The sequence below is a fragment of the Streptosporangium sp. G11 genome, from assembly GCF_051192615.1.
In the GTDB taxonomy this organism is placed as follows: domain Bacteria; phylum Actinomycetota; class Actinomycetes; order Streptosporangiales; family Streptosporangiaceae; genus Streptosporangium.
In genome coordinates, this window is sequence record NZ_JBPJUQ010000001.1 from 279988 (window position 1) to 337064 (window position 57077).

Annotated in this window: 47 protein-coding genes and 3 pseudogenes (2 of these 50 only partly in view); 32 read left to right on the top strand and 18 right to left on the bottom strand. The window is 70.7% G+C overall.

Annotated features, from left to right (window positions below; translation table 11 throughout):
• The 4 genes from ACSDR0_RS01365 to ACSDR0_RS01380 all read right to left on the bottom strand — a co-directional run.
• Positions 1 to 2075: the 5' portion of a sensor histidine kinase gene (locus ACSDR0_RS01365; protein ID WP_435286835.1), read on the bottom strand. The gene continues 565 nt to the left of window position 1, outside the view; the window shows 2075 of its 2640 coding nt (coding positions 1-2075); the start codon lies at positions 2073 to 2075; its stop codon lies off the left edge, out of view.
• 261 nt (positions 2076 to 2336) lie between these two features.
• Positions 2337 to 3926 (bottom strand): SagB/ThcOx family dehydrogenase, encoded by a 1590-nt coding sequence (locus ACSDR0_RS01370; protein ID WP_435286836.1) that lies wholly within the window; start codon positions 3924 to 3926, stop codon positions 2337 to 2339.
• 35 nt (positions 3927 to 3961) lie between these two features.
• Positions 3962 to 6247, bottom strand: a complete 2286-nt coding sequence (locus ACSDR0_RS01375; RefSeq protein WP_435286837.1) for a TOMM precursor leader peptide-binding protein — start codon at positions 6245 to 6247, stop codon at positions 3962 to 3964.
• Entirely contained in the window at positions 6244 to 6516 is a 273-nt protein-coding gene (locus tag ACSDR0_RS01380) for a hypothetical protein (RefSeq protein WP_435286838.1), read from the bottom strand. Before ACSDR0_RS01380 ends, ACSDR0_RS01375 begins: the two co-directional genes overlap by 4 nt.
• A 421-nt stretch (positions 6517 to 6937) precedes the next feature.
• On the opposite strand from ACSDR0_RS01380, the gene ACSDR0_RS01385 reads away from it, so the two are divergent.
• Positions 6938 to 7813 carry a LysR substrate-binding domain-containing protein gene (locus ACSDR0_RS01385; protein ID WP_435286839.1) on the top strand — a complete coding sequence of 292 codons (876 nt, stop codon included), beginning with the start codon at positions 6938 to 6940 and terminating at the stop codon, positions 7811 to 7813.
• Between the two features lie 239 nt (positions 7814 to 8052).
• Here the strand turns inward: ACSDR0_RS01385 and ACSDR0_RS01390 are convergent, their stop codons facing one another.
• Genes ACSDR0_RS01390 through ACSDR0_RS01415 form a run of 6 tightly spaced genes read right to left on the bottom strand, consistent with a single transcriptional unit; the run spans position 8053 to position 14875 of the window.
• Positions 8053 to 9300: a sulfate adenylyltransferase subunit 1 gene (locus ACSDR0_RS01390; RefSeq protein ID WP_435286840.1), complete on the bottom strand. Its 1248-nt coding sequence runs from the start codon at positions 9298 to 9300 to the stop codon at positions 8053 to 8055.
• Complete coding sequence (gene cysD, locus ACSDR0_RS01395; protein WP_435286841.1) at positions 9300 to 10232, bottom strand: sulfate adenylyltransferase subunit CysD; 933 nt, start codon at positions 10230 to 10232, stop codon at positions 9300 to 9302. The genes ACSDR0_RS01390 and cysD overlap by 1 nt, the downstream gene beginning before the upstream one ends.
• Positions 10229 to 12121, bottom strand: coding sequence for a M20/M25/M40 family metallo-hydrolase (locus ACSDR0_RS01400; protein WP_435286842.1), 1893 nt, complete (start codon positions 12119 to 12121; stop codon positions 10229 to 10231). Before ACSDR0_RS01400 ends, cysD begins: the two co-directional genes overlap by 4 nt.
• Before the next feature lie 29 nt (positions 12122 to 12150).
• The gene (locus ACSDR0_RS01405) at positions 12151 to 12921 is read right to left on the bottom strand and encodes an SDR family NAD(P)-dependent oxidoreductase (protein ID WP_435286843.1); all 771 of its coding nucleotides are present in this window, start codon (positions 12919 to 12921) and stop codon (positions 12151 to 12153) included.
• A 24-nt stretch (positions 12922 to 12945) separates the two neighbouring features.
• Positions 12946 to 13866, bottom strand: coding sequence for a sulfotransferase (locus ACSDR0_RS01410; RefSeq protein WP_435286844.1), 921 nt, complete (start codon positions 13864 to 13866; stop codon positions 12946 to 12948).
• Complete coding sequence (locus ACSDR0_RS01415; RefSeq protein WP_435286845.1) at positions 13859 to 14875, bottom strand: family 3 encapsulin nanocompartment shell protein; 1017 nt, start codon at positions 14873 to 14875, stop codon at positions 13859 to 13861. The genes ACSDR0_RS01410 and ACSDR0_RS01415 overlap by 8 nt, the downstream gene beginning before the upstream one ends.
• A gap of 302 nt (positions 14876 to 15177) precedes the next feature.
• On the opposite strand from ACSDR0_RS01415, the gene ACSDR0_RS01420 reads away from it, so the two are divergent.
• Genes ACSDR0_RS01420 through ACSDR0_RS01450 form a run of 7 tightly spaced genes read left to right on the top strand, consistent with a single transcriptional unit; the run spans position 15178 to position 21881 of the window.
• Positions 15178 to 15360, top strand: coding sequence for a lysine biosynthesis protein LysW (locus tag ACSDR0_RS01420; protein ID WP_435286846.1), 183 nt, complete (start codon positions 15178 to 15180; stop codon positions 15358 to 15360).
• A 16-nt stretch (positions 15361 to 15376) separates the two neighbouring features.
• On the top strand, positions 15377 to 16240 hold the full coding sequence (locus ACSDR0_RS01425; protein ID WP_435286847.1) for a RimK family alpha-L-glutamate ligase: 864 nt from the start codon (positions 15377 to 15379) through the stop codon (positions 16238 to 16240).
• Entirely contained in the window at positions 16237 to 17262 is a 1026-nt protein-coding gene (argC, locus tag ACSDR0_RS01430; RefSeq protein ID WP_435286848.1) for an N-acetyl-gamma-glutamyl-phosphate reductase, read from the top strand. The genes ACSDR0_RS01425 and argC overlap by 4 nt, the downstream gene beginning before the upstream one ends.
• Positions 17263 to 17282: 20 nt before the next feature.
• Complete coding sequence (locus ACSDR0_RS01435; protein WP_435286849.1) at positions 17283 to 18146, top strand: transketolase; 864 nt, start codon at positions 17283 to 17285, stop codon at positions 18144 to 18146.
• Positions 18146 to 19108, top strand: a complete 963-nt coding sequence (locus tag ACSDR0_RS01440; RefSeq protein WP_435286850.1) for a transketolase family protein — start codon at positions 18146 to 18148, stop codon at positions 19106 to 19108. Before ACSDR0_RS01435 ends, ACSDR0_RS01440 begins: the two co-directional genes overlap by 1 nt.
• Positions 19105 to 20727 (top strand): AMP-binding protein, encoded by a 1623-nt coding sequence (locus ACSDR0_RS01445; protein ID WP_435286851.1) that lies wholly within the window; start codon positions 19105 to 19107, stop codon positions 20725 to 20727. The genes ACSDR0_RS01440 and ACSDR0_RS01445 overlap by 4 nt, the downstream gene beginning before the upstream one ends.
• Positions 20728 to 20735: 8 nt before the next feature.
• The gene (locus ACSDR0_RS01450; protein WP_435286852.1) at positions 20736 to 21881 is read left to right on the top strand and encodes an acyl-CoA dehydrogenase family protein; all 1146 of its coding nucleotides are present in this window, start codon (positions 20736 to 20738) and stop codon (positions 21879 to 21881) included.
• 41 nt (positions 21882 to 21922) lie between these two features.
• Here the strand turns inward: ACSDR0_RS01450 and ACSDR0_RS01455 are convergent, their stop codons facing one another.
• Positions 21923 to 22474: a CGNR zinc finger domain-containing protein gene (locus ACSDR0_RS01455; RefSeq protein WP_435286853.1), complete on the bottom strand. Its 552-nt coding sequence runs from the start codon at positions 22472 to 22474 to the stop codon at positions 21923 to 21925.
• A gap of 263 nt (positions 22475 to 22737) precedes the next feature.
• On the opposite strand from ACSDR0_RS01455, the gene ACSDR0_RS01460 reads away from it, so the two are divergent.
• The 9 genes from ACSDR0_RS01460 to ACSDR0_RS01500 all read left to right on the top strand — a co-directional run bounded on the left by ACSDR0_RS01460 (position 22738) and on the right by ACSDR0_RS01500 (position 34662).
• A complete protein-coding gene (locus tag ACSDR0_RS01460; protein WP_435286854.1) occupies positions 22738 to 24318 on the top strand; it encodes an aldehyde dehydrogenase family protein in 1581 nt (526 codons plus the stop codon).
• A gap of 5 nt (positions 24319 to 24323) precedes the next feature.
• A complete protein-coding gene (locus ACSDR0_RS01465; RefSeq protein WP_435286855.1) occupies positions 24324 to 24827 on the top strand; it encodes a type II toxin-antitoxin system RatA family toxin in 504 nt (167 codons plus the stop codon).
• A complete protein-coding gene (locus ACSDR0_RS01470; protein ID WP_435286856.1) occupies positions 24814 to 25836 on the top strand; it encodes a ketoacyl-ACP synthase III family protein in 1023 nt (340 codons plus the stop codon). The genes ACSDR0_RS01465 and ACSDR0_RS01470 overlap by 14 nt, the downstream gene beginning before the upstream one ends.
• A 25-nt stretch (positions 25837 to 25861) precedes the next feature.
• Positions 25862 to 27022, top strand: a complete 1161-nt coding sequence (locus ACSDR0_RS01475; protein ID WP_435286857.1) for a 3-deoxy-7-phosphoheptulonate synthase — start codon at positions 25862 to 25864, stop codon at positions 27020 to 27022.
• A gap of 38 nt (positions 27023 to 27060) precedes the next feature.
• Entirely contained in the window at positions 27061 to 29538 is a 2478-nt protein-coding gene (locus tag ACSDR0_RS01480) for a non-ribosomal peptide synthetase (RefSeq protein ID WP_435286858.1), read from the top strand.
• Positions 29539 to 29545: 7 nt separating this feature from the next.
• Positions 29546 to 30748, top strand: coding sequence for a 3-hydroxybenzoate 6-monooxygenase (locus ACSDR0_RS01485; protein WP_435286859.1), 1203 nt, complete (start codon positions 29546 to 29548; stop codon positions 30746 to 30748).
• Positions 30745 to 31929 (top strand): chorismate synthase, encoded by a 1185-nt coding sequence (gene aroC, locus ACSDR0_RS01490; protein WP_435286860.1) that lies wholly within the window; start codon positions 30745 to 30747, stop codon positions 31927 to 31929. The genes ACSDR0_RS01485 and aroC overlap by 4 nt, the downstream gene beginning before the upstream one ends.
• A gap of 145 nt (positions 31930 to 32074) precedes the next feature.
• A complete protein-coding gene (locus tag ACSDR0_RS01495) occupies positions 32075 to 33247 on the top strand; it encodes a serine hydrolase domain-containing protein (RefSeq protein WP_435286861.1) in 1173 nt (390 codons plus the stop codon).
• 233 nt (positions 33248 to 33480) lie between these two features.
• Positions 33481 to 34662: a serine hydrolase domain-containing protein gene (locus tag ACSDR0_RS01500; protein ID WP_435286862.1), complete on the top strand. Its 1182-nt coding sequence runs from the start codon at positions 33481 to 33483 to the stop codon at positions 34660 to 34662.
• Positions 34663 to 34817: 155 nt separating this feature from the next.
• Here the strand turns inward: ACSDR0_RS01500 and ACSDR0_RS01505 are convergent, their stop codons facing one another.
• From ACSDR0_RS01505 to ACSDR0_RS01515, 3 genes and pseudogenes are all read right to left on the bottom strand, one after another.
• Positions 34818 to 36176 carry a hypothetical protein gene (locus tag ACSDR0_RS01505; protein WP_435286863.1) on the bottom strand — a complete coding sequence of 453 codons (1359 nt, stop codon included), beginning with the start codon at positions 36174 to 36176 and terminating at the stop codon, positions 34818 to 34820.
• A 343-nt stretch (positions 36177 to 36519) separates the two neighbouring features.
• On the bottom strand, positions 36520 to 36864 hold the full coding sequence (locus tag ACSDR0_RS01510) for a hypothetical protein (RefSeq protein ID WP_435286864.1): 345 nt from the start codon (positions 36862 to 36864) through the stop codon (positions 36520 to 36522).
• Positions 36865 to 36941: 77 nt separating this feature from the next.
• A pseudogene (locus tag ACSDR0_RS01515) lies at positions 36942 to 37815 on the bottom strand (IS5 family transposase).
• 251 nt (positions 37816 to 38066) lie between these two features.
• On the opposite strand from ACSDR0_RS01515, the gene ACSDR0_RS01520 reads away from it, so the two are divergent.
• Both ACSDR0_RS01520 and ACSDR0_RS01525 read left to right on the top strand, forming a co-directional pair.
• A complete protein-coding gene (locus ACSDR0_RS01520; protein WP_435286865.1) occupies positions 38067 to 38888 on the top strand; it encodes a GNAT family N-acetyltransferase in 822 nt (273 codons plus the stop codon).
• Between the two features lie 93 nt (positions 38889 to 38981).
• A complete protein-coding gene (locus tag ACSDR0_RS01525; protein ID WP_435286866.1) occupies positions 38982 to 39425 on the top strand; it encodes an acyl-CoA thioesterase in 444 nt (147 codons plus the stop codon).
• A 114-nt stretch (positions 39426 to 39539) separates the two neighbouring features.
• Here the strand turns inward: ACSDR0_RS01525 and ACSDR0_RS01530 are convergent, their stop codons facing one another.
• Entirely contained in the window at positions 39540 to 39902 is a 363-nt protein-coding gene (locus tag ACSDR0_RS01530; RefSeq protein ID WP_435286867.1) for a nuclear transport factor 2 family protein, read from the bottom strand.
• A gap of 167 nt (positions 39903 to 40069) precedes the next feature.
• Here ACSDR0_RS01530 and ACSDR0_RS01535 point away from each other — a divergent pair, with 167 nt between their 5' ends.
• The 4 genes from ACSDR0_RS01535 to ACSDR0_RS01550 all read left to right on the top strand — a co-directional run bounded on the left by ACSDR0_RS01535 (position 40070) and on the right by ACSDR0_RS01550 (position 43143).
• On the top strand, positions 40070 to 40870 hold the full coding sequence (locus ACSDR0_RS01535) for a GNAT family N-acetyltransferase (RefSeq protein ID WP_435286868.1): 801 nt from the start codon (positions 40070 to 40072) through the stop codon (positions 40868 to 40870).
• Positions 40871 to 40986: 116 nt separating this feature from the next.
• Entirely contained in the window at positions 40987 to 41811 is an 825-nt protein-coding gene (locus tag ACSDR0_RS01540; protein ID WP_435286869.1) for an alpha/beta fold hydrolase, read from the top strand.
• A 382-nt stretch (positions 41812 to 42193) separates the two neighbouring features.
• Positions 42194 to 42796, top strand: coding sequence for a tyrosine-type recombinase/integrase (locus ACSDR0_RS01545; RefSeq protein ID WP_435286870.1), 603 nt, complete (start codon positions 42194 to 42196; stop codon positions 42794 to 42796).
• The gene (locus ACSDR0_RS01550) at positions 42793 to 43143 is read left to right on the top strand and encodes a helix-turn-helix domain-containing protein (protein ID WP_435286871.1); all 351 of its coding nucleotides are present in this window, start codon (positions 42793 to 42795) and stop codon (positions 43141 to 43143) included. Before ACSDR0_RS01545 ends, ACSDR0_RS01550 begins: the two co-directional genes overlap by 4 nt.
• A 68-nt stretch (positions 43144 to 43211) precedes the next feature.
• Here the strand turns inward: ACSDR0_RS01550 and ACSDR0_RS01555 are convergent, their stop codons facing one another.
• On the bottom strand, positions 43212 to 44597 hold the full coding sequence (locus ACSDR0_RS01555; protein WP_435286872.1) for an FAD-dependent oxidoreductase: 1386 nt from the start codon (positions 44595 to 44597) through the stop codon (positions 43212 to 43214).
• Between the two features lie 219 nt (positions 44598 to 44816).
• On the opposite strand from ACSDR0_RS01555, the gene ACSDR0_RS01560 reads away from it, so the two are divergent.
• A complete protein-coding gene (locus ACSDR0_RS01560; RefSeq protein WP_435286873.1) occupies positions 44817 to 46853 on the top strand; it encodes an ATP-binding protein in 2037 nt (678 codons plus the stop codon).
• A 41-nt stretch (positions 46854 to 46894) separates the two neighbouring features.
• Here the strand turns inward: ACSDR0_RS01560 and ACSDR0_RS01565 are convergent, their stop codons facing one another.
• Positions 46895 to 48313, bottom strand: coding sequence for an NAD(P)/FAD-dependent oxidoreductase (locus tag ACSDR0_RS01565; RefSeq protein ID WP_435286874.1), 1419 nt, complete (start codon positions 48311 to 48313; stop codon positions 46895 to 46897).
• 321 nt (positions 48314 to 48634) lie between these two features.
• Between ACSDR0_RS01565 and ACSDR0_RS01570 the strand changes: the two are divergent.
• A pseudogene (locus ACSDR0_RS01570) lies at positions 48635 to 48991 on the top strand (D-alanine--D-alanine ligase family protein); the annotation flags it as partial.
• Between the two features lie 65 nt (positions 48992 to 49056).
• Here the strand turns inward: ACSDR0_RS01570 and ACSDR0_RS01575 are convergent.
• Positions 49057 to 49398: pseudogene (locus tag ACSDR0_RS01575) on the bottom strand (aspartate/glutamate racemase family protein); the annotation flags it as partial.
• A gap of 177 nt (positions 49399 to 49575) precedes the next feature.
• Here ACSDR0_RS01575 and ACSDR0_RS01580 point away from each other — a divergent pair.
• From ACSDR0_RS01580 to ACSDR0_RS01610, 7 genes are all read left to right on the top strand, one after another.
• The gene (locus ACSDR0_RS01580) at positions 49576 to 50817 is read left to right on the top strand and encodes a branched-chain amino acid ABC transporter substrate-binding protein (RefSeq protein ID WP_435286875.1); all 1242 of its coding nucleotides are present in this window, start codon (positions 49576 to 49578) and stop codon (positions 50815 to 50817) included.
• A 3-nt stretch (positions 50818 to 50820) separates the two neighbouring features.
• Complete coding sequence (locus ACSDR0_RS01585) at positions 50821 to 51732, top strand: branched-chain amino acid ABC transporter permease (RefSeq protein ID WP_435286876.1); 912 nt, start codon at positions 50821 to 50823, stop codon at positions 51730 to 51732.
• Positions 51729 to 53264 carry a branched-chain amino acid ABC transporter permease gene (locus ACSDR0_RS01590; protein WP_435286877.1) on the top strand — a complete coding sequence of 512 codons (1536 nt, stop codon included), beginning with the start codon at positions 51729 to 51731 and terminating at the stop codon, positions 53262 to 53264. Before ACSDR0_RS01585 ends, ACSDR0_RS01590 begins: the two co-directional genes overlap by 4 nt.
• Positions 53261 to 54013, top strand: a complete 753-nt coding sequence (locus tag ACSDR0_RS01595; RefSeq protein WP_435286878.1) for an ABC transporter ATP-binding protein — start codon at positions 53261 to 53263, stop codon at positions 54011 to 54013. The genes ACSDR0_RS01590 and ACSDR0_RS01595 overlap by 4 nt, the downstream gene beginning before the upstream one ends.
• A complete protein-coding gene (locus ACSDR0_RS01600; RefSeq protein ID WP_435286879.1) occupies positions 54013 to 54711 on the top strand; it encodes an ABC transporter ATP-binding protein in 699 nt (232 codons plus the stop codon). Before ACSDR0_RS01595 ends, ACSDR0_RS01600 begins: the two co-directional genes overlap by 1 nt.
• 125 nt (positions 54712 to 54836) lie before the next feature.
• Positions 54837 to 56237 (top strand): NAD(P)/FAD-dependent oxidoreductase, encoded by a 1401-nt coding sequence (locus ACSDR0_RS01605; protein ID WP_435286880.1) that lies wholly within the window; start codon positions 54837 to 54839, stop codon positions 56235 to 56237.
• A gap of 161 nt (positions 56238 to 56398) precedes the next feature.
• Positions 56399 to 57077, top strand: the 5' portion of a protein-coding gene (locus ACSDR0_RS01610; protein ID WP_435286881.1) for a CHRD domain-containing protein. The gene runs 173 nt beyond the window's last position; the window shows 679 of its 852 coding nt (coding positions 1-679); its start codon is at positions 56399 to 56401; its stop codon lies off the right edge, out of view.

The window sequence follows — 57077 nt, forward strand, 5'->3', positions numbered from 1 at the left end:
AGCGCCTCCGCCACCTCGGCCTTCGCCCCCTCGGCGGAACTCGGCAGCAGCCGGTACGCCAGCTCGCTCTTGACGATCATCACCGACAGGTCGTACCCCAGCAGTTCGTGCAGATCCCGCGCCACCCGCAGCCGCTCCTGGGTCACCGCCATCCGCGCCAGTTCCCCCCGGGCCCGGTCCACCTGCGCCACCAGGTCCGACAGCGAGCTGATGCCGAAGACCACCAGCCCGGTCAGAAGCGTGGAGATCACCAGGTACGCGGTCCACTCCGCCGTGTCGTTTTGGAGGACGGACAGCAGCATCACCCCCGCGCCGACGGCCGCGTACAGCACCCACCGCCAGCGGCCCGCCAGCAGCAGCACCGTCCCCGCGAGGAAACCGCCCATCGACCCCCACGGGGCGCCGATCCACAGCAGTGGCAGGACCGTGGCGATCGTCTGCACCGCCAGGGTCGCCCTCCTGCGCCACCCCGGCCACGACCGGGGCTCCCCGAGGGAGTGGACGATCTGCACGCCGACCAGCACGGCGACACATGCGGCGAATCCGGCCAGCCCGAGCGGGCTCGGCCGCTCGGCCAGCACGTTGACCACGATGAGGACGCCGTACCCCGACAGCACCACCACGGCGATGAGGCGAGCCACCCGCAGGTGCCACGCCCGCGCCGCGCCCCTGCCCGGCGGACGATCACCCGGCTCATCCGGCTCACCCGGCGCGTCCGGTGCCGCGGGCTCGCCCTCCTGCGTTCTGGACATTCTGAGCATTTCGGGCATCCCGGCCACGTCAGGCGCTCCGGGCACCTCGGATTGCCCGGTCACCTCGGCGGACGCCCCGGGCGCGTCAAGCACGTCGAGCGCGTCAAGCACGCCGGGCTCCTCCGCGACCGGCGCCACCACCGGGGCCTCCGCGGTCAGCTGGAACCACTCACCGTCGACCGTGACCGACAACCCCCCGCCCGCGGCCTCCAGCCGGCCCGCGAGATTCCCCAGCCCCGTGCCGGTCCCGAACGAGTGCGTCCCCGGCTCCGGCTCGACCCCGTCGTTGCGGACCCGCAGCCGCGCCCAGCCCTCCTCCACCCCCGCCTCGATCTCGCAGCGCTGCGCCTTGCTGTGCCGCAGCACATTGGTGACCGCCTCCCGCAGCACGATCGCCAGCACCGTGTCCAGCGCCTCGGGCAGGCCCTCCCGCGAGACGACCACGCGCGCCCGCATCTGGGCGACCGACAGCATCGACCGCGCCGACTCCGCCTCCGCGGACAACGACATGGGAAGATACCCGCCCGCCACCACCCGCACCTCCGCCAGCGCGCGGCGGGCGACCGTCAGGACGTCCCGGAGTTCCCGGCGCGCCCGGTCGGCCGCCCCCGGCAGCAGCCGGTACGCCAGCTCGCTCTTCAAGGTCATCGCCGACACGTTGTAGCCCAGCAGGTCGTGCAGGTCCCGCGCCACCCGCAGCCGCTCCCGCGCCACCGCCATCCGCGCGAACTCCCCCCGCGCCGCGTAGACCACCCTCACCAGCGACGCCAGCGAGCTGACCCCGTACACCATCAACCCGGTCAGCAAGGTGAAGTACACGCTGTAGACGGCGTCCAGCTCCGTCAGGTTCCCTCCGCGGAGCGCGAGCAGCACGCCGACACCGGCGGCGACGGCCGCGTACAGCACCCACCGCCAACGGCCCGCCACCAGCAACACGGACCCGGCGAGAAATCCCGCGATGGACCCCGCCTGCGGACCGGCCCACGCGAAAGGCAGGAAAGTGACAATGGCCTGTATCGACAGCGTGAGAACCCGAAGCGGTGCGGGCCAGCTCAGGGCGTCCCGCGTCGAATGCGCGAGTTGCAGGAAAAGCACGACGAACAGGCAGATGGCGAAACCCAGCAGTTCGGGTTTCGGCAGACCGCTTCCCCACACGAACATCAGTGCGTTGAACACGTAGCCGTACAGAACGGCGACAATGATCGCGCGTGCCATCCTGGGGGCCGCGAAACCGCCCTCCCCGTGACGTTCCTTCCCGCGCGATCCGGGTAACGACCTGGCGAATCCACGCCAGCGCTGCGGCGGGCCGGCGTCAACCGTCATCGACCGTCTCCTTCAAAGCCCGACCGGTTACCCTTACCTGCCGGCCCGAGGCCCTGAAGTAATCTACTTCAGGTAAATAATCTTAGATAGGTCTGTTTGCGTAGCTCTGCGTGAATCAACGGCTGCTCTCAGCCGAAAACCGCGCGTCATAGCCGTACGGCATGATTCACGCGCGTCCCGCGGGACGCGGCGCGTTCACCCGGCTCTCGCCGCGCGCATCCTCACGCATCCGTGAAACTCCGGAAAAGACGAACTCGCGGATTACGGGAGTGCCGCCCTCGCTCGAACAACCCACTCGGCGTCATTCACCGCGTACCGCCTGGAAAAGCGACTCGGCTCCGGACCGGGACGGTGGCCGACGACGAACCCGCCGACACTCGACTCGACACGCCAGTCGAGGCCGAAGACGCGTCCCGTCGTCTCGATGTCGCCGCTGTCCAGCCCGCACGCCGCCAGCCCCATGGCCGTGCCGACCAGAGAGAGCGTCTGCGTCAGCGCCCCGACGTTTTTGAGCACCATCGAATGGCTCAGCCCGTTGTACTTCCTCGACAGCCTGCGGAACCGCGCGGTGATGGTCAGCAGGACGGGCGGCGTCGTGTCCAGGTTCGCCGCCACCTTGCCCGCCTCCAGCAGCTCGTCCACGTCCGCCGGGTCGGACTCGATCGGCTCCAGCCTGTGCCGCAGGGGGTCGTAGTGGTAGACGCCCCGGGGGACGTCGGCACACCTGTCCACCGTGGCGTAGAGCTCCAGCTCGTAGGAGTTCCCGCTGCTCGGATAGGGACGATCGCTTGTCGAGGTCGTCGAGGTCTCGTCCGGGGAGCCGACCAGGGACCGGACCCGGACCGTCCTGTACAGAAGCTCCCCCAGCTCGCCGGCCGTCAGCCGCCTCTCACCGTAGTGCCGGGTGTGCCGGTTCGCCTCGACGGCCGCGGTCAGCGGCGGGTCGGCCGCGAGCAGCTCGTCCCACTTCGGCCGGGGCAGCACGACGGGAGCCCGCCCCGGCCCCGGATCGGCGGGAGCCCCCGCCGACCCCTGATCGGCGTGAGCCCGTACTGGCTCCTGATCGGCGGGAACCCGCGCGGGCCCCGGCTTCACGACGGGCTCGACGCCCCAGCGGTCTCCCATCGGGTACGTCGCCCCGAAGTCGTGGTCGTGCCTGCCGAGGGTGGAGCGGGTGTGGAACATGAGATCGACGGGAGTCCAGGTGACGAGGGCGGGGTCGACGTCCTCCTCGAACACCATCGGCTGGAAGGGATCCTCCTCCACGGCCTGCGCGACCATCCCCGCCGCCATCAGATAGACGATCACGGGCTGGGACTCCCGCGTGATCGCCGACGGGGCGACCGGGCGGATCAGCGCCCCGACGGCGGCCATGGCCTCGGGGCGGTGCAGGATGACCCGGTGCAGCGACAGCGGCGACTCGACGTGGTAGTTGTTCCCGTCGGTCCTGATCAGCGCGAACCTGGACAGGCGGACCGGGTGGAGCAGGGGGGCCGCCGGCAGCCGGAACCTGGCCCGCTGGGTGAGCGGGATCACCGACATCAGCGGCTGCTCGGGGTCGAAGCCGAAGGAGCGCACCACGAGGTGCTGGAGGCCGTCGAGGATCGCGTCGAGCTCCCGCCGTTCGGCGTCCTCGCGGATGACGTTGCCGAGCGAGATGGGGCCCAGGCTCATCCGGCGCATCGCCTCCAGCACGGTGAGGCCCGGGGACGGCAGGATCACGTCCTCCCAGCGGCTGTGCACCACCACGGTTCCGCTGTGCGGTTCCGGTTCGATGTACACGTCCTCGCGGAACGACCACTGGGGAAATATCGGGAGCGGACCGGCGTCGCCGCCTTGGCCACCGACCATCCTGTGACTCCTGATCCGTGTCGGGGAGGGAATGGCTACATGAACAGGGGAACCGGGTTGAGGTCCTCGTACGCCGTCGCCCTGTCAAGACGCCCGAGAAGAACGGGAACGTCGTACAACCGCCCAGGTCCGAACCTCGCCCAGAAATGCCGCAGGCCGGGAACGACGACCTTGACGACCGGCATGCCGATGTCGGGACGCGTCTGGTCGAGGACGAGGACGTCCAGGCCCGTCCGCCCGGCCAGCGTGACGGCGTGCTCGACGTCCTCCCGCAGATCGGCGCGAGGGGTGTAGGCGTAGCCGCCCAGGGCCCGCGGGTCCCGGGTCTCGTCGGGGCGGAGATAGACCTGGTTCTCCGTGGTCGCCGTGAGCCACCAGTCCCGGATGTGGCGGTCGGTCCGGCCGTACCCCGTCCCGTCGGCGCGTGCCCCGGCGACGGCCGGGAGCAGCTGCCCGAGTTCGGTCAGCGCGCGGCGCGCGGCGATCCGGGGGTCGAAGTGGGCCCCGAACCCGAGCATGATGTCCTCGGCCGGCTTGTCGACGCGCCGCGAGATCGCCACCATGACGGGAATGCCCAGGTCTGAGGTGACGTCGAGGACCCAGAACTCCCGGCCGATCTCCTCGTAGCGCGACCGGAGGTCGGCGATCCACGGGTCGCCGAACGAGCCGAGGTCCACGGCGGGCTGGCGCGTGCGGTTGTACCACCAGATGGCCACCGCGTCGCGCTCCACCAGCTCGAGGAAGCCCTGAACGATCGCGTCCTCGACGCTGGAGCCCGCGGCGTTCCCGTTCGAGGTCGCGCGCACCGACGGGTGGCCGCCCCTGCTGAAGTAGAGCATGTCGGTGGGCAGCAGACGCTGCCGCTTCGCGGTGAGCGACCACATCGGCGTCCAGTCGACGACCTCCTCCTCGTCGAACGGCTCCGGGACGTGCTGGAAGGCCGTGCTCGCCGCGTTCCAGCGGCGGCGGTCCTCGAACTGGCGCCGGTGGAAGTGCTGGCACTCGTCGGGACGCACGGCCCGTTCGCCCAGGCCGCGGAGGCTGTCGCGCACCGTCGGCTCGTCCCCGTGCCGCGATCCGCAGTATCTCTCCACCGCCTCGCAGAGCGCACCCACCCTGGCCTCCAGGTCGGTGCTTCCCTTGCCGCCGCTCTGCCCGCGCAGACCGGCCCTCATCGCGGAGAGGCTGTCGTCGGTGAGGGCGAGATTCGGCCCGGAAAGATAGCAGTGCAGGAAGGAGGGGCTCCTCGGGTCGCGCCGGATCGCGTCCGTGATCCCGGTGAGGGGATCGGCCAGGTGGCGGTAGCGTTCCCACACCAGCTCGGAGTCCAGCGCCCGATGCCCGTTGCCGCCCACGGCCGCCTTGGGCCTGGACGCGATGACGACCGGCTTCCCGACGCGTTCCGTGACCAGGCCGGTGTCCCCGCAGGTGGGGCACTGCGGGCGCCTCTCCACGCGGTGGTGCAGGCCCTCCAGCGAGAGGGTGTCCAGCGTCCACACGGTGTCCCGGTGCTCGTCGCCCGATCCGGCCAGCCACTTGGCCGCCTGCAGGGCCGCGAGCTGCGCCCCGAGGGCGCGGGTGATGGGCAGCGACGCGTCGGGCGGGCTGACGGCGCCCGTCTCCGACACGCTCCGCAGCCGCGCCTCCCCGCGCCGGTGCCCGCGCAACCGCGTGGTCATGCAGGACCAGCAGGGGCCCTTCCCCGGCTGGAAGGTCGGGCCGACCCACAGGTCGGCGCCGGTCGGCTTGGCCAGCAGCCAGGACCTCCCGTCCGCCAGCCGCCGCTCGTTGAACCGCTCGAGCTCCGGGTCGAGGTAGTCGTCGCAGAGCACGAGGGACAGAGCCGCGGGCCGGTCCCCGTCCTCCTCGACGATGACGGTGACGCCCATCGACCGCAGCGCCTCGGCCACCGGCCTCGTGTCGGCGCGCCCCAGGGCCAGCAGCCCCACGGACGACTCCGCCAGCCCTGACGCGGCCCGATCCACGTCCACCCGCCCGAGGTCCCAGTACGCCTCGGCCGCCGCGTCGGCCCTGGCCTCCGGGGAACGGCGGGTTCCGACGAGGTTCGCCTCCGCCAGCCTGCCGAGGAGCCGCCCGAGCTGCACGGCCGAGATCCCGGGCGCCACCCGTTCCCGCACCTCGGCCAGGCTGTGGCTGCCGTCCAGCAGCGGCGCGAGCGCCTGGATCTGCTCACCGGACAGGGCGACCGTCCCCCGGGCCGAGGTGAGATAGACCGCCTCGCCGGGAACCGTCACCGCCCGCAGGTGGGACTTGAATCCGATCAGCGGTGAGCCGGCCCCGCTCTCGATGGGATCGCTCATCCGCAGTAGGTCCATGCGGCCACGACGGGAGCGGGATGGTCGAGGTCCTCGATGACGAGGTCCTCAAGAACCGCGCACTCCACGGGCCCCGTACGCGACCCCGGCGCCTCCTCACGGCCGTGGACGCCGGACCCCGCGAGCGCGGCGACGGGGTCGCCGTCGCGTCCGCCGGTGGGCTCGGCCCCGGCCCAGGTCGTCATGGGCGACTCGGCGAGGCGCCGGTCTCGTTCCTTCACCTGGTCGGTCGGGAAAACGTTCAACGTCGCCATCGCGGTCTCCTCATCCGGACGAGTTCGAATAGGTAAATTCTGCGCCCGGACCGCCGGTGAGAATAGTTTTCGCGTCATCAAGCGAGTGTGAAAGTTTCACATCGCACTCGTGGCCCTGTGTGTAGGAGCTCCCGGCACTTCGGGTCTACGCTGACCGCATCCGGACCAGAAGACTGGAGGAGATCATGGACCAGAAGCAGATCCGCCGACCGCAGAGAAAGCTCATCCGGGTCCCTCGGCAGAAAAAGAAGCGCGCGACCGACTCCCGCCACGCCCTCGACACCCGCACTCCCAGCGGAGCCTATCTGCCTTACTAGGGCACCGCCACGAATATCCAGAAAAAGCCAATAACCTCTTGATCCAAGAGCCGCCAGAAGCAGCTGGATCGACACTTTCCTACTAGGTCAGCTTAAGAGGAAGAATGTACCACGACCTGCAAATAAATCGGCTGAGAGCATTGGTCACCGTAGTCGATGTCGGCGGTTTCCGGAGGGCCGCGGAGGCCCTGCACATAACGCAGCCCGCCATAAGCCAGCAAATTCGCCAGCTCAGCGGTCTCGTCAAGGGCCCCATATTCACCTCAACGGGCCGGAAACTACAGCTCAGCCCGCAGGGCGAGGAACTCCTCGGGTACGCCCGCCGTCTCGTGACCCTCAACGACGAGGCGGTGGGCCGTTTCATCCCCCCTCCGGGGAACCTGCGGCTGTCCATCGGAATCGTCAACCAGCTCGCGGAGGCGCTTCCCGAGATCCTGCGGCTGCTCACCAGGGGCATGCCGCACGCCCAGGTCAGCGTCCAGACGGGGCTGAGCGAATCCCTGGAGAGCCGGGTGAACACCGGCCAGCTGGACCTGGCGCTGCTCCTGCAGACGAAACCCCACCCGGCCGGCGCCACGAACCAGGAGCTCGGCCACATGCGCATGGACTGGTTCGGGCGCCCGGCCCACGGAGAGGGCGCCGCGCTCCCGCTGACGCTCTTCACCGAGCCGTGCACGCTGCGCGGCCGCATCGTGGACACGCTCGACCGGTCGGACGTCCCGTGGCGTGTCGGCTACGAGGGCGCCGAGCTCGTCGGGCTGCGCGCGGCCGCCAAGGCCGGCCTGGGCGTGGCGTGCCTCGTCGCCAACGGCGACGAGCTCTGGGGCCTGCCCAAGGCGGCCAGCCTCACCCTCCCCTCCCCGCCCGGCCCCCTGCCGGTGACCATGGCCCTCTCCACCGGCGCCGCGACCTCGGGGTACGTCCCGATCGCGCGCAAGGCCTTCCAGCAGTCACTGCGCGGTTATCCCTTCGCCGGCTGAACCGGCCGATCCGGCCGATCCAGCTGCCCTGGCTGCCCCGTTGCCTCGGCTGCCCCGTTGCCTCGGCTGCCCCGTTGCCTCGGCCGAACCGGCCGAGCCGGTCGCCCCCGTCGCCCCCGTCGCCCCCGTCGAGCCGTTCGCCCCGTCCCCGAGGGTTCCCCACCGGGTGACTCCCCCTGAAGATGCCGGGAGAATCACCCCGACGGCGCCGGGTGACCTCACCCCGCAGCCGGGTGACCTCACCCCGCAGGCGTCTCCTCGACGATTCCCGCAGCGCGGGTGGTCCCGTCCGCCGGGTCGATCAGCAGGCAGGAACCGGTCATGCGCGACCGCGCGTAGGGGTCGACCGCGAGAGGGTCGGTGGTGCGCAGCACGACACTCGCGATCTCGTTGACGGCGAGGCTGTCCGCCTCCGGGGCGCAGGTCAGCTCCCCCAGGGCGGTGGAGGGCGCGATGCCCTCGACGACCGCCTGGACCGTCCTGGTGGTGTGCTTGACCAGCACCCGTTCCCCGACGCGCAGGGCGCGCTCGTGGAGGTGGCACGTGGTCGCGCGGAGCTCCCAGGTGAGAGCGGGCTCCGCGTCCTCCGGCACGATGAGGGAGCCCCTCGAGACGTCGATGTCGTCGGAGAGGCGTACGGCGACCGACTGCGGCGCCCACGCCGCGGTGACCGGCTCGCCGAGCACGTCGATGGCCGCCACCGTCGACGTCCGCCCGCCGGGGAGCACCGTGACGCGCTCGCCGACGCGCAGGACGCCGCCGGAGATCTGGCCGGCGTAGGCACGGTGGCCGTCCGCGCGGATGACGTACTGGACGGGAAGCCGCGCGGGCCCCTGGGAGGGGTCGACGCCCACGGGCACCGTCTCCAGGAGCTCCAGGATGGTGGGGCCGGTGTGCCAGTCCATGTTCGGCGAGGGGGTGACGATGTTGTCGCCGGTGAGGGCGGAGATCGGGATCGCGGTCACCTCGCCGATCCCGAGGCCGGACGCGTGCTCGGTGAACTCCTCGGCGATCGCCGCGAACACCCCCTCGTCCCAGTCGACGAGATCCATCTTGTTCACGGCCAGCACGACGTGGGGGACCCGGAGGAGCCCGGCGACGGCGGCGTGCCGCCTGGTCTGCGAGACGACGCCGTTGCGGGCGTCGACGACGATGAGCACGAGCTCGGCGGTGGAGGCGCCGGTGACCATGTTGCGGGTGTACTGCACGTGGCCGGGCGTGTCGGCGAGGATGAAGCGCCTGCGCGCGGTGGCGAAGTAGCGGTACGCGACGTCGATCGTGATTCCCTGCTCGCGCTCGGCGCGCAGGCCGTCCGTGAGCAGCGCGAGGTCGGCGGTCTCCCGTCCCTGGTTCCGCGAGGCCGTCTCCACGGCCTCCAGCTGGTCGGCGAGGATCGATTTCGAGTCGTACAGCAGCCGGCCGACGAGGGTGGACTTCCCGTCGTCCACGGATCCGGCGGTGGCGAAGCGGAGCAGTGTGGTGGTCATCAGAAGTATCCCTCCCGTTTGCGGTCCTCCATGGCGGCCTCGCTCAGCTTGTCGTCGGCGCGGGTGGCCCCTCGCTCGGTCAGCCTGGAGGAGCAGATCTCCTCGATGACCTCCTCCAGGGTCGCGGCTCCGGAGTCGACGGCGCCGGTGCACGACATGTCGCCGACCGTGCGGTACCGCACGAGACGCCGTTCCAGGGGCTCGTCCTTCCCCGGGCCGCCCCACTCGCCGGGGGCGAGCCACATGCCCCGGCGCGAGAAGACCTCGCGCTCGTGCGCGAAGTAGATCGGCGGAAGCTCGATGCCCTCCCTGAGGATGTACTGCCACACGTCCAGCTCGGTCCAGTTCGACAGCGGGAAGACGCGGACGTGCTCGCCGGGCGAGTGGCGGCCGTTGTAGAGGTTCCACAGCTCCGGTCGCTGCCGCCGCGGGTCCCAGCCGCCGAAGTCGTCGCGCAGGGAGAACACCCGCTCCTTGGCGCGGGCCTTCTCCTCGTCCCGCCGCCCGCCGCCGAAGACCGCGTCGAAGCCGTTGGTCTCGATGGCGTCGAGCAGCGGCACCGTCTGCAGCGGGTTGCGCGAGCCGTCGGGCCGCTCGGCCAGCTCTCCCCGGTCGATGTAGTCCTGGACCGAGGCGACCTCAAGCCGCAGGTCGTGCTCGGCGACGACGCGGTCCCGGTAGCCGATGACCTCGGGGAAGTTGTGGCCGGTGTCGACGTGCAGCAGGGGGAAGGGCACCGGCGCGGGGGCGAACGCCTTGCGCGCCAGGTGGAGCATGACGATGGAGTCCTTGCCCCCGGAGAAGAGGATCACCGGCCGGTCGAACTCCCCGGCCGTCTCCCTGAGGATGTGGGCGGCCTCCGCCTCCAGCGCGTCCAGGTGGGACAGCTGGTAGGCGTGGCCGGCGGTCTCGTCGACGGTGATCGTTGTCATCGCGGTGTCCTCTCTCCTGCGACAGCCTCGGCGGCGCCCTGCGCCACCCAGTTCGCGACCGCCCTGAACAGCACGGTCCTGGCCCGCCTGAACTCCTCGGCGTCGAGGTGCTCGTCCGGCGTGTGGTCGAGCGCGGAGTCACCCGCGCCGTAGGCGACCATGGGCACTCCCCGCCAGGTGGTGGCGAGGGTGTTCATGTCGCTGCTCCCCTTCTTCGCGAGGAACCTCGGGGCCACCCCCTCCTCCCTGAAGGCGCGCGAGAACGCCTTCACGAGCGGGCTGGTACGGGAGGTGATCACTCCGGGCGTGGCGCGGAGCACCTCCACGACGACCGGCCCGGCGACCCGGCGGACGAGCTCGACGAGGTGTTCCAGGTCCAGGGTGGGGGGAACCCGCACGTCGACGACGGTCTCGCCCACCTGGACGTCCCCGCCGTTCATCGCGTGGATGCCGAGCACGGCCACCAGCGCCTGGGAGTCGGCCGCGCCGATCTCGTCGCGGAGTCTGCTCAGGACGTCCACCAACTGGTCGGCGGCGGTGGTGACCCCCTGCCCCGCGGTGTGGCCGACGCCGTGGCTGACGCGCAGCCGTACCTTGAGCAGACCGTAGTAGCCGATGGTCAGGGCCTTCTCGCCGCTGGGCTCGCCTACGATCACCGCGTCCGCCGGGTAGCGGTCCCTGGCGTGGAATGCCCCCGCCGAGGTGACCTCCTCCTCGACCGCGCCGATGACGCGCACCTGCGCCCAGTCCGGCACGTCCATGTCCGCGAGGGTCTCCAGGTAGGCGACGAGGCTGGCCTTGGCGTCGACGCAGCCCCTGCCGGTGATCGTCAGCCCGTCCCAGCGCACCGGCCACCGGTGCGGCACGGTGTCGAGGTGCCCGAGCATGAGCAGCCGCCGGTCTCCGTAGCCGCGCGTGGCCACGAGGTTGCCGGCCTCGTCGATCTCCGCGTGGACACCGCGCTCCGCGCACCAGTCCATCAGGTACTCGGCGAGCTCCCGCTCGTCGGCCGACACCGAGGAGATCTCCACGGCCCGGGAGAGAAGCGACAGGTCCGGCGCGGGTGCCGGGGCGCGCCAGAAGCGCGTTCCCGACGCGGGCGACAGGACGTGCGGCCCGGTTATCGCAACGTCGGCGCTCCCGTCGAGGGCGATCTCCGCCGCGCGTACCTTCTGCCGCATCCGGCCCCGCGCGAACCGCTCCCCCTCGCCGCGTACGACGTCGGTCAGGCGGCTCGCGGGGTCCTCCGGCTCGGCGAGCAGGCCCGGCGTGCCGGTGACGAGGCGCAGGTGGTCGGCGGCGAGGGCGTTGGCCAGCTCGGCGGCGAGGACGTCGGCGTCGACGTTGAGCGCGGAACCGCCCGCGCCGTCGGCGACGGGCGGCGAGAGGCACACCACGTCGAACGCGTCGAGCAGCGCCCCAAGGCGGTCCGCGGCGACTCCGGTCACGGTGCCCGCCCGGTGGTCGCGGACCACCGTCGTCCTGCCGTCCTTCACCGCCCGCAGCGGCCGGTTGGCCTGGGCGCTCACCAGCGCCCCGTCCCGCGCGACCGCGGTGAAGACGGTCAGGCCGCGCGAGGTGAGCGCGTCGCGCACGCGCGGCAGCGTCACCCGCTCGTACGCGTCCACGATGTGCGGCATCTCCTCCGGAGGGCAGTAGCGCACCTCGCTGTCGCCCCGCAGGCTCAGCGTCCGGACGGGACGGCCGATGCCGGCGTAGTGCCGCGTGATGCCGGCCGCGCCGCCCGCGACGAGGAGCACGCGGGCGCCACGGCGGCGCAGCAGGGCCAGCTCGTCGAAGAGCGCGTCATGGCCGAGACTCGCGCTCCCTATCTTGACTACGTAGAGTGCCGCCTTTCGCGTGCTGGCGACGTGTCCGAGTACGGACATCTTTCGCTCCTCCTCAGCTTCCCGGCCCTTCAGCCGATGCCGCGGGTGTTGCCTCCGTCGGCCACGAAAACCGTGCCCGTGACGTACGAGGCCTGATCGCTGGCGAGCATGGCGGCCAGCGCGCCGAAATCGGCCACGTCCCCGATCCTGCCGAGAGGGATCCGCTCGGCGACGCGGGCGATCTCCGTCTCCACGTCCGCGCCGAACTGCTCGTCGAGGATGGGGGTGCGGTGGAACCCCGGGGCGAGGATGTTGATCGTGACCCCGCTCGCGCCGAGCGCGTGCACCAGCCCCTTCATGTAGCCGAGCAGGCCCAGCCGGGCCACCGACGACAGGCCGCTCTCCGGGTGGGGCTGGCGCACCGACTCCGAGGCGATCATCAGCATGCGGCCCCAGCCGCCCTCCTTGAGGAAGGGCAGCGCCGCGAGGGTGACGCTCACGTGCGGCAGGAGGTTCCCGTCGATGGCCGCGCGGTAGTCGGCGACCTGGAAACTGTCGACGGGCCCGAACGGCACCCCGCCGGAGTTGGTCACCACGATGTCCAGCCCGCCGAACGTGTGGGCGGTCCGCCGCACCCATTCCGCGGCGGCCCGCTCGTCGCGCAGGTCCACGGGGGTGCTGAGCACGTCGCCCGTTCCCATCGCGTTGACCTCGACGTGGGCCAGGGCCAGCTTGGCGGGATCGCGGCCACAGATCGAGACGTTCGCTCCCTCCGCCGCGAGGGTTTTGGCCACGGACAGCCCGAGCCCGCTGCTCGAAGCCGCCACCAGTGCCACGCGCCCTTTAAGCCGAAGGTCCATGAGATGGCTCCCTAACTCTCGTACCTACCTGGTCGGCAGGAGCGGATATCCGTAGCGGGTGAGCACCGGCAGGGCCGGCGCGGTCGCGGCGGCGATCTCCCGCGCGGACAGCGCGGTGCGCCAGCGCTCGTCGGAACGGATCACGGTGTCACCCTTGGACAGCCGGTCGGGGTTGCCGGTCACCGTGTGGTTCTCCCCGAGCGAGACCAGGCCGGTCCCGTCGACCGGCGGCTCTCCCGCCAGCCCGGCGAACCGCATGACCCGGCCGACGACCTCTCGCGGCCGGTCGCAGAGGTCCTCGTGCCTGACCCGCAGGTAACGGTCCGGGGCGACTCCTCCGACGAGTTCCGACGCGACGTTGAACGCGCTCCAGTACCCGCTGCTGCGGGCGGGGCTCATCGGGTCGATGTACTCCTTGGCGTTCTTGTAGGAGAACGCCGTCGCGCGGGGATCGCGCACCATGTGCAGCACCCGGACGTCCAGGTCCGTACGCCCCAGCAGCGCGGCCGCCTCGGCGGGATACTTCGAGCCGTCCACGATCAGGCGCTCGCCGCCGCTCGTGGCCAGCGTCCGGTAGACGGCGGCGGTGCGTTCGAGCGCCTCCACGACGCCGGGCACCGTCCTCGTCCTGCCCTGGGCCTCCGCGAGGCGGGTCCTGGTGTGGCGGGTCCGCAGCAGGAAGCGCTGCAGGATCGCCATCCGGCGCGCGGCGCCGGCCTGCGCGGTGCCGTCGGCGCCGAGAACCGAGGACCAGACGTCGCACCTGGTCAGGTCCCTGCCGCAGCCGCAGGTGGAGTTCGTGCCGGCGTTCAGCACGCCGTTGCGCCACAGGTAGTGCAGCTCCCCGGCGTGCAGGACGCCGGGGAGCTCGCCGAGGACGTTCCCGAGCAGGGTGCTGCCGCTCCGCATCCACCCGGTGATGTACAGGATCCGCGGGTCACCCATGGCGACCACCCCACGACAGCGTCATCAGGTGCTGCGGCAGGTGCACGGCCAGGCCGACGCGGGTGCTCGCCCTGACGAGGTCGGCGCCGTCGTTCCCGGCGCCGCGGCGCAGCGTGAGGGAGGAGGCGCCGGGCAGCAGCAGGGTGAACGCGGCGCGGAAGTCCCCCATGAGCAGGGTGTCCCTGGGGATCATGCGCGTCCTCGACACCGTGATCCCGGCGACGGCCAGCCTGCCGAGCATGCCCGTCCTGACCATCTCCCAGTAGACGGCGGGGTGGGCGACGATGCCGTCGCACGAGCCGCCGGTCTCCTCGACCTCGGCGGCGGCCTCCGTGGCCGCCTCCTCGAGGCCGAGCCCGGTCCGCCTGTGGCGGGTGCCGGGCAGCCGGAGCAGCCCGGTGATCGCGCCGTCGCCGGTGCCGTGCAGCAGCGCCTCGTTCTCCGCCACCGACAGCCGGACGAGCACGCGGTAGTCGACGTACGGGGCCAGCAGCGCGGGCTGCCCGAGGATCCCGTCGGGGAGCGGCACGGAGACGGTGAGGTCGGTGAGCCGCGCCCGCTCGATCCTCGGCGCGAAGGCCGCCTCGGGGGTGGCGGCGTAGGAGGTGCCCGCCTCGCTCAGTTGTCCCCGGGGAGGCTCGTGGACGTAGGGCGCCGGGTCGTCGGCCACGGGCGCCGTCTTCAGCAGGTGGCGCACCGGATAGCGGGGACGGGACGCGAAGAGCGGGAACGCCGCGGGCAGGTGCATGTCGAAGGGGACCACCAGGTCCCCCTGCTCACCGGCGCCCTCACCGGCCCGGTCGCGGGCCCGGTCACCGGTTCGGTCACCAGCTCGGTCGCCGGCCCGGCCACCGGTCCGACCACCGGTCCGGTCACCGGCTCCGCTCACGGCCGCCGCGAACTCCTCGCCCGGCGTGCGCCCGGCGGTTCCGAGGTCGGACTCAAGATCGGTTGGAGCCGGATGCGCACCGTTGCCGTTGACGGGCGGACTCTCTGCGATCCCTCGCATTACCCCTCCTTGTGGAGATGTCCCGGAGACGCCCTGGTCGGCGCTCCGGATGTTCGGGAGATGTTCCGAAGATGGTGACAAGCAGAAAAATAATGATTACTAGCGAGCTTAATCATCTAACGCACCTATTTTCGGCCCCTACCCAAGAAGCGATGCTTATGAGGTAATGGCTGGATAGTTATGAGATCACCCCTATAAGCAGCCCCACTCATTTCGAGTAAAAGCGCTTATTAGCTGTTTTACGGGTAATCGGGTTACGGTTCATAAGACTAATCACGCACAACAACGAACAGGGACGAGCTATGCAGAAGGTTATGAACAGCCCGGAGTGCCCTGAGTGCGCGGCCGAGGTGACGATCGACGGAGACGCCCGGGTGAGCGAGATCGTCGAGTGCCTGGACTGCCGTAGCGAGTTGGAGATCGCCTCCGTCCAGCCTCCGACGCTCACGCTGGCGCCGGACGTCGAAGAAGACTGGGGCGAGTGACGGAGGGAGCCGTGCCGTGGATTCCGTAGCACCTCACCTCGCCGTCCTCGCCTCACGAGTGCGGTTCGAGGAGAAGAACATCATGGCCGCGCTCGAAAGGCGCGGCGCCGGGTTCGAGCACCTGGATCCCAGGGCGCTGTTCGTCGCCGACGGCTCGGCCTGGAGTGGACCGAACCTCGTCCTCAATCGCGAAGTCGGGCACTTCCGCGCCCTGTACGCGGCGAGCGCCCTGGAGTCGGCGGGGGTGACGGTGCTGAACAGCGCCGCCGCCACACATCTCAGCGGCGACAAGTGGCACACGTCGGCGGCCCTGCAAAGCCGCGGGCTGCCGACGCCCAGGACCGCGCTGGCGATGACGTCCGACGCGGCGCTGGAGGCCCTGGAGGAGATCGGCTACCCGGCCGTGATCAAGCCGCTGGTCGGCTCCTGGGGCCGGCTGGTGACCAGGGTCACGGACCACGCCGTGGCGACCGCCGTGCTCGAACACGTCGCCGCCCTCCCCTCCCCCCAGTCACACGTGATCTACCTGCAGGAACAGGTGCCCAAGGCCGACCGCGACCTGCGCGTGCTCGTCGTGGGCGGCGAGGCGCTCGGCGCGACCTACCGCCGGGGCGAGGAGTGGCGCACCAACGTGGCGAGGGGCGCCGTGAGCGAGTACTGCCCGCTCGGCCCCGACCACGCCAAGCTCGCGGTCGCCGCCGCGGACGCGGTCGGCGCCGACATCGCGGGCGTCGACCTCATCGAGGACGTGGACGGGCGCCTGACCGTGCTCGAGGTCAACGACCGGGTGGAGTTCAGGGGCTTCCAGGAGGCCCACGGCTCCCGGGTCGACGTGGCGGACGCCATCGCGGCCCATCTCATCGCGAGAGGAGAGACATGACACGCGTCGCGGTCGTCGGGGCCGCCGGCTACATCGGCGGCGAGCTCCTGCGCATCCTGACCACCCATCCGGAGGTCGAACTGGCCGCCGCCACCTCACGGCGCCTGCAGGGCCGCCAGATCGACGGGGTCCACCCGAACCTGAGGGGAAGGACCCGGCTGGCCTTCTGCGCGGAGGACCGGCTCGACCACTACGACGTACTGTTCCTGGCGACGCCGCATCGGGAGACGATGCGCCGGATGCCGGAGTTCCTCGGCAGGGCCGGCACGATCATCGACCTGTCCGGGGACTTCCGGCTGCGGTCCGCCGACACCTACGAGGACTACTACGGGGTCCCGCACGAGGCCACCGCCCTTCTCGGCACCTTCGTGCCCGGCGTGCCGGAGTTCCACCGGGACCGCCTGCGGACGGCCGACCGGATCAGCGTCCCCGGCTGCATGGCGAACGCCGGGATCCTGGCGCTCACCCCGCTGGCCGAGGCCGGACTGATCGAGGACGAGGTGACGGTCGACGCCAGGACCGGTTCCAGCGGCGCCGGAGCGACCGCGGGCTCGGAGAACCTGCACGCCGAACGCAGTGGCGCGCTCAGGGTCTTCGCCCCGACGCGGCACCGGCACGAGGCGGAGATCTCCCAGGCGACCGGGCTCCCCGTCCGCATGACGGCGACCGGAGTGGAGGCCGTACGAGGAGTGCAGCTGCTGTGCAGGGCACGCCTCACCGACGGCGCCGGCGAGCGGGACATCCGCTCCGCCTACCGGAAGCGGTACGGGAACGAGCCTTTCGTCCGCGTGGTCGCCCAGCGGCGCGGCCTGCACCGGTTCCCCGACGCGAAGATCCTGTCCGGTTCCAACTTCTGCGACGTCGGCTTCGCCCTGGACCCGGAGTCGGCCGGCGTGACGGTGATCGCGGCCCTGGACAACCTGGTCAAGGGCGGTTCCGGGAACGCCGTGCAGTGCATGAACATCCGGCTCGGCCTGCCCGAGTCCCTCGGGCTCGACTTCACCGGCCTGCACCCGAACTGACCGAGGCGAAAGGAGTAAGCATGAGCAGCGCCTCCACCCTGCCGAGTGCGACCCCGGCGGGCGAAATGGCCGATCCGGCCGCGGTGACCGGCCGGATCAGGGAACACATCGTGAACATGTGCGCGAGTCCCGAGGGCGGGCACCTGGGGGGTTCCATGTCCCTCGTCGAGGTTCTCGCCACCCTGTACTTCAGGATCATGCGGGTCGATTCCCGCGATCCCGGTTCGCCCGACCGCGACATGCTGCTGCTGAGCAAGGGGCACGCGGGCATCGCCCTCTACGCGACCCTCTGCGAGGCCGGTTTCTTCCCCGAGGAGCGGCTCGCCGACTACGCGCTGCCGGGGAGCGCCTTCATGGCCCACCCCCATGCCGAGATCCCCGGCGTGGAGATGCCGTCCGGCTCCCTGGGCCACGGCCTGGCGCTGGGCGTCGGGGTCGCGCTCGCGGCCAGGCTCGGCGGCTCCGACCGCCGGTGCTTCGTGGTCATGGGCGACGGCGAGCTCCAGGAGGGCTCGGTCTGGGAGGCCGCGAACGTGGCCGCGAACCACGGGCTGGACAACCTGACCGCCGTGATCGACCGCAACCGTCTCCAGATCACCGGCGAGACGGAGTCCGTCGGCGACCTGGAGCCCCTTGCCGACCGGTGGCGGGCCTTCGGCTGGCACGTCCAGGAGGTGGACGGCCACGACGTCGCCGCGCTGACCGAGGCGCTCACCGCGCCGCCGGAGCCGGGACGCCCCACCCTGATCATCGCCCACACCGTCAAGGGCAAGGGACTGCCCTTCATCGAGGGGCAGGCACGCAGCCACTACGCCAGGCTGGGCGACCGGCAGCACCGCCGCGCGCTCTCCGTCCTGCGTGCCGCGCCGGAAGGGGAGCGGTGATGACCGCCACCACGCTCAAGCCGCGCTCGTCCCGTGAGGTCTACCGGGACGTGCTCGTGGAACTCATGCCGAAGGACGAGCGGCTGATCTGCCTGGACAGCGACACCGGCCTGTTCGGCGGGGTCGACTTCGGCGAGGCGGGTGACAGGTACGTCAACCTGGGCATCGCCGAGCACACCCTCATGGGTGCCGCCGCCGGGCTCGCCAAGGTGGGGCGCGTGCCCGTCGTGAACACGATGGCGGCGTTCGCCTCGACCCGGGCCCTGGAGGCCGTCAAGGTCGACATCGCGCTCAACAACCTGCCCGTCCGCATCGCCGCGACCCACTCCGGGGTGTCGGGCGGCCACCTCGGCCCCACCCACCACTCGCTGGAGGACCTGGCCGTCATGCGGAACCTGCCGAACATGACCGTCGTGGTCCCGGCCGACGCGGCCACCACCGACGAGCTGTTCCGCCAGGCCCTCACCCTGCCGGGCCCCGTCTACTTCCGGCTGGGCCGCAATGCCACCCCCGACCTTCCCGACGGCCCGCCCGTACGGCTCGGGGAGGCGCGGACCCTCAGGGAGGGCACCGACGTCACGCTCGCCGCCTGCGGCCCGTACCCGGTGCTGGCCGCCCTCGACGCCGCGGACCTGCTGGCGCGGGAGGGCATCGCGGCGTCCGTGATCCACGTGCACACGGTCAAGCCGCTGGACACGGCCACGCTCGCCACCGCGGCGAGCACGACCGGCGTCGTGGTCACGGTGGAGGAGCACTGGCGCGCCGGGGGCTTCGGGGCCGCCGTCGCCGAGAGCCTGTCGGAGATCCTGCCGGTCAGGGTGCACCGGGTGGCGATGCCGGACGCGTTCGTCCCGGTCTCCGGCGACCAGAGATATCTGCTGGAGCGGGGCGGCATCACGCCCCAGGCCGTCGCCGCGCGGGCCAGGACGGCCCTCGGCAGGCCGAGGAGGGACACCCGATGAAGGACGACTTCCGGCTCGCCGGCCAGTGGCGCGACGAGACCATCCTCGACGACCTGCGGCGTTCCGCCGCCAGCCACCCGGACAAGGCGGCGCTCGTCTGCCACCGGGACGGCGTCGCCGAGACGGTGACCTACAGCGAGCTCGCCCACCGCGTCGACCGCCTCGCGGCGAGCCTGGTGCGGCTGGGCGTGGAGCGCGGCGACGTGGTGACCCTGCAGTTACCCAACTCCTGGCAGCTCGTCGCGTCGATCCTCGCGTGCGCGCGGATCGGCGCCGTGGCGGGCCCGGTGGTACCGATCATGCGCAGGCGCGAGGTCGAGTTCATGACCCGGCTCACGGCCAGCCCCGTGTACATCGCGGCGGCCGAGTTCCGCGGCTTCTCGTACGCGGACATGAGCGCGGAGGTCGCCCGCGCCGTCCCCGGCCTGCGCCACCGGGTGCTGCTCGGCGGCGGCGGTGGCGGTGACGGTGGCGCGCTCGACTTCGACCGCGACCTCCTCGGCCCCGAGCCCTCCCCCGAGGAGGTCGCGGCCCTCGACGCCCTCGAGGCCGAACCCGACGACCCCGCCCAGATCGTGTTCACCTCCGGCACGACCGGTGAGCCCAAGGGCGTCGTCCACAGCCACAACACCCTGTACGCGATGAACAGGGCACAGGCCGACGTGCTGCACCTGACCATCAGGGAAGTGACGGCGATGGGGTCCCCCACGACCCACCAGGCCGGTTACACCTGGAACTTCCTCATGCCGCTCATCCTCGGCGCGACGGCCGTGCAGGTGGACGCGTGGGACCCGGCCGTGATGCTGCGCATCCTGGAGGAGTGGAAGGTCACGTTCTTCATGGGCGCGCCCACCTTCCTCTCCGACCTCATCGAGGCGCAGCGCGCGTCCCCGAGGGACCTGTCGGCGCTGCTGACGTTCGCCACGGGCAGCGCGCCGATCGCGCCGCTGCTGGTGGAGGACGCGCGGGAGGTGCTCGGCTGCCGGGTGTACGCCCTGTGGGGCATGAGCGAGAACGGCTGCGTGACGATCACCCGCCCCGAGGACCCGCCGATGCGCGCGGCCGAGAGCGACGGCACCCCCGTACCGGGGATGGAGGTCAGGATCGTCGGCCGCCGGGGCGAGCCGGTGGCCGCGGGACAATCCGGCCTGCTCCAGGTCCGCGGCGCCGCCCAGTGCCTCGGCTACTTCCGCCGTCCCGAGGTGTACGCGAAGTCGCTGACCGAGGACGGCTGGTTCGACACCGGGGACCTGGCCCGCGAGGACGGCTACGGCGGCATCCGCATCACCGGCCGGGTCAAGGACGTCATCATGCGGGGCGCGGAGAACATCCCCGTCGTGGAGGTGGAGGCGGCCCTGCTGCGGCACCACGCCGTCAAGGACGTGGCCGTCGTCGGCTACCCGGACCAGCGGCTGGGCGAGCGCGCCTGCGCGGTCCTCGTCACGGCGGACTCGCCGGAGGGCTCCCCGCTGACCCTCGACGACATGCGCGGCCACCTCGCCGGCCTCGGCATGGCCAAGCAGTACTGGCCCGAGCGGCTGGAGATCGTGCCGTCGCTGCCGAGGACCCCCTCCGGGAAGATCCAGAAATTCGCCTTGCGCGACCGGCTCCGGGCTTAGGAAAGGTCATGGACTTCGAATTCACCAGTGAGCAGCAGGCACTCGCCAAGAGGACGCGGGAGTTCGCGGCCGACAGGGTCGCCCCGTACCGCCGCGAGAGCGACGTGCGGCGCGGTTACCGTTCCGGGCTCCTCGCCGAGATGGGCGAGGAGGGACTGTTCGCGCTCCGGGTCCCCGAGGAGTACGGGGGGCGCGGGCTCGACGCGGTGAGCGCGGGCATCGTCCTTGAGGAGCTGGCGGCGGCGGACCTGTCGGTCTGCTACCCCGTGCTCAACGCCGCCCTCATCGGCGGCGTCCTGGCGGCGAACGGCACGCCGGAACAGCTGGCGGGCTGGCTGCCGCCGATCGCCACCGGCGAGGCGATCGTCGCGCTCTGCCTCACCGAGCCCGGCCACGGCACCGACGCCGCGGGCATCGAGATGAGCGCCGAGCCCGACGGCGACGGATGGGTGCTGAACGGCCAGAAGACGTCCATCATGATCGCCGCCTACGCCACGCACGGCCTGGTCTTCGCGCGCACCGGGGGGCCGGGGGCGCACGGCATCACCGCCTTCTACGTCCGGCTCGACGAGGCCAGGGTGAGCCGCGAGATCCTCTCCGACCTCGGCTGCCGGTCCGGCGGGCGCGGCGGGCTCGTCTTCGACGGCGTCCGCGTCGGCCCCGGGGACGTGGTCGGGCGGCCGGGCCTCGGCTTCGCCGCGGTCATGCGCGGGTTCGGCGTCTCGCGGGCGCTCATCTCGCTGATGGCACTCGGGGTCGGCAAGGCCGCGCTCGACGAGGCCGTCGCCCACGCGGGCGCCAGGGAGGCGTTCGGCCGGCCCATCGGCAGCTTCCAGGCGGTCGCCTTCCCCCTGGTCGAGCACGCGACCATGCTCCACGCGGCACGGCTGGTGTCGTACGAGGCGCTGTGGCGCGCCGACGGCGGCATGGACCCGCGGGTCCCCTCCAACATGGCCAAGTGGTGGGCGCCGAAGGCGGCGATGGAGGCCGTTCACCAGTCCCTGCTGACCATGGGCCACCTCGGCTGGTCGGAGGACGGGCCGATCGCGCAGCGGCTCAGGGATGTCATCGGGCTCCAGCTCGCGGACGGCACCGCGGCGGCCACCAAGCTCGTCGTCGCGCGCAAGCTCCTCGGCCGGGAGAACGCGCCGTGATCTCCGGCGACGCCCGTACCGGCTGAGACGGCCCGGCCGTCTCAGCCGGTCTCGCCGTGAATCCGCTTCGTCTCGCGGTAGGTGCGCATCTTGGCCCGCGTCCCGCACACCGCCATCGAACACCACCGGCTGCCCCGGTTGCGCGACCGGTCGTAGAAGATCCACTCGCATCGGTGCTCGCCGCACGCCTTGAGGCGCTGCCAGGAGCCGTCGGCGACGGCACCGGCGACCGAGGCCAGCACACTGGCCAGGGCCCCGCGCACGTCGGTGAGCGCGGGCCGCAGGCCGAGACCTCCGTCCTTCCCGTCGAATCCCACGACGAGCGGGCAGTCACGCGCGATGTGCTCGACCGTGCGGCGAGCCTGCGGGTCGGGGGGCCCGCCGTTGTTCTCCCGCAGGAGCGCGCGCAGCGCCTCCCTCAGGATCACGGCGTCGCGGCGATCCAGCTCGCCGGGCTCCACCCGCGGGCCGTCGAGGCCGTTGCGGCCCAGCCAGGTGGCGAGGCCCTCCACGGTGGCGAAGTGGTCAGGACCGAACTCCACATTGACGCTGTTGACGAACGCCTGCACCAGCGCGAGCGGACCCGGTGCCACAACTCTGTCTCCCGGTTGTCGCTTCACCCTGACAATTTTACTACCGAACGAGCTTTGCCGGTAGTGCGGCACCGGTGATTTAACCGCGCTTCCCCGCACCGGTTTCCCCCTCTTTCCGCGTGCTATCCGCCGTGTCCGGCGTTCGCATCCCGAGAAGGAGGTCTTATCACACCCCCGTTGCCCCGCCCTTGTTACCGGCTTAGCGTAATTGCTGGTAACCGAAAAATGCCGGCCACGAGATCCGGAGTGCGAAGGGAGACGACGTGACGACCAGGGTCTATCCCGCCTACATCGGCGGCAAGGACATCACCGGTGACAGCGGGGAGTACGTCCACACGGTCACCACACGGGCCGTCCTGCAGGACACCTTTCCCCACCTGAGGCTCAAGCGCGACCTTGACCTGGGCGTCGTCGACATCGAATCGGCCGGGGACGTCGTCGCCGGGGCGTGTGCCGTCGCCGACGAGGACATGGTGGAGCTGGCCCTCGAATCGGCGGCCCGCGCCGCCCCCCAGTGGGCCCGCTTCCCGCTCGCCACCCGGATGGAGATCGGGTACCGCATCGCGGAGCGCCTCGCCGAGCACCGTGACGAGCTGGTCGAGATCCTGGTCGCCGAGGGGCAGCCCCGCTCCCTCGCCGAAGGCATGGTCGACGGGATCCCCCTCACCGGCTGGAGCCGGGAGACGCTCGAATGGTGCGCCGGGCAGATGGAGTTCCGCCGGCACGACGGCGACCGCGAGATGATCCTGCGGCGCGTCCCCGACGGGGTGGTCTGCGTCAACCCGCCGCAGAACGCCGCGGTCGCCAACGCGCTGTTCGGCGTCACCGCCCTCCTGGCCGGCAACGCCGTGGTGGTGCGGGCGCCGCGCGGTATCCCGCTCGCGGTCATGTACACCATGCGGGAGATCGTGGCGCCGGTGCTCGAAGAGGCGGGCGCGCCCCCCGGCACGCTCAACGCGCTCTGCGGGCCCCCCATGCTCGACACCTGGCTGGCCAGCGAGCACGTCGACGCCGTCGTCTACATCGGGGGCAGCAAGAAGGGGCTGGCGCTGGAGCGCGACTGCGTCGCGGCCGGCAAGAAGCCCATCCTGGAGCTCGCCGGCAACGACTGCTTCGTGGTCTGGCGCGACGCCGACCTGGACGTCGCGGTGGAGAGCCTCACGCAGTTCTTCACGCAGTCGGGCCAGATCTGCAACGTGCCCAACCAGGTGGTCGCCCATCCCGCGATCGCCGACGAGCTCATCGAGCGGCTGACCGTGGCCGTGCAGAAGATCCAGCCCGGATACCCCGAGGAGCGCGGCGTCGTGCTCACCCCGGTCCTGATGGTCGACGCGTTCCACGCCTGCGTCGCCCAGGCGCTCGGCAAGGGCGCGAGGCTCGTCCACGGCGGCCGCCGCCTGGAGGTGGACGGCTCCCCGTCGGAGACCGGGTTCTTCCTCGAACCGGCGATCCTGCGGGTCGACGGGCTCCGCGGCTCCAGGTCCCTGTGGGTGGTCCGCGACGAGACGTTCTTCCCCCTCCTGCCGGTCATCATCCCCGAGACCGGCGGGACGGACGGCGAGCTGCTGGAGGAGGTCATCGGGTTCGTGAACGGCAACGCCTACGGCCTGCGCAACTCCTTCTGGGCGGCCGACGCCTCGGTGATCGACCGGTTCGCCGAGGGGGTCACCGGCTGCGGCCAGCTCAAGATCAACGATTCGCACGCCGGCTTCCTGCCGTTCCTTCCCACCCACGGCGGGACCGGCCTGACCGGCGGCGCCTTCGGGGAGGCGAACTATCTCATGCTGCGCGCCTCGCACCTGCAGGGCGTCAGCATCGTCCACCCGGCGACCGACACGGAGTAAATATCATGACATCCCGTACTTTCAAGGCCACGGTGTGGTGCTCCGCCGAGGACCTGATCGAGCAGCTCGGCGACGACCGGGCCTTCCCGTCGTGCGCCCCGGACATCCTCTCCGTCGAGGACATCGGCGGCGGGCTCCGCCAGTGGGTCCTCGCCTTCCGCGGCGGCACGGCCGAGTGGGTCCAGCACAGCCGCGACCTGGTCGGCGCGCAGCCGTACCGGATCGAGTTCGAGCAGGTCACCGGCGACTTCCGGGACTTCAGAGGCTCCTGGACGACCGAGGACCTCTCCGAGGGCTGCGAGGTCACCTTCGAGGTCGACTACTCCACGAGCGTCCCGCACCTGGCGGGCGCGATCGACACGGCTATCGGACGGGTGCTGCTCCGCTGCGTCCAGCGGATCCTCGACGGGATCTGCGGGCCGATCCACGTCACCGCGGGCGGCGAGCACCTGTGGGACGTCCCCGAGGCCTCCGGCACGGAAAGGACCCTCAGCCATGCGATTCGATGACATCTGGATCTCCGGTACGGGCGGCGCGCTCGGCGACCTGGTGCCGATAGGCCGCGCCGTCGAGGACGGCTCGTACTCGGCCGACGTCGCCGAGAGCACCGGAATGGTCTCCGTCTCCCAGTCCTCGGAGGCTCCCCCCGAGATGGCCGTGACCGCGGGAGGCCAGGCGCTCAAGGAGGCCGCCGCCCACGGGACGGAGATCGGCCCCGACACCCTCTACCTGCACAGCCACAGCCACTTCCAGGGCGTCGACATGTGGCCCGCCGCCTGCTGGATCGGCGGGGAGCTGCTGGGCACCCGGATGGCCGGGATGCCGATGACCGTCTCGGCGGCGTCGAACGGCTCCCTGGCCTGCCTGGAGATCGCGGCGAGCATGCTGTCGGGGCGCCCCGAGCTCCCCTCCGCCCTCATCACGGTCGCGGACCGGTTCGCCCCTCCCACCGACCGCTGGTACCTCTCCCCCGGCATGGTCTTCGGCGACGGTGCCGCGTCGGCGGTGGTCACCCGCGGCGGTGGCCGGCTGAGGCTCCTGTCCTGCGTCTCGGAGACCGACGCGGCCCTCGAAGGCCTCTCGCGCGGCGACGAACCGTTCCGTACGGCTCCCGAGGCGCGGCCCGACATGAGGCGCAGGACCAGGGAGTTCCTGGCCCGCGGCGAGCTGTCGCTGCGCGACGTCCGCGGCAGGTCGGCGGACAGGACCGCGAGCGTCGTCTCCCGGGCGCTGTCCGACGCGGGCCTGTCCATGGACGGGATCGACTGGCTCGTCACGCCCTTCGTCGGGCGGGCCCTGTTCAAGGAGAGCTTCGTACGGCCGCTGGACGCCGTTCCCGGCAACACCCTGGCCGAGTTCGGGTTGACGATCGGGCACCTCGGCCCCGCCGACCAGCTCTACGGCCTGGACCACCTGCTGAAGGAGGAACTTCTGGAACCGGGAGCCCGGGTGCTCCTCATCGGCACCGGCATGGGATTCACATTCTCCGCGGCGGTTCTCGCGGCGGAGAACGCCTGACCACTCCACCGGAAGGAACCCCGCAATGACCGCCACCCAGACTCCCGGCGCGCTGCCCTCTCCCTCCCTCGACTTCCGCGTCACCCCGGTCGACCGGCTTCTCACGCCCGCGGCGCTGCGCGAGGAGATCCCGATGTCGCCCGCCGCCGGGCAAACCGTCCTCGGCGGCCGGTACGGGGTCACCCAGGTGCTGAGCGGCGAGGACGACCGGCTCGTCGTGGTCGCCGGCCCGTGCTCCATCCACGACCCCCGCGCCGCCCTGACCTACGCCGAGCGGCTGTCCGACCTCGCGCGGCAGGTGTCCGGCTCTCTCGAGGTCGTCATGCGGGTCTACATGGAGAAACCCCGGACCCGCCTCGGCTGGAAGGGGCTCATCAGCGATCCCCACCTCGACGGCTCGCACGACCTCAACAGCGGGCTGCGCCTGGCGAGAAGCCTGATGGTGGACATCCTGGAGACCGGCCTGCCGATCGGCTGCGAGTTCCTCGACCCGCTGACCCCCCGCTACTTCTCCGACGCCGTGTCCTGGGGATCGATCGGTGCCCGCACCGTTCAGAGCCAGGTGCACCGGCAGCTCACCAGCGGGCTCAGCATGCCCGTCGGCATCAAGAACGCGACGAGCGGCCACGTGGAGGACGCGGTCGACGCCATCGTCGCGGCCTCGAAGGGGCACGTGTTCCCGGGCATCAACGACGAGGGCGTCGCCTCCGTCGTCGCCACCAGCGGGAACCCCGAGTGCCACGTCGTCCTGCGCGGCGGCAGCACGGCCCCGAACTACGGCCCCTCCGACGTGGCGGGCGCCCTGGAACTGCTCGGGAACGCGGGACTGCCGCGACGCCTCTTCATCGACGCCAGCCACGGCAACAGCGGCAAGGACCACGAGCGGCAGCCCCACGTCGCCGCGGACATCGCGCGGCGGATCGCCGGCGGGGAGACCGGCATCGCCGGGATCATGCTGGAGAGCTTCCTCACGGGCGGCCGGCAGGACCTGGTCCTGGGACGGACGGAGCGCCTCGCGTACGGGCAGAGCGTGACCGACGCCTGCGTGGACTGGGAGCAGACCACCCGGACGGTCGAGGAGCTCGCCGAGGCCGTCGAGGCCGGGCGTTCCCTCCGGGCCGGTGCCGAGAGCACCCCCGCGCCGGCCGAGGCCGACCTCCCCTCCCCGCTGCCGGCCCTCGCCTGAGAGCCCCTGACCACGCTATTTCGAGAGGAACGATTCCCATGGAAACGACCAACTCGTCGCTTCCCCTCGCCCGTCCGGCCGGCGACGGCCCGGCCGGAGAGCCGCACCGGCACTCCGTCCCCGTCCCCGGGAAGGCCCTGCCGCAGCGGGAGACGTTCGCGGTGGCGGCCCTGGCGGGCCTGCTCCACCGCTACACCGGGGAGACCGACCTGCTGATCGGACGGCAGGCACGGCCGGGTCCGGCCGAGACCGTCCGGCTGCGGGTGTCGGGTGACACGACCGCCGCGGACCTGCTGGCCGCGGTCGCCGCCACGCGGGCGGAGCCGTTCAGCGGCGAGACCTGCCACGCCGTCGTCTCCACGGGCGACGTTCCCGCGAGCGACGCCTCCCCGTACGACACCTCCGCGAACGACGCCCCCGGAGGCGGCGCCCCCGTGGGCGACTCCTCCACGAACGGTGTCCCCGCGAACGACGCCTCCCTGAACGGCGAGGAGCCGGGGCCGCGCGCCGCGCTGACCGTGCTCACCCGGGGCGAGGGCGGCTTCGACCTCGTGATGTCCCGGGCGGAGTTCGACGCGGACGCCGCCGCCCAGTACGCGCTGCACCTGGGGCGGGTCCTCGACGCCCTGGCGGCCGACCCGGACGTCGCACTGCGGGACGTCGCCCTGCTCACCGAGGAGGAGTCGCGGCGCATCCTGGTCGACTGGAACCAGACCGACGAGCCCGTACCCGACCTCTTCTTCCACGAGATCGTCGCGGACATCGCGCGCCGGACGCCCGACGTGGTCGCGGTGGCCTGGCCCGGTGGCCGGCTGACGTTCCGCGAGCTCGACGACCAGGCCAACCGGCTCGCCCACCGGCTGGCCTCGGTGGGGGTCCGCCCCCGCGACCGGGTCGGGGTCTGCTTCCCGCGCGGCGCCGAGAGCCTGATCGCGCAGCTCGCCTGCTTCAAGATGGCGGCGGCGGCGATCCTGCTGGACCCCGAGTTCCCCGACGACCGCGTCCGCTTCATGATCGAGGACGCCTCGGCCGCGGTGGTACTGACCATGGCGGCCCACGAGTCCAAGGTGTCCGGGATCTGCCCGGTGCTCTCGCTCGACGACGCGGACTGGCGCGACGAGCCCGCCACCCCGGTCGGCGAGCCGGTGAAGGCCGAGGACCTCATCCACATCTGCTACACCTCCGGCTCCACGGGCGCGCCCAAGGCCGTCATGGTGCCGCACGGCGCGGCCCGCAACCTCATCTACAGCATGCGCGTGATCTGCGGCATCACCGAGAAGTCCCGCGGCACGTGGCTGGCGGCGCCCGGCTACGGCATGGTGGAGGTCGAGTGCTTCTCGGTCCTGGCCGCGGGCACCACGGTCCACATTCCCGAGCCGTCGGTCGTGACGTCGCCCGAGTGGCTGCGCGACTGGCTCGTCTCGGAGCGGATCACCCACACCCTGCTCATGAAGGCCATGGCCGAACGGCTGTGGACGCTCCACTGGCCCGCCGAGACCGAGCTGGTCAACATCAGGATCTGCGGCGAGCGCGTGCAGTCGTGGCCCTCCGCCGACCTTCCCTTCCACGTGTTCAACCTGTACGGCTCCGCGGAGGCGACGGTGGTGGCCACGTGCGACATCACCCGGCTCGGCGAGGACCTCGGCGAGGAGGGGCGCGCCCACCGCCTGCCCCCGATCGGGCGGCCCACGCCCAACGTCAAGGCGTACGTGCTCGGCGAGAACCTCGAGGTCCTCCCGCCGGGAGTCGTCGGGGAGATCTTCGTGGCCGGCGAGAGCCTGTCGGAGGGATACCTGGGCCGGCCCGAGGCCACCGCGGAGAAGTGGCTCGACAACCCGATCGACCCGGTCCGCCACCCGGTGCTGTACCGGACGGGTGACGTGGCGCGCTACTGGACCGACGGGAGCATCGAGATCGTCGGCCGTACCGACAACCAGGTCAAGGTCCGCGGCAACCGGGTGCACCTCGGCGAGATCGAGGCCGTCCTGGCCGCCCGGCCGGGCGTCGGCCAGGCGGCGGTCCTGGCCAAGAAGGACGGCCAGGGAGACGTCCAGCTGGTGGCCTACATCGAGCCGGGCTCCGGGCCCGTCCCCGAGGTGCGGGACGTCCGCGCGGCGCTGCAGCAGACGCTCCCCTCGTTCATGGTGCCGGCGGCGTACGTCATCGGCGGTCTCCCGACGACGACGAACGGCAAGATCGACCGGACCGCGCTCCCCGAGCCGCCCCGGTCCCGCCCGGACGTCGGCAGCCCCTACCAGGAGCCGCGCGACGACATCGAGCGGTCCCTCCGGGAGATCTGGGCGAAGACGCTGGAACTCGAGGGCATCGGCATCCTCGACAACTTCTTCGAGCTGGGCGGGGACTCCCTGCGCGCGGCCCGCCTGACCGACCGGATCCGCGAGGCCTTCGACGTCGACGTCGACATCGACGACCTGTTCGACGAGGCCAGCATCGAGCGGATGGCCCACACCGTCGCGGAGGCGAGGAAGGGCCGTGGCACGGCCCTGAAGGGATGACGAGGACATGGCGAAGATTCTCATTGCCGGTGGCGGCATCGGCGGTCTCGCGGCGGCGCTGAGCATCGCCGATCGCGGGCACCGGGTGATCGTGCTGGAACGCCAGGACACGTTCGCCGAGCTGGGCGCCGGCATCCAGCTCGGGCCGAACGCCTTCCACGCGCTCCGCTGCCTCGGTGTCGGCGAGACCGTGCGCGACCGGGCGGTCTTCATCGACGAGTTGCGCTTCATGGACGGCACGACGGGCGAGCGGGTGGCCAGCATGCCGCTGACCGGCGACTACCGGGACCGGTTCGGCGACCCGTACGCGGTGGTCCACCGGGGCGACCTGTACCAGCCGCTGCTCGACGCCTGCCGCGCGTCCGGCGACATCGAGCTGCTCGGCGGCCGTCCGGTCGCCCGGTACGAGCAGGGCCCGGCCGGTGTCACCGCCGTCACGGACGAGGGGGACCGGTTCACCGGCGCCGCCCTCGTCGGGGCCGACGGCATCCGCTCGGCCGTCCGCCGGCAGCTCGTCGGGGACGGCGGGCCCCGGATCTCCGGGCACACCATCTACCGCTCGGTCATCCCCATGGAGAAGGTCCCCGCCGAACTGCGCTGGAACACCGTCACCCTCTGGGCGGGCCCGAAATGGCACTTCGTCCACTACCCGATCGGCGGCGGCAGGTTCCTGAACCTGGCCGCCACCCGAGATGACGACGCTCAGGAGGAGGTGGCCGGCGAGCCCGCGGACAGGTCCCACGTGCTGGGCGAGTTCCCCGGCCTGAGCGACACGGCCCGCGACCTCCTGGAACTGGGCGAGGAGTGGAAGACCTGGGTCCTGTGCGACCGCGACCCGGTCGACCGCTGGACCGACGGGCGGGTCGCCCTGCTCGGCGACGCCGCGCACCCGATGCTGCAGTACGCCGCCCAGGGCGCGTGCATGGCCCTTGAGGACGCGGTGGTGATCGGCAGGCTGCTCGACTGCGACGAGGACGCCATCACGCAGCGCCTGGAGAAGTACAACGCCGAACGGCGCGAGCGCACGGCCAGGACCCAGCTGGTGGCCCGCGAGATGGGGACGCGTCTCTACCACCCGGCGGGCGCCGAGGCACGGGCACGGAACGAGATGCTGTCCTCCCTCACGGTGGACGACCTGCACGACAGGGTGGCCTGGCTGCACGGGGCCCGCGACTTCAGCCTCAGCCTCAGCGCGGGAGCGGCCCGATGAGCAGGTTGCGCTGGCTGACCGCGGGGGAATCACACGGACCCGCCCTGGTGGCGACCCTGGAGGGTCTGCCCGCCGGAGTGCCGGTCACCACCGGGATGCTGGCGGACGCGCTCGCCAGACGGCGGCTGGGGTACGGCCGGGGCGCGCGGATGAGGTTCGAGCGGGACGAGGTGACCATTCTCGGCGGCGTACGGCACGGGCTGACCCTGGGATCGCCGGTCGCGATCGTGGTGGGCAACACCGAGTGGGCCAGCTGGGAGCGGGTCATGGCGGCCGACCCGGTCGCCCCCGAGGCGCTGGAGGGGCTGGCGCGCAACGCCCCCCTGACCCGGCCCCGGCCCGGCCACGCGGACCTGGCGGGCATGCAGAAGTACGGTTTCGACGAGGCCCGGCCGATCCTGGAGCGGGCCAGCGCACGGGAGACGGCGGCGCGGGTGGCGCTGGGCACGGTGGCCCGCTCCTACCTGCGGGAGACGACCGGGATCGAGCTCGTCTCGCACGTCGTGGAGCTGGCCTCCGCCAGGGCCCCCGGCGGGATCCTTCCCACCCCCGCGGACGCCGGGAGGCTGGACGCCGACCCGGTGCGCTGCCTGGACGCCGGCGCGAGCGGGGCGATGGTCGCCGAGATCGACCGGGCGCACCGGGACGGCGACACGCTCGGCGGCGTGGTCGAAGTCCTCGCCTACGGGGTGCCCGTGGGACTCGGCTCCCACGTGCACTGGGACAGGCGCCTGGACGCGCGGCTGGCGTGCGCCCTGATGGGCATCCAGGCGATCAAGGGTGTCGAGGTCGGGGACGGCTTCGGGCTGGCCCGTACGCCGGGGTCGAGGGCGCACGACGAGATCGTGCCGACGAGCGAGGGCGTCAGGCGGACCTCGGGCCGCTCCGGCGGGACCGAGGGCGGTCTGAGCACGGGCGAACCGCTGCGGGTGCGTGCGGCGATGAAGCCGATCGCGACCGTGCCCCGGGCCCTGGCCACCGTGGACGTCACCACCGGCGCCCCGGCGCGGGCCCACCACCAGCGCTCGGACGTGTGCGCGGTCCCGGCCGCCGGGATCGTGGCCGAGGCGATGGTCGCGCTGGTCCTGGCGGACGCGGTGGCGGAGAAGTTCGCCGGGGACTCGGTGACCGAGACCCGCCGCAACGTCCGGGGCTACCTCGACCACCTGCCCGTCGGCTGACGGGTCACCACCCGGAGGCGGGCCGACACGGGGCCGCCCGGTAGTGCTGGCTGTACCAGGAGGCTCCAGCTCGCGGGATCGAAGGGATGATCTCCCCGCGACATGCTTCAAAGGTCGGCAAACGACCTACGAACAAGGAGTCCCGGTGTTCGATCCCACCTCCCCCCGGTCCCGCCTCCTCGGCTACGGACTCGCCACGATGATCGCCGTCGGCACCGTCGCCGCGCCGGTCACGGCGTCGGCGTCGGCCACGGCGTCCTCCTCCGTGTCCGCCGGTTTCGACGACGGCGTGCAGAAGTCGCTCGACGAGCTGGTCGGCAAGGAGTTCCCGGGCGCGCTGGCCTCGGTACGCGACGCCGACGGGCGCGTCACCGGCTACACGGCGGGCGTCGGCGACCTGAAGACGCGGGAGGAGGTGCCGGCCGACGGGCGGGTGCGCACCGGCAGCAACACCAAGACGTTCGTCGCCACCGTCGTGCTGCAGCTCGTCGGCGAGGGGAAGGTCGAGCTGGACGCGCCGATCGAGAGATACCTGCCCGGCCTGGTCCGCGGCAAGGCCGGCGACGGACGCGAGATCACGGTCCGCCAGCTTCTCCAGCACACCAGCGGCCTCCCCAACTACACCCGCTACATGCACCGGGACTTCTTCGAGATCCGGCACCGCTACGTCGAGCCCAGGGACATGATCGACCTGGCGCTGCGGCACAGGGCGTCGTTCAAGCCCGGCAAGAGCTGGGAGTACAGCAACACCGGTTACCTGCTGCTCGGCCTGATCGTGCAGAAGGTCACCGGCCGGCCGATCGCCGAAGAGGTCACCAGGCGGGTCATCGACCGTGCCGGGTTGCGCGACACCTACTGGCCGGGCGTCGGCGACCAGGCCATCGAGGGCCCGCACCCCCGCGGCTACACGGCGAAGAAGCCCAAGGGCGAGCTCGTCGACATCACCGAGATGGACCCGTCATGGGGCGGCGCGGCCGGACAGCTCATCGGCACCCCGAACGACCTCAACACCTTCTTCCTCGCGCTGCTGGACGGCAAGCTGCTCAAGCCCGCGCAGCTCAGAGAGATGCAGAAGACGGTCAAGGCCCCCGGGTTCCCCGAGGGATGGCGGTACGGGCTCGGCGTGGTCAAGATGAAGCTGAGCTGCGGCGACACCGCGTGGGGCCACGGCGGCGACATCGACGGCTACGAGACCCGCGACGCCGCCACCACCGACGGCCGGGCGGCCGCGGTCGCGGTGACCGCCCTGCCCAGTAGCGAGGCCGGGGCCCTGAAGGTCATCGAGGTCGTCGACGACGCCATTTGCGGCGCCGGGTAGCGACCTCCCCGGCATGAGTGCCGGGGATCCGGCCCGTGCCGCCCGCGCGACATCTCCGCGGCCTCCCGCTTCACCGATCCGAACCACCGACGCGGTCCTGCCGGGTCTTCACCGGCTTTCGAATCTTCGCCGCCCAAGCGGTCCCACCGGGTCTTCACCGGGTCTCGTGTCCTCAAGGACTCCGTTTCCGCCCGGCGGTATCCCCTTTCGTTCTCTCCCCGAGGAGCATTCCCATGTCCGTGTTCACCGCGCACCGCCGCCCGCTGACCGCCTTCACCGCCCTGACGGCTCTGAGCGGCCTGGCCCTCGCCGGCGTCCTGACCGCTCCGGCGGCGAGCGCCGCGGCACCCGCCCGGACCGCCGCCGCCTCCGATGTCCCGCCCCTGCAGAAAGCGCTGAACGACCTCGTCAAGAAGGACGACTTCCCCGGCGCGCTCGCGACGGTGCACGAGAGCGACGGTGACGTGCGCTACTACACCGCGGGCGTCGGCAACCTGAGGACCAGGAGCGAGGTTCCCGTCGACGGGCGGGTCCGCATCGCCAGCAACACCAAGATGTACACCGCCACCGTCGTGCTGCAGCTCGTCGGCGAGGGAAAGGTCGAGCTGGACGCGCCGATCGAGAGATACCTGCCGAAGCTGGTCCGCGGCGAGGCCGGCGACGGCCGTAGGATCACGGTCCGCCAGATCCTCCAGCACACCAGCGGCCTGCCCGACTACGACGAGGCCCTCTTCGCCGACTTCGACCGCTTCCTGCGGAAGTACTGGAAGCCGCGGGAGATGGTGGACCTCGCCCTGAAGCGGAAGGCTCTGTTCGAGCCCGGCAAGGGCTGGGGTTACAGCAACGCCAACTACGTGCTGGCCGGCATGGTTGTGGAGAAGGTCACCGGCCGCCCGATCGGCCGCGAGATCACCGACCGGATCATCAAGCGCGTCGGGCTGCGCGACACCTACTGGCCCAAGGCTCGCGACAAGGGCATCCGCGGCCCCCACCCGCACGGCTACTTCGCGACCAAGCCCTCCGAACCGTGGGTCGACGTCACCAGGTTCGACCCCTCGTCCGGCTGGGCGGCCGGCCAGCTGATCGGCAGCCCCGGTGACCTCAACCGCTTCCTGCTCGCGCTGCTGGACGGCGAGCTGCTCGAACCGGCCCAGCTGGCCGAGATGAAGAAGACCGTCGCGGCACCCGGCTCCGACACCGTCGGCGGCGGCCGCTACGGCCTGGGCCTGGCCACCTTCAAGCTGAGCTGCGGCGGCTTCGCCTGGACCCACGGCGGGAACGCCCCCGGCTACACCACCCGCAACGCCGTGACCAAGGACGGCAAGGCGGCGGCCGTCGCCGTCACCGCCCTGCCCGTCACCCTGGAGGGCGCCAAGAACGTGGAAAAGGCCCTCGACACCGCCCTGTGCGAGTAACGGGGTGACCGGCCCGCTCGCCCCCGCACCGCCCCGGCGGCACGCGGGGGTGCCGCCGTACCGGGGAGCCGTCCGACCACCCGTGCGAGGACAACGGCCGGGCGGCTCCGTACGAGCGCATCGGGCCCGGACGACTGTGGGCCGTTCACATGTCCTCAGAACGGGGGCTCGTCGATGGGCGTGTCACCCCAGAAGGTCCTGTCCTCCAAGGGCTCGAGCTCGCGCTGCCGGAGGACCGCCACGGCGTCCTTGACGCGGCCGAGCTCTATGAGGTGACGGGCCAGGAGGCCGCTGTCGGCGTCCGGGTGCCGTTCGAGGAGGGCGACCGCCTCCTCGGTGCGTCCGGCGCCGGCCAACAGGCCGGCGATGGAGCGGACCGCCCACCAGGTGTCGCTCTCGGGGTGGGCACACGCCTGCTCGACGGCCTCCTCGCTCAGGCCGCACGCGGCCATCAGGGAGAGCCGCATCCCGAAGAAGTGCCACCCTTCCCCGCCACAGCGTGCCTTGAGGGTGTCGAGATATGCCAGGCCGTCCTCGGGACGGCCCTGGTCGGCGTACAGGGTGCACAGCGTGTGGACGATCCAGTCCTCGGCTCCGCCCGGCGAGTCCGCGAGCGCCCGCATCACCTCCGTCGCCTCCTCGACCCGGCCGTGTCTCGCCAGGAGTTCCGCGAGAAGGACCGTCCCGTGGCAGCGGCAGAACTCCGACCCCCTCGGCCGCCGGTACGCGGCGATCGCGCCCTCCACGTCACCGCGCTCCTCCAGGAGTTCCGCGAGACACTGCGCGGCGTGCCAGTGGGAATCGGCCACCGCGTACGCCCGCAGCTCCGCGATTCGATCGTGCCTGGCCAGCAGATCGGCCAGCTGGTCACGGTTGTTGACCGAGGTGTCCTCCCGGGTACGGAGCAGCGCGATCGCCTCGTCGACCCGCCCCTGGCGCTCACGGATCTCGGCGAGCAACCCGACGGTGTTGAAGGGTTCGACGCGGCGACGGCACGACGGGTCATCGCCTCGCCCCGCCTCGACGCGGGCGGCCAGCAGTGCGGCGGCCTCCTCGTCCCGGCCCGTGATCCCGGCGACGTCGACCAGGGCGGCAGCGAGGAAGAAGTCCTCCACGTACGGGCGGAGCATGACGAACGCCTCGTCGCCTCGACCGTGCCGGGCGAGCAGCCGCGCGTAGAACTTCAGCGCCATCCTGTCTCCGGCCTCCGCGCCCGGACGGGCGAGCGCGATCGCCTCCTCCGCTCTCCCCCACTCCTCCAGCAGCCCGGCCACGGTTTCGGATGCCGTCCGCCAGCCCGTGGCGAGGTACGGGGCGAGCACCTCCAGCGCCTCCGCGCGCCGGCCTCGCTCCGCGAGCAGCCGGGCCCACTCCCGGGCGCAGAACCACTCCCCGCGCCCGGCCTGGAACTCGACCTCCGCCACATGGCCGAGTTCGACCAGCCGGGAGACCAGGTCCGGGGGAATGCAACCGGAGAGTGTCCGGACCCGGTAGTCAAGATCGACGGCATCCATGACATCGCACCCTAGACCCGCCTCCGGCACGACCGGACGCTTCACGATGGTTGCCGATGATCGTTTTGTCGGCGTGGCGGCGTTGGCCGACACGGGGGACGAGCCCATGCGAAAACGAGACGTCGGAAACGCCGACAGCGCACCGGCGAAAATCGCCGGTGCGCTGGTCGGACGTGCTGTGCGCCGCCAGGGACTCGAACCCCGGACCCGCTGATTAAGAGTCAATGGCTCTCATGTCGGGCGCTTACGCGATGTGCCCGACGCGTCACTCCGCACAGAAATGCCGGTTTCAACAATGTCCGAAAATGTCGCTTGGTGTTTCAGGGTGCCGTTAGGGCCTGTTTCAGAAGTCGGCTGAGGGCTGGTTTCGGTTGAGAGCTCTGTGTGCTCGGGCGGTTGCAGCGGTCCAGCAGGTCACGTCGTTGGCGATGCGGCTGGGGTCGGTCTCGACGCTGAGGTGGTGACGGCTGCGGACGGCATTGCGGTATTCGACCTCGTAGGTGCTGTTATCAAGGCGGGAGACCGAGGCGAACCAGAGCGGGTCGTCCTCGTCGGGCTCAACGATGACGAAGGTGTTGTCGGGCGCGGACAACTCAAGGACCATCTCGTGGAGAGCGTCCTCGGACGGTTCCACGATGAGTTCGCCGCCCTCGGTCTCGGCTTTCAGCTGGATGTCGTCGCTCTTCATCGCTTCGTCCTTTCTGTCGCATCCTGCGCCTGCCGCAACGGCCGGTTTTAGGATCCCAGCCTGGGTCGTGGGCGTGGTCACAGCCACTCACCGATCGCGGCGATCTGGACGGTGGCCTTGAAGCGGACGGCGAGCTTGTCATAGCGGGTGGCCACCGCCCGGTGGCGCTTGAGCCGGTTGATGCCGCACTCCGCCGCGTGCCGGGCTTTGTAGTCCTCGGCGTCGAAGGCGGGCGGGCGGCCACCGGCCGAGCCGCGCTTTTTGCGGTGAGCGATCTGGTCGGCGGGCTCGGGGATGGTGGCTCGGATCCCTCGGCGGCGCAGGTAGGCGCGGTTGGCCCGGGAGGAGTAGGCCTTGTCGCCGCGCACCCGCTCGGCCCGGCTGGGGCCGGCCCGGCCCCAGCCGGGCCACCTTGATGGCCTCCAGTACCGCCGCGAACTGCGGAGAGTCTCCACGCTGACCACCGGTGAGGAGGATGGACAAGGGCTTTTGCCGCTGCTCGCAGGCCAGGTGGATCTTCGTGGTGAACCCGCCGCGAGAACGGCCGAGCGCGTGATCAGCAGGCTCCGGCCCGCTGATACCACCCGGCGGCTGCTTTTGCGCGTTGCCATCGCGGCGGGCGCCGGCTGCGTGCTGATGCGCGCGGCAGATGGTGGAATCCACGTTGACCTGCCAGCAGATCAACCCTGCGGCATCCGCCCTGGCCTGCAGCCTGGACAGGATCTACTCCCAGACTCCTTCGCGCTGCCAGCGGCGAAACAGGCCGTAGACGGTTTGCCAGGGCCCGTAGATGGCGGGCATGTCCCGCCATGGGGCGCCGGTCCGCACCCGCCATCTGATCCCGTTGATGAGCTGGCGTTTCGGCCATACAACCGGGCGACCACGCTTGGCTGTGCCCGGCAGCACCGGCTCCAACACCTGCCATTGCTCATCGGTCAGATCCCCACGCACGCAGCGATCATCTCGACGAGAAGTAACACAAAGATCAACTTATGAAACAGGTCCTAACCGTCCATTCGATGGCACACACTTGACCTTCGTGACTGAGGACAGCCGCGCTGGTGGACAGAGAATGGGCAGCGTGTGGGCTGGCGAGCGGGCAACTGCGGGCCCGATCGTGATCAGCGTGACCGGGGATGTCGTCTGATCGGAGCGGCCCCTGGCCGCCGGGATCCACTCCGTCATCAGCAAGGAGTACGCACATGGACACATTGCCGGCCACCCTCGCCGAAGGCACCGAGGCAGAGGTCATGTACCAGTTCGTGTCGATGGCGCCACCGTCGATCAAGTCCAGGCTGCAGATCGCCACCACGCGTATCGGCGGCGGGGTGGCGTTGTCGGTGAGAAACGACGCCACGGGTTTCTGGAGCAAGGCGCTCGGATTCGGCTTCGCCGAGCCGATCACGCACGATCTCATCGGCCGCGTGGTGGATTTCTACCGGGCGCAGGACAGCAAGGGCGCCGTCTTCCAGATCGCCCCGTCGGTCCTGCCTCCGAACTGGAACGAAATCTCCGCAGAATACGGCCTGCGTCCTGATTCGTACTGGGTGAAGCTGGCGGCCCCGGTCGAGGACTTCTGGGCTGGCCGGAGCACGCTGAGTGTCTCGCCGGTCGATCCCGGCAACGTCCGGGACTGGGCGACGGTTACGTTCCGCGGATTCGGGATGCCCGAGGACGGGTTCACCGAGATGGTGGCCGGCAGCGTCGCCAACCCGGACGTCCGCCCGTTCGCCGCGTGGGACGGCGACACGATGGTCGCCACCGGCACCCTGTTCGTCCGGGGCGAGATCGGCTCTCTCAACGCCGGCGCGACGCTGCCCAGCCACCGTAACCAGGGCGCGCAGTCAGCCCTGCTGGCGGCACGCGCCGAGGCGGCCGCGAAGGCGGGCTGCCGCTGGCTGATCGCGGAGACCGGCCTGCCCGCCAAGGGAGGTTCCAACCCGTCGCTGAACAACCTGCTCCGCGCCGGGTTCCGCCCCCTCTACAGCCGGCGGAACTGGAACTGGCAGCCGGACGCCGCCTGACACGCGGACGTGGCCTCGAAGGCAGGGATGCCAAGAGGCGCTGTCCTCACCGCTCGGTCACTCCTTTGCCACCCTCTCCCGAAGGAGATCACGATGATCTCTCCCCCGCACGGCCATGTCGCACCGGTACGGGTTCATTTCGATGAACTCGACCCCATGGGCATGCTTCATCACTCCCGCTATATCTTGCTGTTCGACCGCGTGATCAGTGCCTACTGGAACGAGCAGGGCTGGGACACCGACCCGGCGAAGTCAGTGTTCAAGGAGGTGATCCTGGTCGTCCGCGACCTCAACATCACCTATCACGTGCCGATCACGGGGATCTCGGAGCCGCTTGTGCACTTCTGGCTGGAGAAGATCGGACGCAGCAGCGTGATCTACGGATTCCGGATGCTCTCGTCCGATCAGACGGTCGTGCACGCCGAAGGGCGCCGCGTCAACGTCAACCTCGATCCGGCGACCCTAACCCCGGCGCCCATCAGCGCCGAAGCCCGCGAGGCGGCCATCACTCTGCTCGGAGTACCGGTACAGGCCTGAGACGGGCTCCTTCATGGCGTCATGAGGCCAGGCGGGCGGGCTCGTCCTCCTGCGCGGCCAGCCAGAAGGCATGAGTGTCGAAGACGTTCTCGAACCGATGCACGACACCCTCCCTCAGATACCAGACGTGCACGAACTTGCCCGCCCCCTCTTACCGGTGACCGCATGCGTCCCCGAACCCTCACCAACGACGTACACCCGATCACCCACAGGCACCAACTCGAAGGGGACGAACTCAAAACCGTCCCACTCCCGCACAAGCGGGACAATCGCCTTCTCCCACACCCGCCCACCGCCATAGAAGGTACCGCCCGCCGACCCGCCGACCACCACCGTCCACTTGACATCAGCCGCCAACCGGCCCAGAAAACGATCCCTGCCACCCAACACCAGATCCGAATAGACAGCCGCAACCACCGCCCGATTCCGAGCCTCCTCAACAGTGAACCGCCGGACAGAACTCTCGTTGTCGAACATGAATGACTCCTGACGACGAAGGAACGTGCACATGCAGGCAACCGCTCCCCACTGACCACTCATCAGGCCACTTCACCGCCCTCTTTCCATCCACCCTGCCCACCGAACCGACAGCGGCGGCTGCCCCCGCCATGTCCCCATCGACATCCACAGCTTGAGGAGCTTGCGTGACTGACCTCGCAGACTCGATCGAATCCATGGAGCAGCTCGCCGTCGCCTGGCGTGCCTTCGTACAGGACCGGGATCCGGACGCGGACGTGCGGGACCTTCCGGGTATCGCCATCCGCTGGGCAGACCACCGGTTCACGTTCTGGAATTGCGTCACGCTGACCGATACCGGAGCGGACGCGGTTCTCTTGGAGCGGCGTCTGCACGAGGCGGTGGACATCATGCGCTCGAAGACGCATCCGGGCCTCCTGTGGCTCTTCGAGGACCTCGTCGACGACAACGCACGCGCCGCGCTCCCGGCGGCGGCCGAGCGAGCGGGCCTCGAGTACGCCTTCTCCGGCACCGGCATGGCTGGCGACCTGCTGCCCATCCCCGAGCCTGCGCACCCTGACCTGACTTTCGTGCGCGTGACCACGGATGAGCAGCTGTGCTCTTTTGCGGACCTCAACTCGCGCGCTTACGGCTTCCCCCTGGAAGACGGCCGCGACGGACTCGTCGGCTCCACCCTGTGGACCAGCAAGGTGTACGCCTACCTGGGCATGCGGGACGACGTTCCGGTGACATGTGCCGCGACGGTAGAGGCGGAAGGGCGGCTCTTCGTCGCGCTCGTCGCCACGGACCCGGAGTGGCAGCGCAGGGGCTATGCCGAGGCGGTGACGCGGAAGGCGCTGTACGAAGGGGCCCAGGCTACCGGGCTGACTCGCGCCACTCTGCACGCGACCATCGCGGGAGCGCCGGTGTACCCGCGTATCGGTTTCAAGCCGAATTCACCGATGCACTTCTTCGGCCTGAAGAGCTGATCCTCCAGCAAGGCGGCCGATCGGCCATGTATTGGGCAGCGGATGGTCTGTGAGACGGGCACCCGAACCCGGCAGCTTGGCACTCATCACCGCAGTCCCACATCAGGAGTCGTGCCATGCGCGTCAATGTCAACGGAATCGGTCTTGAGGTCCAGGTCAGCGGGGAGGGCCCAGCGGTCCTGCTCGTGCATGGTTATCCCGACACCCACGCGCTCTGGCGCCATCAGGTCGCCGCGCTCAACGCCGCCGGGTACCGCACGATCGCCCCCGATCTGCGCGGCTTCGGATCTTCCGACAAGCCCGAGGGCCTGGCGGCGTACGACATCAGCGAGCATATCGCCGACCTGCTGGGCATCCTCGACCACTTCGAGGTCGGACAGGCCCATCTGGTGGGCCACGACTGGGGAGCGACACTCGCCCAACTGGTCGCGGGCACCGCGCCCGAGAGGGTCTCCAGCCTCTCCCTGCTGTCGGTCGGCCATCTCAGCGCTAGTGGACCGGCGGCGGGCATCGACCAGCTCGCGAAGTTCTGGTACATGTTGCTGTTCCAGTTCCCGGACGTCGCCGAACAGTGGCTGAGTCACGACGACTTCACCGGCCTGCGCATGTGGGCGACCACGCATCCGGATCTCGAGGACGTGGTGAGCCGCATGCGCCACCCCGAGAGCCTCACCGCCGGACTCGCCATCTACCGCCAGAACATCACGCCGCAGGCGTTCATCCCCGGAACCCTGCAGGCGCCGCCCATCAAAGTACGCACCATGGGCGTGTGGAGCAGCGGGGACGTCTACCTCACCGAGAAGGCGATGATCGGCAGCGCACCGTACATCACCGCGTCCTGGCGCTACGAGCGACTGGAGGACGCAGGCCACTGGATGCAACTCGACCAGCCGCAGAAGGTCAACGAGTTGCTGCTCGACTTCCTCTCATCGGTGCGCTGAATTTCTTTGCGACAAGGGCCGAGCCTGCGCGGCGCTGGAGGTGCGGCTCGCGGTCGCGGAACGCATCCGGATCGTCTCCTGAGAGCGGGCGAACGCGCTGCCGGCGGTGGATAACGACCGGGTAGGAAACGGTCATGATTCTGGCCATCGTGCCGTGTGACGCTCGTTCGAGGCCCGGCCGCCGGTCGTACAACCGCCCGGCCGCCAGGCGTACATCCGATGCGAAGCGAACACCAAGGGGAAGAGCGTGTGCGGCGAGGCCAGTGCTGGAGAGCAGCAGGAGTGGACACAGGAATGTGAAGCCCGCTTCGGCAGGGTCCCGGCGCAGATTTGCGGGGACGACCGCGCGGCCGGCCGTCTCGCCGGACCTGGGCGGCGCCCGATGACACGCGAGGAGCTCCAGCGCTTCCTCGACTACGCCGACGACCAGGTGGAGGAGGCCGTGCGTCGGGGGCGGAAGGGGGCGCTGGCCCACTACCGGAACGCCACCCTGTTCAAGGTCGTCTACGCCTGGGAGTTGAGCGGCTCCGAGGCGTCTGGGCTGGACATCAGTGATTTCCAGCCGCACGCCGACGTGCCCGAGCTGGGCGGCTTCGGAGCTCTGAGCGTGCTGACGGGCCGACGGGCCAAGGGACGGCCGCCGGGGCGTCGGACGGTCGTCAGCATGATGCCGTGGGCGGTGGACGCGGTACGGGAGTACCTCATCGAGGTACGGCCCCGCTACCGCACCGGCCTGTCGCGGGCGCTGTGGCCCACCGAGCGGGGCGGGCGGCTGCTGACCAGGGGGATCGAGGACCGGTTCGCGACGTATCGGGACGCACTCGGGCTGGACCGGACGCTGACGCCGCACTGCATGCGCAGCGCGTACATGGCCCATCTGCTGATGGGCGGCGCGGGCCTGGAGTTCGTGCAGGAGCAGGTCGGGCATCGCTGTCCTGCCACGACCGCGAGCTGTGCCCGCCTGGAGAACAAGGAATCGATATGAGCCTGAAGTTGGATTACCGATGGCATCTGCGGAGGGTCATGGCCAATCGCGGCATGTATGCCACCACGGATCTGAGGCCCCTGCTGGCCGAGCGTGGGTTCAGACTGTCGCAGAGCCAGGTCTACCGGCTGGTGGCCGAACGGCCCGCGCGGCTGAACCTGCGGGTGCTGATGGCCTTGATCGACATCCTCGACTGCACGATGACAGACCTCATCGAGCCGGTCCCGGCCTCCGGCGGCCGTCGCCCGGCCGCCGGGAATCGTATGTCGGCCGGGCGGGACCCGGCCGAGGGCGAGCGCACAGCCGGCCCGCCCCGGCCGAAGCGGGCGAACGTGCTGCCGGAATAGCCGGATCTGCTGGGGAGGCAGAATGCCCCGGCCGGAAGAACGCGGGTCCCGGCGTACGGGCGCAGGTCTCAGCGGGACAGCGCGGCCAGGAAGTCCGCCCGCGTCAGCGCTGGGGCCGGGCTCTCGGCTGCCAGGGCCAGCGCCTTGCCGACCACCCCGGGCCGGGACATCGCTTCCTCCGGTGAGGCCAGCATCGAGCCGATGTCCCCCATCGCGGTCAGCACATCGGGATCCGCCAGTTTGGCCGTCTCCATGGCCTTGGCAGCGGTCCAGTTCGGGCTGCCGTAGAAGCGCCGGCCGCGGATCGCGGCGTAGATCTCCGCGAGGCGGTTGTGCTCCCAGAAAAGCGAGGTGTCGTAGAACGGGCCGAGGGCGGCGTGCGCGGCCTCCTCGTACGCCAGCATCATCTTGTCCGGCTCGCCGTGCGCCCGGACGGCCTCACGCAGCAGTTCGGCCTGTACCAGCGCCATCGACAGGCCTTGGCAGAACGCCGGATTGGTGGTCCCCCACGCGTCGCCCACACTGACCAGCCCGGTCACCGAGGGTCGGCCGTCGCTGACCGGGCTGCGCCGGCGGGTGCACCGCCCGGGCGCTGTGAGCACCCCGGTGACCGGCCGGCCGTACTCCAGCCACTCGCGCAGCCCGGGGAAAAGGGCGGCCGTGCGATCCCAGAGGCGCTCCTCGTACAGCGAGCGCATGACCCAGTCCCTGCGCGAGACGACGAGCGTCAGCGACCACGTGCCGTTGTCGCCGGGCAGGGCGAGCGTGGAGACGCTGTCGTGGTGGTCGAGGGGCCAGGCGGGCGGGGACGGGATGGTGCCGTCGGAGCTGCGGAAATAGCGTGAGTAGAGGTCGAAGCCGAAGTCGGGCGGCGCGGCTGCCCTGCTGAGGTGCTGAAGGTCGCCCAGCATGGCGGCGACCGGCGAGTCACCGCCGCCCGCGTCCACGACGAGCCCTGCTTCCAGCGTCCGGCCCTCGTCGGTCACCACCCCGCGCACGTGAGGGACGCCGGTCGTCCCTCCTGACCACACCGTCAGCAGCTTGGAGACGCCGACGCCGCGCCGGATCTCCAGGTTCGGCACCCGGGAGGCGACATGCGCCAGCGCGCTCTCCAGCACCGGCTGTCCGGCAGACAGGGACTCATACCGGCGATCAGGCGTGATGCCGCCCAACAGGTCCCAACGCCGGCCGCCTGCGACCTCGATCGCGGCGATGGCCTCGGGCAGTTGCCGGTTCAGCACGGCGAGCCCGCGGGGCAGGACCACATCGGGCTGCCGGAACTGGGACCCGCCACGGCGCTCGCCGAGGCTCGGCTCGGCACGGTCACGCTCGAGCACGGTCACGCGATGCCCGTCAGTGGAGAGGAGAAGAGCCGCTGCGAGCCCCGCGGGCCCGGCTCCCAATACCACAACGTCCATCGTCATTCCGGCATCGTCCGCGGAAGCTCTACCCATTTACCAGACCAGACAGATGATCAATAGTTGTCCATTTCGCTGGCGGATGATGAACCAAGCGCCACGGAAACGTGCACGATTTACGCATCAGACGAACTCCGCCGCTGCTCAACAGCCGAAAAGCTCCTACATATCGCGCTTTACAAGGCAAGGACAATGTGTATAAAGACTCATTTATTTGGCCGAGTTGCGAGATCGTCACAGGCTAGAGTTATGCGCATGTCGTTGGGGAGTAGCGGAAAGTCCGAGCTGCTGGGCCAGCGTTTGCAAGCGGCACGCGAATCGGCGTTCGTGGGGCGTGAGGAGGAGCTCGCGCTTTTCGGCTCCGCGCTCTACGGGGGCCGGTGCAGCGTCTTGTACGTGCACGGCCCAGGTGGAGTCGGTAAGTCGGCGCTGCTGCGGCGCTTCGCGCAGGAGGCGGCGTTGGCCGGCCGGTCGGTCGCCCGCGTGGACGGGCGCACGCTCGACCCGTCGCCCGCGGCCTTCGAGGCCGAGGCCGAGCCGGTGCTGCGCGACGAGCGGGCGGTGCTGCTGGTGGACACCTTCGAGCGGATCCAGGGACTGGAGGGCTGGCTGCGCGAGCGATTCCTGCCCAGGCTCCCGGTGGGGGCGCTCGTGGTGATCGCGGGGCGGTTCCCGCCCGACATGCAGTGGCAGGCCGACCCGGGCTGGGCGGGAGCGCTGGAGGTGCTCTCACTGCGCGATCTGCCGCCGCATGACGCCGAGACGCTGATGGGTTGCTGCGGGGTGGCCGACGAGCTACGCGAGCCGCTGCTGGCCTTCGCGGGCGGGCATCCGCTGGCGCTGCTGCTGGGGGCGGCGGTCGCGATGAAGGACGGCGGCGCGAGCAAGCGGTGGACCCCCCACCATGACGTGGTCGCGACCCTGCTGGACCAGCTCGTCGGCGAGGTGCCGAGCCCGGCGCACCGGCACGCGCTGGAGATCTGCGCGCACGCGTACATGACGACCGAGGATCTCCTGCGCTCGGCCCTGCCCGACGAAGCCGCGTCGCTGTTCCGCTGGCTGCGGCGGCTGCCGTTCGTGGAGTCGAGCAGCCTCGGCCTGTATCCGCACGATGTGGTGCGGGAGGTGCTGGAGACAGATCTGCGCTGGCGTGATCCCCAGGGCTACGCGGACATGCACGACCGTATCCACGCCTACCTCGCGGAGAAGGTCCGTACGGCCGCCGATCCCAACGTGCTCGGCGCGGTGACGGCGCTGTTCTACCTGCATCGCGACGACAACGCGATGGTCGAGCCGCACAGCTGGTACGAGGAGGGCGAGGTCCAGGAGAGTGTCCTGCGGCCCGGGGACGTCCAGCAGCTGCTGCGGCTGGCCGAGGTGGCCGAAGGCGCGCAGTCGGCCGCGTGCGCCGCGTTCTGGCTGGCCAGGCGGCCGTCAGAGTTTCGCGTCTACTGGCGGACCGAGACCGGCGAGCCGGTCGCCTTCTACGCGTGGCTGCGCCTGGGAGAGCCGGACGAGGAGGAGTGCGCGGCCGATCCGGTCGTGGCCGCCGCCTGGGAACACGCCCGCGCCACCGCACCGCTGCGGGCCGGCGAGCACCTGGCCGTGGGCCGGTCGTGGGTGCTGCCCACGTATCGGGGCAATTCGCCGGTCATCGATCTGCTTCAGTGGCGGGTGATCGGGAACTGCCTGCGGGCCGGCCATGCGGCCTGGTCGTACGTCGCGGTACGCCGGCCTAGCAAGGACAGAATCGAGTGCTTCAGACAGCACGACATGCGTGACATCCCAGATGCCGCCCGGGTGGGCGACGACTCGTACACGCTGTTCGCGCACGACTGGCGAGCCGTGCCGGCGCGAGTGTGGCTGGAGCGGTTGAACCGGGCCCTGGCGCCGGACCCGTACGTGCGGGCGGAGCGGCTGGCGGTGTTGTCCAAGGCGGAGTTCGACGAGGCGATTCGCAAGGCGCTGCGCGCCCTGTCACGGCCCGACGAACTGGCCCGCTCGCCCCTGACGCGCACCCGGCTCATCGCTGAACACGACGGCAGAGATCCGGCCAAGGTGCTGCGCGAGCTCCTGGAGCGGGAGATCGAGACGTTGGGCGATGATCCGCGCTCGGTCAAGTTCCACCGCGCACTCGCCGCCACGTATGTCAAGGGCGCCCCGACCCAGGAGCTGGCCGCGGAGCGGATCGGCCTGCCCTTCACCACCTACCGCCGCCACCTGGTCTCGGGCATCGACCGCGTCTGCGAGAGCATGTGGCAGCGGGAACTGTACGGCGCGACGGAAACCTGACCGGGGACGCGGGCAGGCGCCACCCGACTGGGCACGGCCGGCTACCCGTTGATGGCGGACAGCAGTTCCCGGCGCAGCAGGGCCGGGTCGGGCACAGGTGGCAGCTTGGCGCTCTCGGCGGTGATCAGCTCGACGATCCCGGGCCTGGCCAGGACCTGACCGGCGGGTTCCAGCATCGATCCCATGTCGGCGAAGGCCCTCAGCAGGTCGGGGTGGTTGAGCTTGGTGGCGTTCAGGGCGCTGACGACGTGCCAGGCGGGGTCGTCGGTCTCATACGGCTCGCCCTTGATGTGCGCGTCGATCTCGGCGATCCGATGGTCGTCCCAGCCACGCAGCCCAAGGTAGAAGGGCGCGGCGTCGCTCTCCAGAAGCTCGGCGTAGACCAGGGCGAGCTTGTACGGGTCCGGCGTGGGAACGGTCTCGACGGCGTCCCGCAGCAGGGTGGCCTGCAGCACGCCCATCGCCAGCCCGTGGCCGAAGGTGGGATTGGTGCTGGCCCAGGCGTCACCCAGCGCGAGCAGGCCGGTCACCACGGGCTGCCCGTCGGCGACCAGGTCGCGCCGCCGGGCCGGGCCGGACGACATGACCTGCACGTCCGTGAGCGCCTCACCGTGCCGCGCCCAGTGCGTGTACTCGAGGAACAGCTCGATCACCCGATCCCAGGCGTCGGCCTCGCGCAGGCCGCGCGCCTGCTGGTCGCGGCTGGAGGCCACCAGGAACAGCGACCAGGTGCCGTTGTCGCTGGGCAGCGACCCCGCAGTGAGCGTGCCCCGGTGCACCAGCGGCCATAGCGGCGCCTCGGGGCGTCCCATGCCGCGGTCGCGAAAGTGCCTGGCGTAGTAGACGAACCCGGCCTCCGCCCGGTCCTCGGTGTCGCGGACCGGTCCGAGGTCGGTGAGCAGCTTGAACAACTGCGACTTGCGTCCGGTCGCGTCCACGACGAGGTCGGCCTTCAGCACCTCGCCGTCGCGGGTCTCCACCCCGGCCACGTGCGGCACACCTGGCAGGTACGCCTGTCCGGGCAGCAGCCGGGTCACGGCCTCGCCCCGCCGTACGGTGACACCAGCGGTGCGGGCGGCCACGGCGAACAGGGCGGACTCCACGACCGGCCGCCGGGCGGCCAAGGTCTCGTAGCGCTCGTCCCCGTCCCGTCTGCCGCCACCCGCGGGCAGGGCCGCCGCCGCGGCGACCATTTCGTGCCGCATGGCTCCCGCCGTCTCCAGCTCAGCCACCACCTCGGGCAGCTCCGCCTCCAGCACGGCCCGCGCCCGGGGCATCATGAGATGCGGCAGCCGGAACTGGCTCACACCCGGCCGCTCCCAGGACGTCCACGCCTTCTCTCCCGGCGCGGGCGGCAGGGCGGCATCGCGTTCCAGAACGGTGACCCGATGGCCACGCGCGGCCAGCAGAATCGCGGCGGTAAGGCCCGCGGGCCCCGAACCGATAATGATCACTTTCATCCTCATACCGGCACCGTCCACGCGACGGCCGATCGATCACCAGGCCATGCGATGACCACTTTCTGACCACCACCGGCCACCCGAGCCCGCGTGGTAACCGGACGGCACCTGATGGGTGAACAAGGCCAGGGCTGTGGCGACCGGCGGCGCGCCCGCCGTCTCCCGGGTGGCCAGAGATCGGCCGGTCAATGACCTGCGAAACGATCAGCCGGACCCTGCATGCTGCCCGGATACCGATGAAAGGGGCTGATCGACCATGACCGAACGCCTGCGTGTGGCCCGTCACCCGAGCATGAGGTGTCACTGCAATCGGCGCAGGCCGTGCTCGACGCGTTGCCGAAAGACCGGTACGAGCCCCTGCTGATCATCATCGACCGGCAGGGCCGCTGGCCGCTGGAGCTGAGCCGCGCCGTGGCGGACGTGGTCTTCCCCGTGCTGCACGGCCCGTACGGCGAGGACGGCGTCCTTCAAGGACACCTGGCGACGCTGGGCCTGCCGTACGTCGGCTGCGGTGTCTTGGCCTCGGCCGTAGCCATGGACAAGGCCGCGACGCGGCGCGCGTTCCTGGCGGAGGACATCCCGGTCACCCCACACGTGTGGTTCACCCAGCACGAATGGCGGACCACGACCGACCCTTGGAGCATGGTGAAGCCGCTCGACCGGCCGATGTTCGTCAAACCGGCCAATCTGGGCTCCTCCATCGTGAAGCGGGTGCCCAGCAGCCCCACTCTGCGCCATCCTCTGGCGCGCACCTCTGCGCCCACGGCGTCGGCGATGTGCAGGACGGGTACGCTCGCGGCCCGCGCGACGTCGTCGGCCACCCGGTTGAAGGTGTTACTGCAGACGAGCAGCATCTCGGCGCCCATGCCTTCGAGCTTGCCGCCGGCGTCGGCCAGCAGCGCGCTCACTTCGTCCCACCGGCCGGCGAAGATAAGCTCCTCGACCCTCGTGTAGTCGACCGACCAGATCAGGCTGTTGGCGGAATGACTGCCGCCGAGCCGTTCGCGTACCCGCTGATTGATGATCTGGTAGTAGATGACCGTCGATTCCCAGCTCAAGCCGCCGATGAGGCCAATGGTGTGCATGGCGGCAGGTTAGGTGGCGCCGCTGACCATTCCACAGACCGATAAATGCCCAATCTCCGCAGGTCAGCGCCGCTGCCGCGGACAGGTTTCGGTCGGAGATCGGGCTGTCGGATGGATAGCCGCGAACTTTAGCTTGTCTCCCGATCCGTTGTGGAACGTGACTATGGGGAGATCGCAGTGACAAGGAAGAGCACCGGCCTGCTGGCCGCGCTCGTGGCGACGGGCGTGGCGCTGGGCACCGGCGCATGCGGGGCCGGCAAGACCGAGGCCACGGGTGGTACCGGCGGGTGCGACACGAGCAAGGGCACGCTGGTCGTCGGCGTCATCGCGCCGATGTCGGGCAAGCTGTCGGCGATCGGGCTGGGCATCCGCAACTCGGTGCAGCTCGCCATCGAGCAGGCCAACGCGGCCTGCGCGGTCAAGGGCTACCAGCTCGCGATGGACGCGCAGGACGACGAGGCCAACCCGGACAAGGGCGCGGCGGCGGCCCAGCGCTTCGCCGACGACCCGAACGTCGTCGGGATCGTCGGGTCCTACAACTCGGGGGTGGCCCGCGCCATCCAGCCGAAGATCGCCACGGCCAAGCTGCTGCAGATCTCGCCCGGCAATACCGACCCGGCGCTGTCCAGAGGCGCGGACTTCGCCACCGCGCCGAAGCGCCAGTACGACAACTACTTCCGCGTCGTCGGCACCGACGACCTGCAGGGCCCCTTCAACGCCCGCTACCTGGTGGAGAAGGAGGGTAAGAAGAAACTGGCGATCATCACCGATGGCAAGGCCGTGGGCGAGAGCAGCGCGACCGAGTTCGCCAAGGAGGCTGAGCGGCTCGGCGCCCAGGTCGTCATCCGGGAAAAGGTCAACGAGAACGACAGCGACTTCTCCAGCGTGCTCACGAAGGTCAAGGCCGTCGGCCCCGACGCGATCTTCGTCGGGTCGGAGTACCACGTGGCCGGGCCGCTCAGCAAGCAGGCCAAGGACGTGGGCCTGGACGTGCCGATCTCGGGGAGTGATGGCCTGTTCGACCCGCAGTTCATCGCGCTCGGTGGCAAGGAGGGCGACGTCGCCACCTCGGTGGGCGCACCGATCGAGAAGCTGGACAGCGGCAAGGCGTTCATCGAGGCGTACAAGAGGAAGGGCTTCGCTGAGGAGATCGGAGGCTTCGGCTCCTTCGCCTTCGACGCGGCCAACGTGATCGTCCCCTCCGTCGCCAAGGTGACCGCGAGCGGTGACTGGACGGGCGCCGTCGAGCAGCGCACTGAGCTGATCAAGCAGGTACAGGAGTACAAGACCGACGCCGGCGCCAATGGCACCATCGGGTTCGACCAGTACGGGGACAGCGTCAACAAGATGTTCACCGTCTACAAGGTCACGTCCGGCGCGTGGAAGGACGTGCTCAGCGACCAGTTCGAGGCGAAGTGAGCCGTGGCGACACTGGCCCAACAGATCGTCAACGGTCTGGTGCTGGGCGCGTTGATCGGCTTGATCGCGCTCGGCTACACCATGGTCTACGGCATCGTCCAGTTGATCAACTTCGCGCACGGTGAGGTGTTCATGGTGGGCGCGTTCGGCGCCCACTTCGCCTTCCTGTACCTGCTGCCCGCGGGAACACCCTGGTATCTGGCCCTGCCGGTCATGGTCGTCGCGGCGGTGGCGGTCTCCGTCGCCGTCGCGGTGGCGATGGAGCGGTGGGCGTACCGGCCCCTGCGCGGCGCGCACAAGCTGGCGCCGCTGATCACCGCGCTCGGTGTGTCGATCCTGCTGCAGGAGGTCGTGCGGGTCTTCTACCCGGGGGCGACCGCGCCGCTGGCCTTCCCGCGCGCGTTCGCCGAGAGCAGCCTCACGCTCGGTCCCGTGATGATCCTGTGGACCGGGGTCCTGGCCATCGCCGTGGCGCCGCTGCTCGCCGCGGGCCTGCACCTGTACGTGGAGCGCTCGCGGCTGGGCCGCGCCATGCGCGCCACCGCTCAGGACCCGGACACCGCCCGCCTCATGGGCATCGACCCGGACCGGGTGATCCTGGCGACGTTCGTGATCGGCGGGGTCCTTGCCGGAGTGGGTGCCGTCCTGTACGGCGTCCACTACACGCAGATCGACACCGCGATCGGCTTCCAGAACGGCATCTTCGCCTTCACCGCCGCCGTGCTCGGCGGCATCGGCAGCATCCGCGGCGCCATGCTCGGCGCCCTGTGCCTCGGGCTGGTGAAGTCGCTGGCCGGCCAGTACGCCTGGGGCGGCGCCCAGTACGACTATGTCTGGGTCTTCGTGCTGCTGATCCTGGTGCTGATGTTCCGGCCGCAGGGCCTCCTCGGCCGACCGGAAGGAGAGCGGGCATGACGGCACTGAAGACTCGACCGGCTCCGGACGTGCGCGCACCGGTGACAGGCCTGTGGCGTTCTGTGCCGGGCGCCGTGCTCGTACTGGTGGGGGCGCTGTCGCCGTGGGCCTCCGCCGTGCTGCCCGGCGGGGCGTACCCCGACCTGGCCACGCTGCAGTTCTTCGATGCCCCGTACCTGGCCACCGGGTTCCGCCTGCACCTGGTCCTTCTCGGTCTGGCCGCGTTCGCGCCGCGGGCGAGCAGGCCGGCCGGCGTAAGCGTGATCATCGTCGCGCTCGTCCACACCGGCTTCCTGACCGCTCTCGGCGCCCTGTCGTTCGGCGGCCCGGTCGCGCTGGCCGGAGGCGCCCTCCTCGCGTGGCTGGGCCGCGGACAAGCGGCGCCGGAGTGGAAGCCGCCCGTTCGTGCGGTTGCCTGGCCGGTCCTGGTCGTCGCGTTCGTGGCCCTGCTGTGGCTGGTGTCGGCGACGCTGACGGCGGGCGGGCAGAGCCGGGCGACCAATCCCCACGGCGGGGCCGAGTTTCTGGCCTTCCTCGGGTTCGCCGTCGGCCTGGTCGGTATCCTGTCCGCCTACGGGGTGCTCGCATGGCTCTCCGCGTTGGCCGAGCGGCATCGGCTCTTCAGCATCACGGTCCTGCTGGCCTGCGCGATGCTGTTGCCGCTCACCGAGGCGGGCACGGGCTACTGGATGACGGTGGCCTCCACCATCGGTGTCTACGCGGCCACCGCGATCGGGCTCAACATCGTCGTGGGCTTGGCGGGGCTGCTCGACCTCGGCTACGTGGCCTTCCTCGGTATCGGGGCGTTCACCGCGGCGAATCTGGCCCACACGGTCCCCTTCCCGATCGCCGCGCTCGCGGGGGCGGCGACAGCCGGACTGCTCGGCGTGGTGGTGGGCGCGCCCACCCTGCGCGTGCGGGGTGACTATCTGGCGATCGTGACACTCGCGTTCGGGGAGATCTTCTTCCGTGCGGCGCAGAACGACCTCGGCGGGCTGACCGGCGGCGCCAACTCCATGCCGGGAATCCCGCCGATCACCATGTTCGGCCTGGCGTTCGACCGGCCGGTCGGCGGGCTGCCCGCGGGTTTCCTCTACTACGCGGTGACCGTGCTGATGGTGGCCGGGGCGATGGCGGTGCTGACCAACCTGAAGCACAGCCGTACCGGCCGGGCCTGGCTGGCGATCAGGGAGGACGAGGACGTCGCCAGGGCCATGGGCGTGCGCACCGGCCGGGCCAAGATCCTGGCATTCCTCGTCGGCGCCACGCTGGCGGGCCTGGCCGGCGCGGTCTTCGCCCACAAGCTGGGGACCGTCGGGTACGAGAGCTTCGACTTCAGCGAGTCCGTCACCTTGCTGGCAGCGGTGATCCTCGGTGGGATGGGCACCGTGCCCGGCGCGGTCGTGGGCGCCTCGCTGCTGTTCGTGCTGCCAGAGAAGCTGCGCGAGTTCAGCGACTACCGGCTGATGCTCTTCGGGCTCGCTCTCATCCTCATCATGCGTTTCCGTCCGAAGGGGTTGGTGTCCTCATGACGTTGACCGCGCAGAACCTGTCCATGACCTTCGGCGGGCTCGTCGCCCTGGACAGGGTGTCGCTCACCGTGCCGGACCGCCGAGTCATCGGTCTGATCGGCCCGAACGGCGCAGGCAAGACCACCCTGTTCAACTGCCTGACCGGCCTGTACGCTCCCACGTCTGGGCAGGTGCTGCTGAACGGGCGCCCGCTCGCCGCGGATCCCGCCGAGGCGGCCCGCAGCGGGATCGCGCGCACCTTCCAGAACATCCGCCTGTTCACCGAGATGTCGGCCCTCGACAACGTGCTCGTCGGCCGGCACACCCGGATTAGGCAAGGGCTGCTGGCGGCTCTCCTGCACGGCCCAGGCTTTCGCAGGAGTGAGGCCGAGGCGGTTGAACGAGCCCGCGCCGAGCTGACTTTCGTCGGCCTTGACCCCGCCGGCCGCATCCCTGCCCGCAGCCTGGCCTACGGCGACCAGAGACGCCTGGAGATCGCCAGGGCGCTGGCGAGCGACCCGTCGGTGCTCATGCTCGACGAGCCGACCGCCGGCATGAACGCCACCGAGACGGCCGCCATCCGCGAGCTGATCCTCGCCATCCGCGAGCGCGGCACCGCCGTGGTGGTGATCGAACACGACACCAAGTTCATTTTCTCCCTCTGTGACCACGTGCACGTGCTGATGCGTGGGCAACTACTCGTCGACGGGCCGCCCGAGGCCGTACGCGCCGACCCGCGGGTCATCGAGGCCTACCTCGGAGCCGCCTGATGCTCGAAGTGAACGCACTCGCCGTCGCGTACGGTGCGATCGAGGCCGTGCAGGACGTCGGCTTCACCGTCGAGGAGGGGCAGATCGCCTGCCTGGTCGGCACGAACGGCGCGGGCAAGACCACCACGCTCAGGACCATCTCCGGCCTCCTCCGCCCACACCGTGGCGAGATCCGCTTCCGTGGCCGCCCGATCCATCACCTGCCCGCGCACACCGTGCTCGCCCTCGGTATCGCCCACTGCCCCGAGGGCCGCAGGCTGTTCACCGGGATGACGGTCGAGGAGAACCTGATGCTCGGCGGGCACCTCCGCCGGGACGGCGAGGTCACCAAGGACATGAACCGGGTGTACGAGCTGTTCCCTGTCCTCGGCGAGCGGCGGACTCAGCGGGCCGGGCTGTTCTCCGGCGGCGAGCAGCAGATGCTGGCGATCGGACGGTCCATGATGGCCAGGCCAAAGCTGCTCATGTTCGACGAGCCCACCATGGGGCTGTCGCCGATCATGAGCCAGCGCATCCTCGGCGCCATCGCGCTGCTACGGGACCAGGGAACGACGATCCTCATGGTCGAGCAGAACGCCCTCGCCGCGCTCACCCTGGCCGACCGGGGTTACGTGATCGACCTCGGCCGCACCACCCTCTCCGGCCCAGGCCGTGAACTGCTCGCCGATCCTCGGGTACGCGCCGCCTACCTCGGCTAGCCCGGTTTCCGCGCACGGCACGACCGGCGTCGGTTGGAGCAGAAGTGGGCACCTGGTTGGCCTGGTGAATGAGCAGTCTTCGCGAACATCCTGACCGTTCGGAGACACGCTTCTGGAGGTTCAAGATGTCGCTCATCGTGGTGGTGGGAGCTGGGCCCGCCAGTCTGGTCACCGCCCTGCTGCTCGCCAAGGACGGGCATCAGGTGACGCTGCTCGACCGGGACCCCGCCGGGCCCGGGATCATCCATCGGGCCTGGGAGCTGTGGGAGCGGCCGAGCGTCAGCCAGTTCCGCCTGCCGCATCGCCTCACGGCGTCCGGCTGGCAACGGCTGCGGGTGGACTTCCCGCAGGTGGCCGCCAGGCTGAAGGAGGCCGGGGCCGTCCCCGGCAATGCGATCGCCGGCTCCTGGCGGGCTCTGGACGGTCATCGCGAGGGCGACCAGCGGTTCGAGACGATCGCCGTACGTCGTCCCGTCCTGGAGGCGGCCCTGGCCGACACGGTGCGAAGCATGCCCGGCGTCACCGTCCGCCGTGGTGTGGAGGTGACCGGGCTGCTCATCGGGGGCGGCTCGCTGCCTCGCCTGCGCGGAGTCGAGACTCGCGCGAAGGAGACCATTCGGGCCGACCTGGTGGTGGACGCGAGCGGGCGCAGGAGCCCGATCCCCGGGCTGCTCGACCGGTCGGGCATCGCCCGGCCGGTCGAGGAGCTGGCCAAGGATGGTTTCGCCTACTATGCCCGGCATTTCGCGGGCCCCATGCCGCCCTCGCCCATCTGGCCGCTGGAGCATCACGACGGCCTGTCCGCCCTCGTACTCCCCGGAGACGTCGGCACCTGGTCGGTGACCTTCGCCGTGCCGGCCGAGGATCTGCCGCTGCGCGACCTGCGGCACGCCGCCGTCTGGCAGCGGGTCGCGGCCCTGTTCCCGTCCCTCGCTCCGTGGGCCGACGGCATCCCGGTCAGCGACGTGCTGTGGACGGCCGACGAGACCACCAGCCGCCGCCCGCTCGTCGTGGATCGACGGGCGGCGGTCCACGGCCTGCTCAGCGTCGGTGACGCCTGGGCGGTCACCAACCCGATGTTCGGGCTCGGCCTTTCCCTGGCGTTCACGCAGGCGCACCTCCTGCGCGACGCGGTGCAGGTGCACGGGCTGGACGACCCGGGAAAGCTCGCGCTGCGGTTCGACGAGGCCGTCCAGAATGCTCTCACCCCGGTGTACGAGAGAATCAGCCGGTGGGAACGGCACCGGCTCGCCGAACTCGACGCGACGCGCCGCGGGCGAACGTACGAGAGCGGTGACGCCGAATGGACGCTGAGCAAGGCGCTCGACGCGGCCGCGTACGTGGACGGCGACGTGCTGCGCGGCGTGGCGGACGTCGCTCACCTGCTCGCCACGCCGGAGAAGGCGATCCTCGCCACCGGGCTGGCGAACAGGGCCCGTGACCTGGCCGCAGATGCCCCGCGGGTGCCCGCGCCCGGCCCTTCCCGCGCCCGGCTGCTGCGAGCCATCGACGAGGCCCGGCCGTAGCGCTCGTGCCCGCCGTCTATCGGGCCTGGTTCGTCCCGCCTTCATGGCGTCATGAGACCAGGCGGGCGGGCTCGTCCTCCTGCGCGGCCAGCCAGAAGGCATGAGTGTCGAAGACGTTCTCGAACCGATGCACGACATTCACTTTTCCGAGAACGACCGCCGTGGCCGCCGCCTCGGTCCTGGCCGCCGGCGTGCTCGCGGCACCCGCCGCGGCTCGCGCGGACGTCTACCTGGCCGCGACCCTGGTCGGTGCGAACGAGGTGGGCGAGGGCGACGACAACGGCAAGGCCGTCGCCTACTTCCACATCAGCGGTAGCAAGATCGAGTACGCCGTCCGCTGGCAGGGCGTGGGGGCTCCCACCGCCTTCCACATCCACCAGGGCAAGTCGGGCAGGAACGGGCCGGTCAAGATCCCGTTCTTCGGCCAGAAGCTGCCCACCGGGCTCAACGCCGTCGCCGGGATCAGTCGTGCCGGCGCGGACCTGCTCGCCGACATCGCCAAGTCGCCGAAGAAGTGGTACGCCAACCTGCACACCGGCGAGTTTCCTGGCGGCGCCGTACGGGCCCAGCTCAAGCGGGTGCCGAAGATCGATCTGGTCACGGTCCTGGACACGGATGCGAAGACCACCTTCACCGCCTTGGCCAACGCCACGCAGGAGGTGCGTGAGCCCGGGAAGAAGGTCGGCGACCAGCAGGGCGTGGCGGTCTGGCTCGTCTGGGTCAAGGGCAGGAAGGTGCACTGGGCCACGCTCTGGCACGGCCTGACCGCGCAGCCGGCCAACGGCCACCTCCATCGAGGCAAGAAGGGCGTGAACGGTCCTGTCGCGGTGGACTTCTTCG

Bases quoted from the DNA above. Each gene is read 5' to 3' on its own strand.
- ACSDR0_RS01370 (WP_435286836.1), bottom strand. From the start codon at position 3,926: ATGGTCGGTGGCCAAGGCGGCGACGCCGGTCCGCTCCCGATATTTCCC.
- ACSDR0_RS01375 (WP_435286837.1), bottom strand. From the start codon at position 6,247: ATGAGCGATCCCATCGAGAGCGGGGCCGGCTCACCGCTGATCGGATTC.
- ACSDR0_RS01380 (WP_435286838.1), bottom strand. From the start codon at position 6,516: ATGGCGACGTTGAACGTTTTCCCGACCGACCAGGTGAAGGAACGAGAC.
- ACSDR0_RS01385 (WP_435286839.1), top strand. From the start codon at position 6,938: ATGTACCACGACCTGCAAATAAATCGGCTGAGAGCATTGGTCACCGTA.
- ACSDR0_RS01390 (WP_435286840.1), bottom strand. From the start codon at position 9,300: ATGACCACCACACTGCTCCGCTTCGCCACCGCCGGATCCGTGGACGAC.
- cysD (WP_435286841.1), bottom strand. From the start codon at position 10,232: ATGACAACGATCACCGTCGACGAGACCGCCGGCCACGCCTACCAGCTG.
- ACSDR0_RS01400 (WP_435286842.1), bottom strand. From the start codon at position 12,121: ATGTCCGTACTCGGACACGTCGCCAGCACGCGAAAGGCGGCACTCTAC.
- ACSDR0_RS01405 (WP_435286843.1), bottom strand. From the start codon at position 12,921: ATGGACCTTCGGCTTAAAGGGCGCGTGGCACTGGTGGCGGCTTCGAGC.
- ACSDR0_RS01410 (WP_435286844.1), bottom strand. From the start codon at position 13,866: ATGGGTGACCCGCGGATCCTGTACATCACCGGGTGGATGCGGAGCGGC.
- ACSDR0_RS01415 (WP_435286845.1), bottom strand. From the start codon at position 14,875: ATGCGAGGGATCGCAGAGAGTCCGCCCGTCAACGGCAACGGTGCGCAT.
- ACSDR0_RS01420 (WP_435286846.1), top strand. From the start codon at position 15,178: ATGCAGAAGGTTATGAACAGCCCGGAGTGCCCTGAGTGCGCGGCCGAG.
- argC (WP_435286848.1), top strand. From the start codon at position 16,237: ATGACACGCGTCGCGGTCGTCGGGGCCGCCGGCTACATCGGCGGCGAG.
- ACSDR0_RS01435 (WP_435286849.1), top strand. From the start codon at position 17,283: ATGAGCAGCGCCTCCACCCTGCCGAGTGCGACCCCGGCGGGCGAAATG.
- ACSDR0_RS01440 (WP_435286850.1), top strand. From the start codon at position 18,146: ATGACCGCCACCACGCTCAAGCCGCGCTCGTCCCGTGAGGTCTACCGG.
- ACSDR0_RS01445 (WP_435286851.1), top strand. From the start codon at position 19,105: ATGAAGGACGACTTCCGGCTCGCCGGCCAGTGGCGCGACGAGACCATC.
- ACSDR0_RS01450 (WP_435286852.1), top strand. From the start codon at position 20,736: ATGGACTTCGAATTCACCAGTGAGCAGCAGGCACTCGCCAAGAGGACG.
- ACSDR0_RS01465 (WP_435286855.1), top strand. From the start codon at position 24,324: ATGACATCCCGTACTTTCAAGGCCACGGTGTGGTGCTCCGCCGAGGAC.
- ACSDR0_RS01470 (WP_435286856.1), top strand. From the start codon at position 24,814: ATGCGATTCGATGACATCTGGATCTCCGGTACGGGCGGCGCGCTCGGC.
- ACSDR0_RS01475 (WP_435286857.1), top strand. From the start codon at position 25,862: ATGACCGCCACCCAGACTCCCGGCGCGCTGCCCTCTCCCTCCCTCGAC.
- ACSDR0_RS01480 (WP_435286858.1), top strand. From the start codon at position 27,061: ATGGAAACGACCAACTCGTCGCTTCCCCTCGCCCGTCCGGCCGGCGAC.
- ACSDR0_RS01485 (WP_435286859.1), top strand. From the start codon at position 29,546: ATGGCGAAGATTCTCATTGCCGGTGGCGGCATCGGCGGTCTCGCGGCG.
- aroC (WP_435286860.1), top strand. From the start codon at position 30,745: ATGAGCAGGTTGCGCTGGCTGACCGCGGGGGAATCACACGGACCCGCC.
- ACSDR0_RS01500 (WP_435286862.1), top strand. From the start codon at position 33,481: ATGTCCGTGTTCACCGCGCACCGCCGCCCGCTGACCGCCTTCACCGCC.
- ACSDR0_RS01505 (WP_435286863.1), bottom strand. From the start codon at position 36,176: ATGGATGCCGTCGATCTTGACTACCGGGTCCGGACACTCTCCGGTTGC.
- ACSDR0_RS01510 (WP_435286864.1), bottom strand. From the start codon at position 36,864: ATGAAGAGCGACGACATCCAGCTGAAAGCCGAGACCGAGGGCGGCGAA.
- ACSDR0_RS01520 (WP_435286865.1), top strand. From the start codon at position 38,067: ATGGACACATTGCCGGCCACCCTCGCCGAAGGCACCGAGGCAGAGGTC.
- ACSDR0_RS01525 (WP_435286866.1), top strand. From the start codon at position 38,982: ATGATCTCTCCCCCGCACGGCCATGTCGCACCGGTACGGGTTCATTTC.
- ACSDR0_RS01530 (WP_435286867.1), bottom strand. From the start codon at position 39,902: ATGTTCGACAACGAGAGTTCTGTCCGGCGGTTCACTGTTGAGGAGGCT.
- ACSDR0_RS01540 (WP_435286869.1), top strand. From the start codon at position 40,987: ATGCGCGTCAATGTCAACGGAATCGGTCTTGAGGTCCAGGTCAGCGGG.
- ACSDR0_RS01545 (WP_435286870.1), top strand. From the start codon at position 42,194: ATGACACGCGAGGAGCTCCAGCGCTTCCTCGACTACGCCGACGACCAG.
- ACSDR0_RS01550 (WP_435286871.1), top strand. From the start codon at position 42,793: ATGAGCCTGAAGTTGGATTACCGATGGCATCTGCGGAGGGTCATGGCC.
- ACSDR0_RS01555 (WP_435286872.1), bottom strand. From the start codon at position 44,597: ATGGGTAGAGCTTCCGCGGACGATGCCGGAATGACGATGGACGTTGTG.
- ACSDR0_RS01560 (WP_435286873.1), top strand. From the start codon at position 44,817: ATGTCGTTGGGGAGTAGCGGAAAGTCCGAGCTGCTGGGCCAGCGTTTG.
- ACSDR0_RS01565 (WP_435286874.1), bottom strand. From the start codon at position 48,313: ATGAAAGTGATCATTATCGGTTCGGGGCCCGCGGGCCTTACCGCCGCG.
- ACSDR0_RS01590 (WP_435286877.1), top strand. From the start codon at position 51,729: ATGACGGCACTGAAGACTCGACCGGCTCCGGACGTGCGCGCACCGGTG.
- ACSDR0_RS01595 (WP_435286878.1), top strand. From the start codon at position 53,261: ATGACGTTGACCGCGCAGAACCTGTCCATGACCTTCGGCGGGCTCGTC.
- ACSDR0_RS01600 (WP_435286879.1), top strand. From the start codon at position 54,013: ATGCTCGAAGTGAACGCACTCGCCGTCGCGTACGGTGCGATCGAGGCC.
- ACSDR0_RS01605 (WP_435286880.1), top strand. From the start codon at position 54,837: ATGTCGCTCATCGTGGTGGTGGGAGCTGGGCCCGCCAGTCTGGTCACC.